Source organism: Micromonospora sp. NPDC051925, assembly GCF_044548625.1.
GTDB lineage: Bacteria > Actinomycetota > Actinomycetes > Mycobacteriales > Micromonosporaceae > Micromonospora.
On sequence record NZ_JBIUCH010000005.1, the window covers coordinates 227150 to 284820 of the forward strand.

A 57671-nucleotide genomic window follows, 5' to 3' on the forward strand; every position below is an offset into this window, starting at 1 on the left:
TACACCCAGGCCCGCCGGGCCCGGCAGCTCCTCGACGCCGCCCGCGAGGCCACCGCGGCCACCCTCGGCGTCCGCGCCGACGAGGTCTCCTTCACCCCCAGCGGTACGACCGCAGCGCATGCCGCCGTCCTCGGTGGCCTGGCGGGCCGGCGGCGGGCCGGCGGCACCCTGGTCCACTCGGCGATCGAACACTCGGCGGTGCTGCACGCCGCCGAGCGGCACGTGGCCGACGGAGGCGACGCGACGTCGGTGCCGGTGGACCGGCTCGGCCGGCTCGACCTGCGCGCCTGGTCCGAGGCGGTACGCGCACCGGGGGTGGCCCTGGCGGCGCTCATCGCGGCCAGCCACGAGGTCGGCACCGTCCAGCCGGTCGCCGAGGCCGCCGCCGCCTGCGCCGCCGCCGGGGTTCCGCTCTACGTGGACGCGGCCCAGGTGGTCTGCCGGGTGCCGGTGCCGGCCGGCTGGTCGGTGCTGACCGCGAGTGCCCACAAGTGGGGCGGGCCACCCGGCGTCGGGCTGCTGGTGGTCCGCAAGGGCACCCGCTGGGAGTCGCCGTGGCCGACCGACGAGCGGGAGTTCGGGCGTACCCCCGGGGTGGTGAACCTGCCGGCGGTGGTGGCGGCGGCGGCGAGCCTGCGCGCGGCGGCGGCCGACGCAGCGGCCGAGGCGGCCCGGCTGACCCCGCTGGTCGACCGGATCCGGGCCCGGGTGGCCGCCGAGGTGCCGGACGTGGAGGTGGTCGGCGACCCGGTCGACCGGCTCCCCCACCTGGTGACCTTCTCCTGCCTGTACGTCGACGGCGAGGTGCTGCTGCACGCGCTCGACCGGCGCGGTTTCGCCGTCTCCTCCGGCTCCTCCTGCACCTCCTCGACGTTGCGCCCGTCGCACGTGCTGGAGGCGATGCGGGTGCTGTCGCACGGCAACGTCCGGGTCTCGCTGCACCGGGACACCACCGAGGCGGACGTCGAGCGGTTCCTCGCCGAGCTGCCCGGCATCGTCGCCGACCTGCGCGCCGACGCCGGCGTGGTGGGCCTGTGACCACCCCGGCCGGACCGGACAGCACCCCGGCCGGGCCGGTGGAGGTGCTGGACTGTCGGGGGCAGCGCTGCCCGCTGCCGGTGATCGCGCTGGCCCGCCGGCTGCCCGAGCTGCCGGTCGGTGCGGTGCTGCGGGTGCTCGCCGACGACCCGGCAGCCGCCGTGGACATCCCCGCCTGGTGCCGGATGCGCGGCCAGGAGTTCGTCACCGCCGTCCCGGACGGACCGGGCTACGAGGTACGCCGCACCCGCTGACCCGTCAGACGCGGGTGTCGACCGGCCTCGCGTCGATCCAGATCAGCCGGAGGCGGCGACCGGTGCGGCTGAGGAGCCGCAGCGCGCTCTCGGCGGTGGCGAAACGCCCGGCCGAGACCTGCTGGTCGCCGCAGAGCAGTGCCCGGTCGGGGAACGCCAGGCCCCAGACGAGGATCCCTCCGTCGATCCGGTCGCCGTACTCCTCACCGATCGCGAACCGGCGTGGGGCGAACTCGTTCGCCAGGTCGACGAGCATCTGGTGGAACTCCTCGGGCGTACCGAGCGGCGGGAGCACGGGGTCGGACATGGCCACCTCCAAGAGTCGTTGCTATACGTATAGTCGTCATCCTTGCTCTTTGGAAGACCTGTCGCCATGATGTTCTCGTCGGTACACGAATCTGGAGGCAATTACATGGGTAGGCGAACGGATCCGTCCGCGCTGCGCTGGCTGATCGGTGCCGAGCTGGGTCGGTACCGCCGCGAGGCACCGATGACGCTCACCGAACTGGCCGCCAGCACCGGCATCGGCAAGCCGAAGCTCGGTCACATGGAGACCGGTCGTTACCAGCAGTTCCCCGAGGACATCGCGGCCGTGCTCCGCGCCTGCGGGGCCGACCAGCCGGCGATCGACCGGCTGACCGCGCTGGCCGGCCGCTCCGACGCCAGGACCTGGTGGGCACCCTGGGCCGCGGTGATGCCTGACTGGTTCAAGACGTACGTCGGGCTGGAAGGGTTGGCCGACGGCGCATTCGTCTTCGAGTCCATGGTCATCCCCGGCCTGCTCCAGACCGAGGAGTACGCCCAGGCGCTGACCCTGGGCACCGGGTTCGTCCGCCCCGACCATGCCGAGCGTTTCGTGTCGTTCCGGCAGACCCGCGCCAGGAGGCTCACCGACGACGACCCGCTCACCCTGCACGCGGTGATCGGCGAGGCGGCGCTGCGGCTGCGGGTCAACGGCGACGAGACCCGGCGGGCCCAGCTCCGGCACCTGGCCACCATGTCGGAGCTGCCGAACGTCACCGTGCAGGTGCTCCGCCCCGAGGACGGCCCGCACGCCGCCGGCGCGATCGGCAAGTTCGTCCTGCTGGACTTCGCCAACGTCCGGCCGATCGCCTACACCGAGGTGCTGGACGGGGCGATGTACGTGCAGGACCCGGACGGCGTCCGCACCTATAGCATGGTGGCAGACAACCTGCGCCAGGTCGCCCTCTCACCCGCCGAGTCGCGCGCGTTGATCAGGGAGTTGGCCGGCGCGGCCTAGCGCCCCCGGAGGCCACCGTGCACACCCCCGACCTCGCCACCGCCCACTGGTTCACCAGCAGCCGCAGCACCAACAACGGCGACTGCGTCGAGTGCGCTGTCCTGCCCGACCTGATGGCGGTACGGGACAGCAAGGACCCCTCCGGCCCGGTGCTGCTCTTCCCGGCGCACCAGTGGACGGCGTTCGTCGCCGCCACCCCGGCCCGCTCCCCCGGTCAGGCCAGGTAACGCAGGATCGCCGGGAGCGGGTCGATCACGATGGTGGTGTCGACCACCAGCCGGGGACCGATCAGCGGTTCGTAGTCCGCGCTGCGGTGTCGGACCTGCTCCCAGGTCGGGGCGAGCGGGTCGGCGGCGTGCCGGGCCTCGACCCGGCGGCGCAGCTCCGCCTCGTCACCGCAGTACACCTCGATCAACCGCAGCGGCACCCCGGCCCGCGCGGCCAGGTCGAACCAGAGCTCCCGCGCGCTGGCCACCGGGTTGACCGCGTCGACCACCACGCCGGTGCCCAGGCCGAGCTGCACCTCGGCCAGCCCGGCCAGCGCGTCGTACCCGGCCAGGCCCGACCCGTGGCCCGTCAACCCGTGCCGGACCAGCGCCCGCTCGATCGGGCCGATCGGCAGCACCGGGGCGCCCAGCGCCACGCCGACCTGCCTGGCGAGGGTGCTCTTACCCACCCCCGGCAGGCCGGCGAACACGACCAGCAGCTGCGTCATGGCACCAGGTGCGGCCGGACATCCTCGGCGGCGGCGTCGCCGTACGACTCGGCGAGCCGCTTGACGAACAGGTCGCGCCGCACGTCGTACTCCTGGGTGCCGACGGTCTCCAGCACCAGGGTGGCCAGCAGCGAGCCGACCTGGGCGGCGCGTTCCAGGCCGAGACCCCAGGACAGGGCGGCGAAGAAGCCGGCCCGGAAGCCGTCGCCGACCCCGGTCGGGTCGATCGCGCGGGTCTCCCGGGCGATCGGCACCCGGAAGGGCTCCACGCCCCGGCCGGCGATCTCGACGCCGTCCTTGCCGAGGGTGGTGACCCGGACCTTCACCCGCTCCAGGAGTTGGGCGTCGGTGAGACCGGCCTTGCTCTGGAGCAGCGACTTCTCGTAGTCGTTGGTCATCAGGTACTCGGCGCCGTCGATCAGCGAGACCACGTCCGCGCCGTCCATCCGGGCGAGCTGCTGGGACGGGTCGGCGACGAAGGCGTACCCCCGCTCCCGGCACTCGGCCGAGTGGCGGATCATCGCCTCCGGGTCGTTCGCGCTGACCAGGACCAGGTCCAGGCCGCCGAGCCGGTCCGCGACGGGGCCCAACTCGATGTTGCGGGCCTCGCTCATCGCGCCGGCGTAGAACGAGGCGATCTGGCACATGTCGGTGTCGGTGGTGCAGACGAAGCGCGCGGTGTGCGCCACCTCGCTGACGTGCACCGAGTCGCAGTCCACCCCGTGCCGCTCCAGCCAGGAGCGGTAGTCGGCGAAGTCGGCGCCCACCGCGCCGAGCAGGACCGGGCTCAGCCCGAGCTGCCCCATGCCGAAGGCGATGTTGGCGGCCACCCCGCCCCGGCGTAGCACCAGGTCGTCCACCAGGAAGGAGAGCGACACCTTGTGGAGCTGGTCGGCGATGAGCTGGTCGGCGAAGCGACCCGGGAAGCTCATCAGGTGGTCGGTCGCGATCGAGCCGGTCACGGCGATCTTCATGTCAACCCTCGGGGTCGGGAGCACGGCGCGGGTCAGCCTACCGGTCCCGTCGCGACGACGAGGGGGCCGTCCCATGGCGGGACGACCCCCTCGGACGACGGATCGCGACTCAGCTGAACGAGTCGCCGCAGGCGCAGGAACTGCCCGCGTTGGGGTTGTCGATGGTGAAGCCCTGGGCGTCGATCCGGTCGGCGAAGTCGATGGTCGCCCCGGACAGGTAGGGAGCGCTCATCCGGTCGACGACGACGCCGACCCCGTCGAAGTCGGTGACGACGTCACCGTCGAGCGAACGCTCGTCGAAGAAGAGCTGGTACCGCAGGCCGGAGCAGCCACCCGGCTGCACCGCGACCCGGAGCCGCAGGTCGTCGCGGCCTTCCTGCTCGATCAGGGCCTTGACCTTCTGCGCCGCGACGTCGGTGAGGACGACGGAAGTAGGGGCCTGGGCCTCGGTCGAGTCGGTCTGCGCTGGCGTGGTCACGTGGAAATCTCCCTGCGCGGTATGGGTCCGGACACCCTGGCCAACAGCTCGCGTCGCCCAGTGATTCCCGGTGTGGTCCAGCTCCGATCGTACGCCGCCCCGGCCGACCCCACCCGGCTGGCGTGATCGCCGCCGCAGGTCGCCCCGTCGGCCCACCCGCTCACCCCGCGCCACCACCCACACTCAGCCCCGGCCCACCCGCCCGGTCCCGCGCCGCAGGGCCCGGTCCCGCCACCGGATGCCCGGTCAACGGCTCCACTGGCGGGCCAGGCGGGCACCGAGGGCGCGCAGCCCCTCGGCGGGTCGGCCCATCGCCGCCGCCACCCCGCCGCGCTCCTCACCGCCGAAGTGCTCCACCAGGCTGTACGCCTCGGTCACCCCGGCCGAGGCGGCCTCCCGCCGGCCGGTGCTCACCCGTCCCGCCAGCACCACGCAGGGCACCCCCCGGTCGCGGGCCGCCCCGGCCACCCCGGCGACCACCTTGCCGCGCAGCGACTGGTGGTCGAACGATCCCTCCCCGGTGATCACCAGATCGCAGTCGTCCAGCGCGGCGTCCAGGCCGATCGCCCGGCTGACCAGGTCGATGCCGGACTCGCAGCGCCCGCCGAGGGCCAGGATCGCCGCGCCGAGGCCGCCGGCCGCACCCCCGCCGGGCAGCGTGCCGAGACCGGGCGGGCAGCCGGGCAGGTCCTTCTCCAGCACCGCCGCCCAGCGTTCCAGCGCGGCGTCGAGCAGCAGCACGTCGGCCCGGTCGGCACCCTTCTGCGGGCCGTAGACGTTGCTGGCCCCGTGCAGGCCGAGCAGCGGGTTGTCCACGTCGGTGGCGGCGACCAGGTTGGCCCCGCGCAGCCGGGGCACGCCGTCGAGGGCGGCGACGCCGGCCAGCGCCGCCCCGCCGTACGGCAGGGCCCGGCCGGCCTCGTCGAGCGGGGTCGCCCCGAGCGCGGCGAACAGGCCGGCCCCGCCGTCGTTGGTGCCGGAGCCGCCCAGCCCGATCACCACCGTGCGGGCCCCGTGTTCGACGGCGGTGGTGACCAGCGCGCCGAGGCCGTACGACGTGGTGGCCTTCGGATCCCGCTCGGCGGCGGCCAGCAGGTGCAGCCCGCACGCCTGGGCGCTCTCCAGGTAGCCGGTGCCGTCGGCGGTGAGCAGGATCTCACCGTGGGCCGGGCGACCCAGCGGGTCGACCGTCGGCACCGCGATCCGCCGGCCGTCGAGGGCGTCGGCGAGCACCGCGACGAAGCCCGGACCGCCGTCGGCGAGGGGGCGGATGAGCAGCTCGTCCGCGTCGTCCACCTCGCGCCAGCCGGCGGCGACGGCAGCCGCCACCTCGGGGGCCTCCAGGGTGCCGGCGAACTTGTCCGGGCAGAGCAGCACGCGCATGCCCAGAGTGTGGCAGGCCACATCGGCGGGGGGCAGTGTGGCAGCCCACACCGGCAGCGGCCGTACGAACGGCCCGTTGTGGGACCATGAAGGCGTGACTTCGACCTGGGTGGAACCCTCCAACACGGCGACCGCGCTGCTGCTCCTCGGCCGCGGCAGCGATCCCGCCACCGAGCGTGGCGTGGAGTGTCCGGGAGACCTGCCGGCACCGAGCGACCCGGACCTGGTGGACCGGGCGACGGCGGCGAAGGCCGCGCTGGGCACGAAGGTGTTCGTGCTCGGCCACCACTACCAGCGCGACGAGGTGATCCAGTTCGCCGACGTCACCGGCGACTCGTTCAAGCTGGCCCGGGAGGCGGCGGCCCGCCCGGACGCGGAACACATCGTCTTCTGCGGCGTGCACTTCATGGCCGAGAGCGCCGACATCCTCACCTCGGACGCGCAGCGGGTGATCCTGCCCGACCTGGCGGCCGGCTGCTCGATGGCCGACATGGCGGTGCTGTCGCAGGTCGAGCGGGCCTGGGAGGTGCTGACCGACCTGGGTGTCGCGGCGGACACCGTGCCGGTGACGTACATGAACTCCTCGGCGGACATCAAGGGCTTCGTCGGCCGCAACGGCGGCGTGGTCTGCACCTCGTCGAACGCGAAGCGGGCGCTGGACTGGGCGTACGCGCAGGGCTCGAAGGTGCTGTTCCTGCCCGACCAGCACCTCGGCCGCAACACGGCGGTGCTGGAGATGGGCTACTCGCTGGACGACTGCGTGCTCTACGACCCGCACAAGCCGAACGGCGGGCTCACCGCCGCCCAGTTGCGCGACGCGAAGATGATCCTGTGGCGCGGGCACTGCTCGGTGCACGGCCGGTTCACCCTGGACAGCGTCAACGACGTCCGGGCCCGGGTGCCCGGGGTCAACGTGCTGGTGCACCCGGAGTGCCGGCACGAGGTGGTCACCGCCGCCGACTACGTCGGCTCGACCGAGTACATCATCAAGGCGATCGAGGCGGCCCCGGCCGGTTCGGCGTGGGCGGTCGGCACCGAACTGAACCTGGTCCGCCGGCTGGCGCTGGCCCACCCGGACAAGCAGGTCATGTTCCTGGACAAGGCGGTCTGCTACTGCTCCACGATGAACCGGATCGACCTGCCGCACCTGGTCTGGGTGCTGGAGGAACTGGTCGCCGGCCGGGTGGTGAACCAGATCACCGTGGACCCGGACACCGCGTACCACGCCCGGGTGGCACTGGACCAGATGCTCGCGCTACCGGCTGCCGACGCCCCGCCGCCCACCGCCGCCTGATCACGTACGGTCACTACTATGGTACGGAAACGTACCGGAATCCCCGGTTCGTGCCCTGACTGGTGATGTGACCGATTCCCATTTCGTCACGGAGGGCTATGCTGCCGGGGCGAAGTACCACGGGGACCGTTTTGCGCCGGCCCCGTTCCGGGTAGCTGGACAGCTCGTACCGGACAGCTGGACAGCATGCCCCATCATCGACTCACCCGGCACCACCCGACGCGCGTTGGAGGTTGCGTTGACGGACGACGTCCTGGTCGTACACGGAGGTACTCCGCTGGAAGGGCGGATCCGCGTGCGCGGCGCGAAGAACCTGGTCTCCAAGGCGATGGTCGCGGCGCTGCTGGGCGACTCGCCCAGCCGGCTGTTCGACGTCCCCAGGATCCGTGACGTCGAGGTGGTCCGTGGGCTGCTCGGCCTGCACGGGGTGAAGGTGACCGACGGCACCGAGGACGGCGAGCTGGTCTTCGACCCGTCCAACGTCGAGAGCGCCAGCACCGACCAGATCAACGTGCATGCCGGCTCCAGCCGGATTCCGATCCTGTTCTGCGGCCCGCTGCTGCACCGGCTCGGCCACGCCTTCATCCCCGACCTGGGCGGCTGCCACATCGGCCCCCGCCCGATCGACTTCCACCTCCAGGCGCTGCGCGAGTTCGGCGCGACGGTGGACAAGACCCCCGAGGGTCTGCACCTGTCCGCGCCGAACGGGCTGCACGGCACGAAGTTCGCCCTGCCGTACCCGAGCGTCGGCGCGACCGAGCAGGTGCTGCTGACCGCGGTGATGGCCGAGGGCGTCACCGAGCTGCGCAACGCCGCCGTCGAGCCCGAGATCATCGACCTGATCTGCATCCTGCAGAAGATGGGCGCGATCATCAAGGTGCACACCGACCGGGTGATCGAGATCCAGGGCGTCAAGCGGCTGCACGGCTACACCCACCGGCCGATCCCGGACCGGATCGAGGCGGCGAGCTGGGCGGCGGCGGCGCTGGCCACCCGGGGCCACGTCGAGGTGCTCGGCGCGCAGCAGGCCGACATGATGACCTTCCTGAACATCTTCCGCTCTGTCGGTGGCGAGTACGAGGTCACCGACGCCCGGCCGCCGAAGCTCAGCGACCCGGGCCAGGAGGGTGGCATCCGGTTCTGGCACCCGGGCGGCGAACTGAACGCGGTGGCGTTGGAGACCGACGTGCACCCCGGTTTCATGACCGACTGGCAGCAGCCGCTCGTCGTGGCGCTGACCCAGGCCCGGGGCCTGTCGATCGTCCACGAGACGGTCTACGAGCAGCGGCTGGGCTACACCGAGGCGCTGAACACCATGGGCGCGAACATCCAGGTCTACCGGGACTGCCTCGGCGGCACCCCGTGCCGGTTCGGCCGGCGCAACTTCAAGCACTCCGCGGTGATCGCCGGCCCGAGCAAGCTGCACGCCGCCGACCTGGTCATCCCGGACCTGCGGGCCGGGTTCAGCCACCTGATCGCGGCGCTCGCCGCCGAGGGCACCTCCCGGGTGTACGGCGTCGACCTGATCAACCGGGGCTACGAGGACTTCGAGGCGAAGCTGGCCAGCCTCGGCGCGCACGTCGAGCGCCCGTAACCCGACTCGACCCGCTCCACCGGACGACCGTAACCCCGCTCCACCGAGCGGCGGTGACCCCGTTCGACCCGCTCCACCGAGCGCCCGGTGCACCCGTGATGTGCACCGGGCGCCGTCGTATGGCTACCCTTCACCTCGTGCCGTCGTTGTTTCGCCGCAAGTCCGCCGACTCCGACTCCTCCGTCACCGCTACGGTGGTGACCGAGGAGCCGTCCGCCGCGCGCCCCCGGGGTTACACCCCGAGCAAGAAGGAACTGGGCGTCGAGACCCCGAAACGGCCGGTCGCCGGCCGTCGTCCGGCCGGTCCGACCCGGCCGCTGACCAAGGAGGAGGCCCGGGAGCAGCGCCGCAAGGCGCGCACCGAGGCGGCGGCCGAGTTCCGCCGCGAGGGCGGCCCCCGGGACCGGGGGCCGGAGCGGCTGCTGGCCCGCAACGTGGTCGACTCCCGACGGACGATCGGCACCTGGTTCTTCGGTGGCGCGCTGATCGTGCTGATCGGGTCGAACGCCGCGATGCCGCCGGCGATCCGGCTCGCCTCCAACGTGGTGTGGGGTGCGCTCGCGCTCGGCGTGGTGATCGACTCGGTGCTGATCTCCCGCCGGATCAAGAAGCTGGTGCGGGAGCGCTTCCCCAACAGCGGTGAGCGGATGGGCTCGCTCTACCTCTACGCGATCATGCGGTCGATCACCTTCCGCCGGATGCGCGCCCCGGCCCCCCGGGTGAACATCGGCGACCCGATCTGACCGACGTCCGCCCCGACGGCCCTGCCCGATGGCGGGGCCGTCGTCGTGTCCGGCCCCGGCCGCCACCCACACCCCGGCGGTCGCCCGGCGACCGGTCAGGACGGGCGGGGCGGTCAGGACGGGCGGCGCGGGCCGGGGGTCCGGTAGAGCCGGGCCACCACGTCCTCGATGTCCGGTTCGACGATCGAGACGTCGCGCAGCGCGGCCAGCCCGGCGAGCGCGGACACCACCTCCGCCACCCCCGCCGACTCCAGCGTGTAGACCAGCCGGCGGCCGTCGGCCTCGACCCGGTGCAGCGGGGCCCCCACCGGCTGCGGGGGCACCGCCAGCGGGGCGTCCAGCTCGGCGACGACCAGCCGGCGGGAGCCGTACCGGGCGTGCAGGGCGGCGATCGAGCCGTCGTGCACCACCCGGCCGTGGTCGATCACCACCAGCCGGGCGCAGAGCCGCTCGATGTCGGCCAGGTCGTGGGTGGTGAGCACCAGCGTGGTGTCGCCGGCCCGGCCCAGCTCGGCGAGGAAGCCCCGGACCGCCTGCTTGCTCACCACGTCCAGCCCGATGGTCGGCTCGTCGAGGAAAAGCACCTGAGGGCCGTGCAGCAGCGCGGCGGTCAGCTCGCCGCGCATCCGCTGCCCCAGCGAGAGCTGCCGTACCGGGGTGTCCAGGAAGGCGTCCAGGTCGAGCAGGTCGCGGCAGCGGCGCAGCCGGGCCGCGTGGTCGGCGGCGGGCACCCGGTAGAGGTGGCGCAGCAGGTCGAACGAGTCCCGCAGCGGCAGGTCCCACCAGAGCTGGGACCGCTGGCCGAAGACCACCCCGATCCGCAGCGCCAGCCGGGTCCGCTCGGCGACCGGGCGCAGCCCGCAGACCCGCGCCTGACCCGCCGACGGGCTCAGCACCCCGGTGAGCATCTTCAGGGTGGTCGACTTGCCCGCCCCGTTCGGGCCGATGTAGCCGAGCATCTCGCCCTGCTCCACCCGCAGGTCGATGCCGTCCACGGCGGTGACGGTCCGCTTCTCGCGGCGCAGCCGGCCCGCCTTCACCCGTACCGTGAACTCCTTGCGCAGCCCGTCCAGCTCGATGACGCTCATGACCCCGTACTCCGGTAGTGGCGGACACCTGTGCGCCAGGCCGCCGCCGCCAGCGCGGCGGCGACCAGCGCCACCGCCGGCGCGGCCCAGCCGGCCCACGACGGCAGGCCGAGCGGGTCGGCGCGGCCCAGCAGCGCCAGCGCCGGCTGGTAACTGACGAAGGCGAACCCCAGGCCGTACGCGAACGCGGCCCGGAACCACCCCTCGAAGACGGTCACCGGGTACGAGGTGAAGTCCCGCCCGCCGTAGGTGACCGAGTTGGCCAGCTCGCCGGACTCCACCCACCAGAACGACACGGTCGCGGTGGCCACGAAGATCGACCCGAAGAAGACCACCCCGGCCAGCGGGGCGACCACCGCCAACGCCACCCGGGCCGGGGTCCAGTCGATCCCCGCCGAGGCCAGCGCCACCAGCAGCACCCCGATGCCGAACACGCCCCGGGAGACCTTGCGCAGCGGCAGGCTCATCAGCAGCAGTTGGGGCAGCGCGCCGAGCGGTCGCACCAGCACCGCGTCGAACAGGCCGGTACGCACGTAGCCGGGCAGCCGCTCGATGTTGCCGACCAGCAGGTCCGCCACGGCGAAGGCGCTGGCCGACAGCCCCACCATCACCAACGTCTCGCGCAGCGTGAAACCGCCCAGCTCACGGGTCACCCCGTAGATCACCAGGACGGTGACCACGTCGAAGACGGTGGCCCCCACGTTGCCCAGCAGGTCCAGCACGAACGACGTCCGGTAGGCCGTCTGCGAGCGGGCCTGTGCCCCGAGCAGCGCCCGGTACGCCCCGAACGTCCCACCCGGCCCGGCGGGTCGAGCCGACCCGGTCGCCCGGTTCGCCGGCTCCGGGTGCTCAGCCACCCTGCACCACCAGGCGGCGCTCGGCGCGGCGCTGCACCAGCCGGCAGGCGGCCAGCACCAGCACCGCCCAGCCGAGTTGCAGGGCGACCAGGCCGACCTGAATGGCCGGAGGATCCCGCTCGACAAGCACGTCGAGCGGGGTCTGCAACACGCTCGGGAACGGGGTGCCGAACCACAGCGCCAGTTGCAGCCACTCGGGCAGGAACCGCAGCGGGAAGTAGAGCCCGGCCAGCACTCCCGAACCGAGGGTCCACAGCAGCAGCGGCCCCCGGACGTCCTGCAACCAGTACGCGGAGGCGTTGATCAGGAACCGGCAGCCGAAGCAGAGCACCACGGCGGTCGCCACGGAGACCACGAAGAGCGCGACGGTGGGCCACCGGGACGGCAGGTACACGTCGAAGAAGAGCGGCCCGACCAGGACCGGCGGGAGCAGCCGGGCCAGCGCCGCGTACCCGGCCCGGCCCAGGTCCGTGGCGAGGTAGCTGGTCACCGGGTGCACCGGGCGGAGCAGATCACTGGCCACGTCACCGGTACGGATCCGGTCGGCCAGGTCGGTCCAGCCCCAGAGCAGCACGACGGCGATCAGTCCCTGCCCCACCCAGACGAAGGTGGCGAGCTGGTGCCGGTCGTACCCGCCGACCGTCCCGGCGCCGGCGGCGGCCAGCAGCACCGCGCAGCGCAGGAAGCCGAAGACGGTGTTGGTCACGACACCGGCGAGCGCGGCCTGCCGGTAGGTGGCGTACCGGCGGAAACCGGCCCGAGTTATAGCCCCGAATGTCCGGAACCATCGGGTAACGTTTGCGCTCGTGGACGGTGCCACAGTGGCGGTGACCGAGCCCACGCCGCTACCCTCCTTCCGCAGCCCCGCCGTGCCGGACGGGGGACTCTACCGGCATCCCGGGGCGCCCGGCACGACAATTTCCAACGAGGTGACATCGCCGTGAGCGAGCGACGCGAGCCGGGCATCGGGCCGCGCCGCACGCGTGGACACGGAGGCCCCCGATGACGGGCGGCTGGCACGACCGCTGGGACGCCCCGGCGGAACCGTCCTGGGTGATCGAGCCGACCAGCGAATGGCATCCCCAGTTCCCCGGCCAGCGCTACCCCGGCGACATCGGCAACCGCTACGCCGACCCGCGTGGACGGGCCTTCGGGCGCGCCGAGGTGCCCCCGCTGGCCCCGGCCCGGCCCGACGGCACGTACCTCGGCCGTTCCTGGGCCGACCAGGACGACGAGGCACCCCGCTGGGACGACCAGCGCGCCGACCGGCACACCGACCACGACCTCTACCGTCGGCCCGTCGACGAGGCGTACCGCCGGCCCCCGGACGAGCCGATCTGGCAGCGGGAACGCCGGCAGCCCGCGCCGGACCGGTACGACGACCGGACCGAACCGGCCCGGTACGACGAGGCCGACCGGCACGCCGGCCGGACCAGTTGGTCCGACCGGCGACGCGGTACCGCCGAGCCGGCCCAGACCGGCTGGCACCGCGACCACGCCGCCACCGACCGGCGGCACGCCGACCGGTTCGACACCCCACCCCGTCAGGACCGCACCGCCCCCGGTGTCACGCCGGTCTCCCCCGGCCGGCCGCCCGTCTCCCCCGCCCCCCGCCACGAGCCACCACGCGGCAGCCGTCCCGACCGGTTCGCCGAACCGGGCTGGATGCCCGAACCCGACGAGCCCCCGCCCCGTCGACGTGGCACCGGCGAACGCCACGCCGTCGACCGCCACGCCACCGACGACGGCAGCCACGGCCGCCGCGCCGCCGACGGCCCCGATCGTGACCGCCGGGTCAGCGACAACGGTCACGACCGCCGGACCGGCAACGACGACAGCCACCGACGCCGGGTCGACGCCGACGCCGGCTACCAGCGCCCGGTCGTCCGCGAGGACGGCCACGACCGCAGGAGCACCGAGGACGGCTACGACCGCCGTCCGACCGGCGACTCCGCCGGTCCCGGCCGTCGGGCCGCCGACGATCCTCACCGCCGCGCCTCCGGCGGGTACGACGCGTACCCGGCCCAGCCCGGACGGCCCGAGCGGGACCTCCCGGCACGGTTCCGGGAGGACGAACCACCCCGGTCGACCCGCCGGGAAGCCGACGAACGACCGGCCGCGCGCGGCCACGACGACCATCGACGCCGCCCCCTCGACGACGGCCGGGGGGCGATGTCCCCGATCCCCGAGGAGCGGTGGCAGCACCCGCGCGGCCACGACGAGCGCCGACCGCCGGACCCGCGCGAGGCGGCGGCCCGCACGGAGGCGTACCCCGAAGTGCGCTCCCGCGGGTCGGGTCCGCCGCACGCGCCGGCCCGCGAGCCGTGGAGCCGCTCCGGCACCGACCGGCCCGGCCCCATCCAGGAACCGGATCACGGCCGCGACGGCCGGCAGCCGTACCCCGGTCCGGAGCGCCATCCGGCGGAACCGATGCGGCCGGTCACCCCGCCCGCCCGGTACGACGACCGCCCGGCGGCCCGGTTCGCTCCGGAGCGGGCCCCGGACCACCTCGGGGACCGTCGGCCCGGTACGGCATCGGCCCCGGGACGCCCGGTCTCCGGTACGCCCTCCTTCGGCCCGCCGCCGGGCCGCCCGGTCTCCGGGGCTCCGGTCTCCGGATTCCCGGTCTCCCCGGCACCGGTTTTCCCGGCACCGGTTTTCCCGGCACCGGTCTCGCCGGCACCGGTCTCCCCGGCCGCTCCGGCCCCGGTGCCGCCCCGTACCCCCGTGCCGCCCCGCACCTCTGTGCCGCCCCGCACCTCTGTGCCGCCCACCGACCTGCCGACCAGGGATCGCAGCGCCGACGGCCGGCCGGCCTCCTCCGGTCCGGACGACGTCGCCCCGATCTCCGCACCGCCCGCCACCCGGTTGCACATCGAGTTCCGCCAGCCCACGGAGGCCGACCGGCGGACGACCGCGCCACCGCCGCTCGACCGCCCCACCCCGGCGCCGGCTACCGACCGGGATGTCCCCGGGCGGCCCTCGGTGTCGACGGCCGGCGGCACCGGCACCGGCCGGAGCGGTCTCGAGATCACCCCGGACAAGCCACGCCGGTACGTCCCGCCGGCACCGGAACCCGACGTCACCGACCACTCGGACACCGTTGCCCGTCCCACGCCGGACAGTTCGGCGGCGTGGTTCCGGCCCGGCCGGTCGACCCCCACGCCACCCAGCCCGGCCACCAGCGCCGCCGACGTCGGAAACCGACCTGCCGTCGCCGGCGGCAGCGGGGCGCGGGTGGTGGACCCACCGGCCGGCTCCGGGCCCTCCGCCGACGTGCTAGCTCCCGACCCCACCCCGCCGACCGCCGGCCCGAGCACCCCGGTCACCGCCACCGATGCCCTGGGCAGGACCGGGCGGCCGTCGACGACGGACCCCGCAGCACCCGCCGTCGACGTGGCCGTACCGCCCGACGCCCCCTACGGGGGCAGCCCACGGAGCCGCCCCGGCCCGGCGGTCCCGGACGCCGACTCCGGCCTGGCCGTCCCGGACGCCGACCCCGCCCCGGCCGTCCCGGACGCCGACCCCGCCCCGGCCGTCCCGGACGCCGACCCCGGCCGGGCAGTCCCGGACGCCGACTCCGGCCCGGCGCGGGATTCCGCCCCGGCCGACACCGCCGGGAGCGACGCGCCCCCGTCCGGCGACAGCGCCGTCCCGACGGCCACCCTCGGCAGCGCCGTTCCCGCACCGCCCGTAAGCAGCACCGTCCCGGCACCGCCCGCAACCGGCGACGGCACCGGCACCGGCACCGGCACCGCCAGCACGAGCACCAGCGCCGTGACAGAGCCGGCCACCACCGGACCGGCCGACATCGGACCGGCCACCACCGGACCGACCGGCACCGCAACGGCCGACATCGGACCGGCCGATACGGGGACGACCACCAGCAGCCGCACCGAAGCCGCCGGTGCCGGAGCGGTGACCACCGCCGCCGAAGCGGCCGACAGCGCAGCGGAGCCGACCGCCACCGGGATCCGCCGGGACAGCCCTGGCTCGGCGTCGACGGTGGCCGCCGTCGAGGAGCCGGACGGGGCCGCGTCGACGGCCGCGTCGGCGGCGGTGCTCCAGGATGATCCGGAGCAGGTGCTGGCCGGCTACCGGTGGCGGCTGGACCCGCACACCCTGCGCGAGGTGGTCGACGACCCGGCCGAACTGCGGATCATCCGACGCCGGCTGACCGAGAAACTCGCCTCGGCCCTGGACAACCGGGCTCGGGCCCGGCTGCTCAGTCTGCGGGCGGTGATCTCCCGACTGGTCGACGATCTGGACGACGCGCTGGCCGACGGCCGGCTCGCCCTGACCTACGCCGAGGCGACCGGCGAACTGCGCCGTACCGCGCTGGCCCGGGCACGGCTGGCGGAGGCGCTGCGCTGGAAGGGCGAGTTCGCCGAGGCCGACCGGCTCTTCACCGAGGCCAACTCGACGGAACTCCCGGACCGGCTGCGGTCGGCCCTGCACGAACACGCCGGCCGCTCCTGCTACGACCAGGGCCGGTTGATCGAGGCATGTGGACACTTCGAGCGGGCGCTGGACCTGCACCGGGCCGAGGACCCGGAGCTGACCGACCGGATCGGGGTGGCGCTGGACGCGGTGTACGCCCGAGCGGCGGCGCGGGCGGGCTTCGGGCCGTACCCCCGCAGCCGGGACGAGGTGCGGCACGGCCGCCGGTCCCCGATACCCACCCGCGACGGCCTGGACCGCTGGGGGTACGCGGACGCCGACGGTGACCTCGTCGTCGACTACCGGTACGCCGAGGCGCAGCCGTTCCACGAGCAGGTGGCCTGGGTACGCCGCCCCGACCAGGCCGGCTGGGAGCTGATCGACGAGGCCGGCACCACTCTGCTCGGCCCCACGTACACCCGGGTGCTGCCCTTCTCCGACGGCCTGGCCTGGGTGTCGCACGGCGGTGACGCGGACTGGTCGGCCATCGAGCCCGACGGCACCGTGCTGGTGCCGGCGGGCTTCGAGGAGGTACGACCGTTCCGCGCCGGGGTGGCGGCGGTCCGGCGGGGCGGTTGGGGGGCGGTGGACCGGCACGGCCGACTGGTCGTCCCGCCGCGCTACCACGGGATCGCCACGACGCTGTCCGACGGTCGCCGGCTCGAGGGTTTCACCGACGAGGGGCTGGCCGTGGTGGAGCTGACCGGCCGCCAGGGCGTGGTCGACCGGACCGGCACGGTGCTGGTCCGGCCGGTGCACCCGGCGCTGGTGATCCACCCGGTGGCGTTCCTGGTCGGCGACGGGATGGGCCACTGGGGAGCGCTGGACCGGCGGGGCGAACCGCTGATCCCCCCGGTGCACCCCGACCGGGACGCGGTGGTGGTGGAGATCGACAGGCTGCTCGCCGACACCCACCCCGTGCTCTGACGACCGACCGCGCCGACGGGCTGCGCGGGACGGGGCGGGGCTAGGGTCGGAGCATGGAATTCCGACACCTTGGCCGCTCGGGCCTCATGGTCAGCGAGATCTCGTACGGCAACTGGATCACCCACGGCTCCCAGGTCGAGGAGGAGGCGGCGCTGGCGTGTGTCCGGGCCGCCCTGGACACCGGCATCACCACCTTCGACACCGCCGACGTGTACGCCGGCACGCGCGCCGAGACGGTGCTCGGCAAGGCCCTCGCCGGGGAGCGCCGGGAAGGGGTGGAGATCTTCACCAAGGTCTTCTGGCCGACCGGCCCCGGCCGCAACGACCGTGGTCTGTCCCGCAAGCACATCATGGAGTCGATCAACGGCTCGCTGCGCCGCCTCCAGACCGACCACGTGGACCTCTACCAGGCCCACCGGTACGACTACAGCACGCCGCTGGAGGAGACGATGGAGGCCTTCGCCGACGTCGTACGCGCCGGCAAGGCGCACTACATCGGCGTCTCGGAGTGGAAGGCGTCGCAGCTGCGGGAGGCCCACGCCCTCGCCCGGGAGCTGCGCATCCCGCTGGTCTCCAACCAGCCGCAGTACTCGATGCTGTGGCGGGTCATCGAGGCCGAGGTGGTGCCCGCCAGTGAGGAGCTGGGCATCTCCCAGATCGTCTGGTCACCGATGGCCCAGGGCGTCCTGTCCGGCAAGTACCTGCCGGGTCAGCCGCCGCCGGCCGGGTCCAGGGCCACCGACGAGAAGTCGGGTGCCGACTTCATCGCGAAGTGGCTCGACGACGAGGTGCTGACCCGGGTGCAGCAGCTCAAGCCGCTCGCCGAGCAGGCCGGGCTGACCATGCCGCAGCTCGCCGTCGCCTGGGTGCTGCAGAATCCGAACGTCGCCTCGGCGATCATCGGCGCGTCCCGCCCCGACCAGGTCCACGACAACGTCAAGGCCGCCGGGGTGACCCTCGAAGCGGATCTCCTCAAGGCCATCGACGACATCGTCGCCCCGGTCACCGAACGGGACCCGGCCAAGACCGAGAGCCCGGCCCGCCGCCCCTGACCGCGCTGACTCCATCTCACCCCGGTCGGGGTGAGATGGAGTCAGGTCTGCCAGAAGCGGATCAGCGACAGCGCGGTGCTGTAGAGCCAGGGCGGCAGGCCCAGCAGGTCGCTGAGCCAGAAGACGGCGGTGAAGAACCAGTTGCCGATGCGGGGGTTCCACAGCAGGGCGAAGAGCAGGACGAAGCCGAACGGCGCGAACATGTCGTACATCCGGCGCCACTGCGGGTTGAGCCACGGCTGGATCATGTTGCCGCCGTCCAGGCCGGGCACCGGAAGCAGGTTCAGCACGCTCGCGGTGAGCTGGAGGAACGCCAGCAGCGCCACCCCGGCCCAGAACTCCATCGGGCCACCGGCGTCGAGCCCCACCCGCAGCACCACCACCAGCAGCAGGGTGAACAGCACGTTGGTGGCCGGGCCGGCGAGGCTGACCAGGGTGTGCCGCAGCCGCCCCGGGATGGCGTGCCGGTCCACCCAGACCGCCCCGCCCGGCAGGCCGATGCCACCGAGCAGCACCACCACCACCGGCAGCACGATCGACAGCAGCGGGTGGGTGTACTTGAGCGGGTTCAACGTCAGGTAGCCCCGGTGGGCGATGTCCCGGTCGCCGGCCCGGTAGGCGACCACCGCGTGGGCGTACTCGTGCAGGCAGAGCGAGACCAGCCAGCCGGAGACCACGAAGAGGAACACGTCAAACCGGACGTTGCCGACCCCGTTCCAGATCAGCACGCCGCTGGTCACGAAGAGCGCGACCAGGGCGAGGAAGATCGGGCTGGGTCGGAACGCCGCCCGGGGCACACCGAGCACCAGCGGCTCGCCCCCCGGGCGGTCGTACGCCATCACTCCGCCGTCGGCAGCAGGCTCATCCGGTAGTCCACCCGATCGTCCTCGACGAGCGTGACCGAGGTGACGCCGGACGCCGCGAGCTCCCGCCAGGTCTGGCCGATCCAGGACTCGGCATCCGCCTGGCTGCTGAACGTCTCCGCCGGCCCGTCGACCGACGCGCCGTCCGTGCCCTCGTACCGCCAGCTCCACGCCATGCCGCGTCTCCCCTCGCCGCTCCGCCGCCCCCGGGGGACGGACCCCCGCAAGCGTAGTCGGCCGCTCCCGGAACGCACCTGACGCACGCCACCCACCACGACCGCCGCAGGCCGGTACGGTGGCGCGACGCCGGGTCGGGCGGTCGACCCGGACCCCGACCGGCGGGCCCGGCCAGGGCAGCGCCCCTGCGAGCAGCACGGGCCGGCGGGCGGGGCCGGGCCGGCCGGCCTTAAGGTACGGGCATGTCCGTTGACGGGTGGAACACGGTCCTGGTGCTCGGCGGTATCCGTTCGGGCAAGTCGGAGTTCGCCGAGTCCCTGGTGGCTGACGCCCCCACGGTGCGGTACGTGGCGACCTCGGCCGCCGCCGACCCGGACGACACCGAGTGGGCCACCCGACTGGCCGCCCACCGGGAGCGGCGGCCGGGGAGCTGGACCACCGAGGAGACCGCCGACGACCCGCGCCGGCTGGCCGACGTGCTCGCCTCGGCCGGGCCGAACGAGACGCTGCTCGTGGACGACCTGGGCGGCTGGGTGACGGTGCTGCTCGACCCGACCCACCAGCCGGCCGACGACGTCGCCACGATCGCCGAGCTGGCCGACGCGGTGCGCGCCAGCGAGGCACGGATCGTGCTGGTCAGCCCGGAGGTGGGGCTGTCGCTGGTGCCGACCACTCCGCTGGGGCGGGCCTTCACCGACGCGCTGGGCGCCGCCAACCGGGCCGTCGCGGACGCCTGCGATGCCGTGGCGCTGGTGGTCGCCGGCCAGCCGGCCTGGCTCAAGCCGTCCGCCCCGGCCCGGCCGGTCGGCGTACCCGCCCAGGCCACCCCGACCAGTGGCGCGGCCCTCCCGACCGGTGGCGCGGCCCTCCCGGCCAGCGTCGAGCCGGCCCCGGCCGACGAGCCGCAGCCGCCGTTGCCGGACGTGCTGACCCCCACCGTGCCGGTGGCCGCCACGGTGCCGGCCACCGAGGGCACCGCCTGGGCGGCGCCGACCATGGCGCTGCCGGTGGTCGCCACCGGGCTGGTCATCCAGCCCGGCATGGAGCTGCCGATGCCCGACGAGTACGCCGGCCCGCAGGCGGTGGAGCGGCTCGGCACCCTGGACGTGCCGGGGGCCGGGCTGGGCGTGCTGGAACGGGTGGTGAACTTCGCCGCCGCCACCCAGGGCACCCCGACCCCGCAGCCGTGGACCGACGTCCGGGTGCTGCTGCTGCACGGTGACCACGCCGGCGGGGCGGCGGCCGGGGCGCTGCCCGGGGAGTCGGCCCGGCTGGCCCGGCAGGCCCGCGCCGGCCTGGGGACGTTGGCCCGGCTGGCCGCCGAGAGCGGGGCCAGCCTCCAGGTGGTGGACGCCCCGTCGTCCGCGCCGATCGAGCACGAACCGGCGTTGACCGCCGAGGCCGTCGAGGCGGCGCTGCGCTACGGCTGGCGGCTGGCCGAGGAGGCCGCCGACGCGGGCGTACGGCTGCTGGTGCTGGGGGCGTGCGGCGCGGGCACCGAGGCCGCCGCCGCCGCGGTGCTCGTCGCGACTGCGGGCGCGGAGGCCCCGACCGTGCTCGGCCGGGTGCACACCGCCGACGGAGAGATCGACGACGCGGCCTGGATGGTGCGGTGCGCGACGGTCCGGGACGCGCTGCACCGCACCCGCCGCTCCCCCCGCGACGCCAAGGACGTCCTGGCCGAGCTGGGCGGCGGTGACGTGGCGGTGGCCACCGGCGTGCTGCTCGGCGCGACCGCCCGCCGGGTGCCGGTGCTGCTCGACGGGCCGGTCGGGCTGGCCGCCGGCATGATCAGCCGGGACCTGGCCGGCCAGGCCCGGCACTGGTGCCTGCTGGTCGACCACGGCGGACATCCGGCGGTACGGCTCGCCGCCGACGTGCTCGGGCTGACCCCGCTGCTGGACCTGCGGCTCGATCTCGGCGAGGGAGCGAACGCGCTGGCCGCGTTGCCGCTGCTGCGCTCGGTGCTGGCGCTGGCCGGGTCGCTGCCCGTGCACCCGCACCACGGCGGCACCGACGACGAGCCCGACTTCACCGAGCCGGAGCCCGCCGGCCCCGGCCCCACCACCACCGGCCCCACCACCGAGCCCACCGCCTCCGAGCCCAGCGTCTCGGAGCCCAGCGTCTCGGAGTCCACCAACTCGGAGCCCACCACCGAGCCCGCCCCGCCGGACGGCACCGGCCCCGGGGCGGACGGCTACGCCGGTGTCGAGCCGGGGTACGACCCGTCCGCCGGGCGTGCCGGCTGAGTCGGGGCGCGGCGACGGGTTCCGGCTGGCGCTGACCACCTTCACCACCGTCCCGGTCCGGACCGGCCGGGTCGACCGGGCGGCGGCGGGCACCGCGATGGCGCTCGCCCCGCTGGTCGGGGTGCTGCTCGGCGCGGTGCTCGGCGCGGTGCTGCTGCTCCTGGCCACGCTCACCCCACCCCTCGTCGCCGCCGGGGTGACCGTCGGCGTCGGGGCCCTGGCCACCCGGGGGCTGCACCTCGACGGGTTGGCCGACACCGTGGACGCGCTGGGGTCGTACCGGCGGGGGGCGGCGGCACTGGAGATCATGAAGAAGCCGGACGTGGGCCCGTTCGGTGTGGTCGCGCTGGTGGTCGTACTGCTGCTGCAGACGGCGACGCTCGCGGAGCTGGCCGGGCGGTCCTGGCCGGCGGCCCTCGCGGCGGTGGTGGCCGGCACCGCCGCCGGGCGGCTCGGGGTGACCCTGGCCTGCCGGCGGGGGGTGCCGGCGGCCCGCCCCGACGGGCTGGGCGCGCTGGTCGCCGGGACGGTCGGGCCGGTCGCGCTGGTCGTCGGCACGGTCGCCGTCGCACTGACGGCAGCGCCGGCCGTGCCGGGTCGCCCGTGGCAGGGGCCGCTGGCCGTGCTCGCCGCCCTCGCCGTCGCGGCCGGGCTGCTCCGGCACCTGGTACGTCGGCTCGGCGGCATCACCGGCGACGTGCTCGGGGCCACCGTGGAGGTGGTGACCACGCTGGTCTACCTGGGCTTGGTGCTGTCCGGCTGAGACGACACGGCACGCCGGGTAGCGTTTGCCCCGACAACACCGGCACGGCCTTCCGGGGGACGACTTGCTCATCACGGACGACTTCCTGCCCGTACCGGTCCCGGAGTCGCTCAGCGCGACCTACCTGGTGCCGATGGCGGGGTTGCCGCGGGTGAGCCCGAAGACCTCGGTACGGGGTCTGGCGGGCCGGCTCGCCGATCCGGTGTACGGCCTGGCCACGCAGATGCTGGACAGCCCGCTGATGTCGGTGGACACCCGGTCGATCGACGAGTTCCCGCAACTGCCGCCGGACCTGCTCACCGCGTTCGGGGCCACCGAGGCCCAGCTGGGCCGGCTCGCCGCCGCCAGCCACCTGGTGGTGGTGCAGGCCGAGTACCGGCCGGGTTGGCCGCCGGCGCACGAGTGGGCGGCCCGCGCGGTGGCCGCCGCCGTGGCCGAATCGGTCGACGGCGACGTGGTGGACGTGTTCGGGCTGCAGTTCCTCGACCCGGCGACGGCGCTGAAGTCGCTGCCGGACGCGCAGGGCCGCATCCGGCTGGTCGACTGGGTGCTGGTCCCCTACTCCTCGGACGCCGAGGGGCTGTGGTTCACCACCAAGGGGCTGCGCCGGTTCGGGCTGCTGGAGTTGCAGACCCAGGGGGTGCCCGACCACCTCACCCGGGCCTGGGGCGCGGTGCTGACCGGTGCCGCCCGCCGGCTGCTGCGGGACTGGACCGACGGACTCGCCGGCGAGGAGGTGCCGGCGTTCGTGCAGCTGCCGGTGCTGGCCACGGTGACCGGGCACGACATCGCGGTGGCGTACGGCAATCCGGAGCAGCACGGCGCGACGGCCCCGGTGCTGCTGCGGCTGGAGCTGGACCCGGCGACCGACCCGGAGGCCGACTCGTTCCTCAGTCTGCGTCCGCCCCTCGGCCACCCGGGACCGGACGGCCGCTACTACGCGGCGGCCTGCGCGACCCTCTTCTCCGGCATCGAGCCGGACGTCCGGTACGCCCGCTCCGGGGACGCGATGAGCAAGGCGATCGCCACCGCACGCGCCGGGCTGGACGACGTCCGGGCCCGGTTCCTCGCCGACGGGCTGCCGCCGGAGTCACAACTCGTGGTCAAGTACGGCCTGCCCGGCGAGGACGGCCCCGAGTACGTCTGGGCCGGGGTGAACTCGTGGGACGCCCCGGAGCGGATCGTCGGCGCGAGCGCCAGCGACGCCAACACCGACCCGACCGTGCGGATCGGCTCCCCGGTCGAGGTGCCGGTCACCGAGGTCGTCGACTGGGCGGTCCTGGACGGCACCGGCGTCATCGAGGGCGGCTGGACCCAGGCCGTCCTCGACGCCGGCGAACGCCCCCACCCCACCCACTAACCCCGCCCCTCCCCCCTCCCCGCCCCCGTCCCGTCCCCGCCCCCGCCCCCTCCCCCGCGCCCGGTGATCAAGAGGTTTGCGTCAGCATTTCGGGCCCGACATGACGCAAACCTCTTGATCACCGGGGCGGGGGAGGGGGAGGGGGCGGGGAGGGGGGGGAGGGAGGGGGAGGGGGTTAGCGGACTGAGGGGGTTACGAAGGGGGGGCGGGTCAGGCGCATCTGGGCGCGGCGGCCTCGGATGTCGACCTCGACCAGGTCGTCGTCGGCGAGTTCCGGGGCGGTGTCCAGGAGGGCCAGGGCGATGCCCTGCTTGCGCGTCGGGCTGAAGGTGCCGCTGGTGATCGCGCCGACCGGGGCGTCGCCGACGTACACGGTCATGCAGGCGCGCGGGATGGCCCGGTCGACGGCCACCAGGCCACGCAGCGTACGACGGGGGCCGGCGGCCTTCTCGGCACGCAGCGCGTCGCGGCCCCAGAAGGCCGGCTTGTCCCAGCCCACCGCCCAGCCGGACCGGCCCTGCACCGGGGTGATCTCCGGGGAGAGGTCCTGTCCGTGCAACGGGTACCCCATCTCGGTGCGCAGGGTGTCCCGGGCGCCCAGCCCGCAGGCCCGCAGGTCGAGACCCGCTCCGGCGGCGGACAACGCGTCCCAGACGGCGACGGCGTGCTCGGCCGGCACCACCAGCTCGTAGCCCAGCTCGCCGGTGTAGCCGGTCCGGCAGACGGTCAGCTCGGCACCGGCCAGCGTCGCCGGGGAGAAGCTCATGTAGTCGTGCCCGGTGGGCAGGGCCAGCGCGTCGAGCAGTTCGGCGCAGCGGGGGCCCTGCACGGCCAGCACGGCGTACCGGTCGTGCTCGTCGGTGACCTCGACGCCGGGCGGCGCGGCGGCGCGCAGCCGGCGTACCACCTCGGCGGTGTTCGCCGCGTTCGGGATGAGGAAGACGTGGTCGTCGGCGTACCGGTAGGCGATGATGTCGTCGACCACCCCGCCGGTGGCGTCGTCGCAGCAGAGCGTGTACTGCGCCCTGCCCGCCCCGATCCGGTCCAGGTCGTTGGTCAGGCAGGAGTTGACGAACCGCGCCGCGCCGGGGCCGCTGACCCGGGCCTTGCCCAGGTGCGAGACGTCGAAGACACCGACAGCCGTCCGCACCGCCGTGTGCTCCTTGAGCACGCCGCCGCCGGCGTACTCCAGCGGCATCTCCCAGCCCCCGAAGGGGGCGAACTTGGCGCCGAGCGCGGTGTGTCGCGCGTGCAGCGGGGAACGGCGCAGCCGGGTCACGGCGGCGTCGGAGGTCACGTCCGTCATGGGTGGCAACTTACCGGTGGGTGCGCCGCTGGTTAGCATCGGCGGGACCCGTCGGAACATCGGCGGGACGCACCCGCGCTCCGGCGGGTAGGTTGCCGCCGGAGACCATCACCGCCGGTACGCGACAGCCGCGGCCGGCCCGGCCCGCCCGGAGTAGCTTCAGTGACATCGTCCAGCACCACCCTCAGCCTGGTCGACACAGATCCCGCCGAACTCGGGGTCGACGCAATCGTGATCGGCGTGCACAGCCAGACCGCCGGCCCGGACGCCACGAGCGGTCCCGCCGGCACCCTGCTGCTGGCCGACGGTGCGGAGAGCATCGCCGCCGCCTTCGACGGCAAGCTGACCGCGACGCTGGCCCTGCTCGGCGCGACCGGTGGCCCCGGCGAGGTGATCAAGCTGGCCACGCTGGGCACCGTCACCGCCCCGCTGGTCGTGGCGGTCGGGTTGGGGCCGGAGCCGACCGGTGCCGCTCCCGGCCCGGAGACCCTGCGCCGGGCCGCCGGTGCCGCGGTCCGGGCGTTGGCCGGGGCGCCCCGGGTGGCGCTGAGTCTGCCGCTGCCCGACGACGCCGACGCTCCGGCCGCGCTGCGCGCGGTCGCCGAGGGCGCGTTGCTCGGCGGCTACCGGTTCGCCGGCTACAAGACCAAGCCGCAGCCGTCCCGGCGGGAGCCGGTGGCCGAGGTGCTGATCTCCGTGCCGGACGCCGCCGACGCGACCGCCCGCGCCGAGGTCGACCGGGCCACCGCGGTGGCCGGTGCGGTGCGGACCAGCCGGGACTGGGTCAACACCGCGCCGAACGAGTTGCGCCCGCCGGCCTTCGCCGAGGCCGTCGCCACGGCCGCGCGCGCCGCCGGGCTCGACGTCGAGGTGCTGGACGAGGCGGAGCTGCGCGCCGGCGGGTACGGCGGCATCACCGCCGTCGGGCAGGGCTCGGAGGCCCCGCCGCGCCTGGTGAAGCTGACCTGGACCCCGCCGGGTGAGACCAACGGCAAGCGGGTGGCGCTGGTCGGCAAGGGCATCACCTTCGACACCGGCGGCATCTCGATCAAGTCGGCGCAGGGCATGTGGGAGATGAAGTCCGACATGGCCGGGGCGGCGGCCGTCGGCGCGGCGATGCTGGCGATCGCGGCGCTCAAGCCGTCCGTGACGGTGACGGCCTACCTGCCGATGGCGGAGAACATGCCGTCGGGCACCAGCTACCGGCCGGGCGACGTGATCACCATGTTCAACGGCAAGAGGGTCGAGGTGCTCAACACCGACGCCGAGGGCCGGATGATCCTGGGCGACGCCATGGCCCGCGCCTGCGCCGACGGCACCGACTACCTGTTCGAGACCTCCACCCTCACCGGCGGCCAGGTGATCGCGCTGGGCAAGCGGATCGCCGGGGTGATGGGCACCCCCGAGCTGTGCGAGCGGGTGCAGGTGGCCGGCGACGCGGTCGGCGAGCCGGCCTGGCCGATGCCGCTGCCGGACGACGTACGCAAGGGCATGGACTCGGACGTGGCGGACATCTCGCAGGTCAACGCGGGCATGGACCGGGCCGGCCACATGCTGCAGGGCGGGGTGTTCCTGCGCGAGTTCGTCACCGACGAGGTGGCCTGGGCACACATCGACATCGCCGGGCCGGGCTACCACTCGGGCGAGCCGACCGGTTACTGGACCAAGGGCGGCACCGGCGTGCCGGTCCGCACCCTGGTGCAGTTGGTCGAGGACGTCGCCGCCAACGGCTGACGGATGTGCGACACGACGGGGCGCCCCTGGGCGCCCCGTCCGCGTCTCCCGGCCGGGGCGGCTGCCGGGCGGGCGGCGTTCCCCGGGCCGCCGGCGCCCCCGGCGGGGCGGCGCTCGCCTGCCGGGCGTCGTCGACGAGCTGGCCGACCTGATGATGGTCGCCCCCCGCGATGCCCGCTGTCAGAACAGCTCGGGCCGGCGTTTGCGGCGTTCGTTGTAGTCGCGCATCCGCTGCGGGTAGCCCATCAGCCGGACGTCGTAGATCGGGATGGCCAGGGCGTGCGCGAAGCGGCGGGCCCCGTCCGGGCCGTCGATGCGCCGCCGGGTCCACTCGCCGTCGTCGGCGATCAGGATCACGGTGGTCTCGGTGACCGTGGTCCGGGGTTCGAGGAACGCCTCGACGCCCCGCCGGGTGCGCGCGAAGTTGGCCAGGTGATCCAGGTCGGCACGGTCGACCGGCCGGTCACGGTTGGCCGCGGTCGGCGGTTTGCGTCGCCGGAACAGCGCCACCGAGCATCTCCTCTCCCCCGTCCGTCATCGAGGACGATGCCAAGAGTACGTGTCGACGACGTGTCGTTGGGCACCTCGGTACGCGCTGCGGACGGGCAAGTGACAAGATGACCGAGGTGGGGTCTGCCCGTGCCGCCCCGCCGTGACCCCCCGATGCAGCGAAGCGACCAGGGAGTTGGACGTGAGCGAGCCGAACGACGCAACCTTCGACATCGTCATTCTCGGAGGTGGCAGCGGCGGCTACGCGGCGGCGCTGCGTGCCGCACAGCTGGACCTCTCCGTCGCGCTGATCGAGAAGGGCAAGCTCGGCGGCACCTGCCTGCACAACGGCTGCATTCCGACCAAGGCGCTCTTGCACGCCGCCGAGATCGCCGACCAGACCCGTGAGTCGGAGCAGTTCGGCATCAAGGCCGAGCTGGTCGGCGTCGACATGGCCGGGGTCAACTCGTACAAGGACGGGGTGATCTCCCGGCTGTACAAGGGCCTCCAGGGGCTGGTCGGCGGCAACAAGAAGATCACCTTCGTGGCGGGCGCGGGCAAGCTGGTCGGCAGGAACGTCGTCGAGGTGGACGGCAAGCGCTACACCGGCCGCAACGTCATCCTGGCCTCCGGCTCGTACGCGAAGACCCTGCCCGGCCTGGAGGTCGACGGCGAGCGGATCATCACCAGCGACCACGCGCTGACCCTGGACCGGGTTCCGACGTCGGCGATCGTCCTGGGCGGCGGCGTGATCGGCGTCGAGTTCGCCAGCGTGTGGAGGTCCTTCGGGGTGGACGTGACCATCGTCGAGGCGCTGCCCCGGCTGGTCGCCGCCGAGGACGAGGAGTCGTCGAAGGCGCTGGAGCGGGCGTTCCGCAAGCGGAAGATCAACTTCAAGGTCGGCAAGCCGTTCGAGAAGGTCGAGAAGACCGACAACGGCGTCAAGCTGACCATCGCCGGCGGCGAGACCGTCGAGGCCGAGCTGCTGCTGGTCGCTGTCGGCCGGGGCCCGACCACCGCCGGTCTCGGGTACGAGGAGCAGGGCGTCAAGCTCGACCGGGGTTACGTGCTGACCGACGAGCGGCTGCGCACCGGCGTACCGAACGTCTACGCGGTCGGCGACATCGTGCCCGGCCTCCAGCTCGCCCACCGGGGCTTCCAGCAGGGCATCTTCGTCGCCGAGGAGATCGCCGGCCGGAACCCGGCCGTGATCGACGAGGCCGGCATCCCGCGCGTCACCTACTCCGACCCCGAGCTGGCGTCGGTGGGCCTGACCGAGGCGAAGGCCAAGGAGCAGTACGGCGACAAGGTCAAGACCTACAGCTACAACCTGGGTGGCAACGGCAAGAGCCAGATCCTCAAGACCGCCGGTTTCGTGAAGCTGGTACGGGTCGAGGACGGCCCGGTGGTCGGCGTGCACATGGTCGGCGCCCGGGTCGGTGAGCTGATCGGCGAGGCGCAGCTCATCTACAACTGGGAGGCCTACCCGGCGGAGGTGGCGCAGCTTGTGCACGCCCACCCGACCCAGAACGAGGCCCTGGGCGAGGCGCACCTGGCCCTGGCCGGCAAGCCGCTGCACGCGCACGCCTGACCCACACTCATTCCGCGACGCCGGCGGCAAGCGGGCGAGGATCGCACCAGGCCACGAAGGAGTTTCAGAACATGCCGGTATCGGTCACCATGCCTCGGCTCGGCGAGAGCGTCACCGAGGGCACCGTCACCCGCTGGCTCAAGCAGGAGGGCGAGACCGTCGAGGTCGACGAGCCGCTGCTCGAGGTCTCCACCGACAAGGTCGACACCGAGATCCCCTCCCCCGCGGCGGGGGTGCTGAGCCGGATCGTGGTCGGTGAGGACGAGACCGCCGAGGTGGGCAGCGAGCTGGCCGTCATCTCCGGCGAGGGCGAGTCGGCCGGTGCCGCAGCCCCCCAGGAGGACGGCGAGGCCGCCCCGCAGAAGCAGGCCGAGCCGGCCACCGAGCCGACGGCCGCCGCCGAGGGCACCGGCCCGGAGCCGGAGCAGGAGCAGCCGGCGGCGCAGGCCGCCCCGGCGTCCTCGGGCGAGGGCACTGCGGTGAAGATGCCGGCCCTGGGCGAGAGCGTCACCGAGGGCACCGTCACCCGTTGGCTCAAGCAGGTCGGCGAGACCGTCGAGGTCGACGAGCCGCTGCTCGAGGTCTCCACCGACAAGGTCGACACCGAGATCCCGTCGCCGGTCGCCGGCACCGTCCTGGAGATCAAGGTCCCCGAGGACGAGACCGCCGCCGTCGGCGCGGACCTGGCAGTCATCGGCACGGCGGGCGCAGCCCCGGCCGAGCCGGAGCCGGAGCCCGCCCCGAAGGCGGCGGCCCAGCCCGCGCCGAAGGCCGAGCCGAAGCCGGAGCCCCAGGTCGCCGAGCCGACCCCGGGCGCGGCATACAACGAGCCGGCCGTCGAGGCCGAGTCGGCGGCGCAGCCGGCAGAGGCCGAGCAGGCCGCCCAGCCGACCGCGCCCACGCCCACGCCGGGGCGGTCGGCCGCCCAGAACGGCGGCGAGGAGACCGCCGGTTACGTGACCCCGCTGGTACGCAAGCTGGCGGGCGCGCACGGCGTCGACCTGGCCTCGGTCAACGGCACCGGTGTCGGCGGCCGGATCCGCAAGCAGGACGTGCTGGAGGCGGCGGAGAAGGCCAAGGCGGCGAAGGCCGCCCCGGCTCCGGCGGCACAGCCGGCCGCCACGGCGGCCCCGGCCACGCCGGCGGCGAAGCCGCAGCCGAGCGGCAAGCGGGGCACCACCGAGAAGCTGCCCCGCATCCGCAAGGCCATCGCCACCCGGTTGCAGCAGTCGCTGCACGAGATGGCGCAGCTCACCACGGTGATCGAGGTGGACGTCACCCGGATCGCCAAGCTGCGGGCGCAGGCGAAGGACTCGTTCCAGCAGCGGCACGGTGTGAAGCTGTCGTTCCTGCCGTTCTTCGCCCTGGCGGCCATCGAGGCCCTGCAGACGTACCCGATCGTGAACGCCAGGATGGACCTCGACGCGGGCACCATCACCTACCCCGACGGCGAGAACCTCGGCATCGCGGTGGACACCGAGCGGGGTCTGCTGACGCCGGTCATCCACAACGCCGGTGACCTCAACCTGGGCGGCATCGCCAAGCGGGTCGCGGACCTGGCCGAGCGGACCCGGACCAACAAGATCAGCCCGGACGAGATCGCCGGGGCGACCTTCACGCTGACCAACACCGGTAGCCGGGGCGCTCTCTTCGACACCCCGATCGTGCCGTCGCCGCAGTCGGCGATGCTCGGCACCGGTGCCGTGGTGAAGCGCCCGGTCGCGGTGAACGACCCGAACCTGGGCGAGGTCGTCGCGGTCCGCTCGATGGTCTACCTGGCCCTGTCCTACGACCACCGGCTGATCGACGGTGCCGACGCGGCCCGTTTCCTGGTCGCGGTCAAGGAGCGGCTGGAGGGCGGCAACTTCGAGGCCGAACTGGGCCTGTAACACGCGTCCGCGAAGGCGCCCCGGTCGGTCGACCAGGGCGCCTTCGTCGTCCCGGCACCACGCGGAGCACAGCGAACACGCACCACCTGGCGACCACACGAGGCGCAGGGCCGGGGGGTCGGCTGCCGGCCCGACCTGCTGACGGCAGCGCCGCGCCGGTACGGGACCGGCTGGGTCGAATCCCGCCCTGGGTCCACCCCGCGCTGCCAGAGTGAACGGATGGACGGTGGACGGCGGCGCGGCAGGCTCGGCCCGGCCGTGGCCATCGCCCCCGGCGCCCGGGTCGACAAGTTCGAGGTCTTCTTCGACCTGGTCTTCGTCGTCTCGTTCTTCATCATCACCCGGGCCACCCTCGCCGAGATCACCGGTCGGCAGCTGCTGCACGCGGGCCTGGTGCTCGCCGTGCTCTGGTGGTGTTGGGTGGTGCACAGCCTGGCCGCCACCCGGCTGCGGCTCGGTGAGGGCTTCGTCCCGGTGCTGATGGTGGCCGCGATGGCCTCGCTGTTCGCGTTCGCGCTGGCCCTGCCGCAGGCGTTCAGCACCCCGCAGGGAGGTCTCGCCGGGCCACTGCTGGTGGCGGTCGGCTACGTGGTCTTCCGGGGCGTGCACGTGGCGCTGTTCCTGCTCGCCGCCCGCGACAACCCGGCCGGCCGGCGACATCTGGTCCACTTCCTGCCGGAGCTGGTGGGCAGCACCCTGCTGCTGCTGGCGGCGGCGCTGGTCCCGGCGGCGATCGACGACCCGCACCGGGCCGGGCTGGTCCGGGACGTACTCTGGATCATGGTGGTGCTGGTCCAGTACGGCACCGGGCTGGTCGCCAGCACCTGGGGCTGGGCCGTGACCTCGGCCGAACACTGGATCGAACGGTACGACCTGATCCTGATCATCGCGCTGGGTGAGTCGATCGTCGCGGTCGGCGTCGAGGGCAACATCCTCGGCAAACCGGTCAGCTGGCCCGGGGTCACCGGGGCCACGCTCAGCATCGTGATCGCCGCCGCGCTCTGGTGGGCCCACTTCGACCTGATCGGCCCGGCCGCCCGGATCGCCCTGCACGCGGCGACCGGCCGTCCCCGGATGACCATGGCGAGGGACGCCTACGCATACCTCTACCTGCCGATGATCTCCGGCATCATCCTGTTGGCCATCGGCAGCGCGGAGCTGGTCAGGGCGGTCACCGACCCGGCCGGCGGGGTCTGGGAGAAGGCCCACGGCCCGGCCGTCCCGCTGCTCTTCGGCGGGGTGATCTGCTACCTCGCCAGCAACATGCTGTTCCAGCTCCGCACCCTGCACACGCTCAGCTGGAGCCGGGTCGGCGTGCTGGTGGTGCTCGCCGCCGGCCTGCCGGTCGCGGCGGGCCGGTCGGCGCTGGGTGCGCTCGCGCTGCTGACCGTCATCTGCGTCGGCCTGATCGCGGTGGAGGTGACGGCCACGGGCAGCTCCCGGCAGGCCCTGCGCCAGGCCGTGCACGAGGAGCGGGTCAACCACGAGGCGCAGGAGGCCGCCTGGCGGGCCCGCTGGCACGAGGAGGGGCCGGACAGCGCGCCGGACACGTCGTAGGATGACCCGAGCGTCGCGGTGCGCCCGGCAAGGAGACGGCCGAGGGCATGGAGGCGCGGAACAGCAGGGAACCCATGTGCACGCCGATTCCACCCCGGCCGGCCGCCTGATCGCGCTCGGGCAGCAACTGGTCGAGATCCACCTCTGGCTCCTCGACGAACTCGACCAGCTCCGTGCCGGCCTCGACGGTGCGCCGCCGGCCGGCGCGGGCCGACCCCCGGCCGATCCCGACGGCCGACCCCCGGCCGATCCCGACGGCGGGCCGCCGGCTGCGGGCCGACTACGCAGCCTGCGTGCCCACTGCCTCAGCTTCTGCTCCGCGCTCACCCGGCACCACACCGGCGAGGACGCCGGCGCGTTCCGGGTGCTCGCCGACGAGGTGCCCGAACTGCGCCCGGTGCTGGACAGGCTCACCCAGGACCATCGCATGGTCGACTGGATCGTGCGCCGGATCGAGGCGCTGGTCGCCGACCCGCCGACCGACGACCCGGCGGCCCTCGACCGGGTACGCGACGAGCTGGACGGCCTCGGCGCCATCCTCGGCTCGCACTTCCGCTACGAGGAACGCACCCTCACCGCCGCCCTCGACGCGCTCGGTGACCGGGCCGGCGGCACCGAGGAACTGCTCGGGGTGGAGCCACCACCGGACTGGTGAACCACGGCGGTGATTCTCCGGTTGGCAGAATCCGGGCCCGGAGGATGGCCGGGACGGTCCACGACGGCGAAGCTGAACCGGTGACCGTCTTCTCGCTCCAGGCCACCCCGACCGATGCGGCGAGCTGGGTCGACCTCGCCCGTCGGGCCGAGGCGGCCGGCTTCGACGCCCTGCTCGCCGCCGACCACCCGGGCGACGTGACGTCCCCGTTCGTCGCCCTCGCCGCCGCCGCGTCGGTGACCACCACGATCGGACTCGGCTCGTACGTGTCGAACCTGGGCGTCCGGGAGCCGATCCTGCTCGCCGCCGACGTGGCCACCCTCGACCTGGTCTCCGGCGGGCGGGCCCGGCTCGGCGTCGGCGCCGGTCACACCCCCGCCGAGTGGGCCGCCGTCGGCCGGGTACGCCCCGACGTGGCCGGTCGGGTCCGCCGCTGCGTGGCCGTCGCCGAGGCGGTCCGCGCCCTGCTCGACGGTTCCCCGGTGACGGTCGACTCCCCCGACCTGGTCGCCCGGGACGCCCGGCTGACCTCGCCCCGACCCGTGCAGGACCGCATCCCGCTGACCATGGGCACCGCCAACTCGACGCTGCTGCGCTGGGCCGGCGCGCACGCCGACGTGGTCGGGCTGACCGGCTTCGGGCGTACCCTCGCCGACGGTCACCAGCACGACGCGCGCTGGCGGACCGACCAGATCGAGGCGCAGCTCGCCCACGTCGCCGCCGGTGCGGCCGGCCGGGACCGACCACCGGCGTTGGAGGCGCTGGTGCAGACGGTGGTGGTCACCGACGACGCCGAGGCCGCCGCCGCCGACCAGGCCACCCGGCTCGGCCTGACCGTCGCCGAACTGCTGGCCACCCCGTTCGTGCTGATCGGCACGGTGGACGAGATCGTCGCGGCGGTCGCGGCGCACCGACGTCGCTGGGGCGTCACCCGCTTCGTCGTACGCCGGGACGCCCTCGAACCGCTCACCCCGGTGCTGGCCCGGTCGGCCTGAGGTCGATGCGCGGCCCGTTCGACGCCAACCGGACTCCGGGGTTGGCAGGTCGGTCAGCGGGCCGGGGTCGACCCGGTGATGCCCTGGTAGAAGCGGATCTTCTCGCGCAGGTGGTCGTACTGGCGCTGGAGCAGCGTCATCTGCTCCTCGACCCGGGTGGCGTGCCGTTCCAGCAGTTCCTGCCGTTCCCGGATGGTGTGCTCGCCGTCGCGGGCCAGCTCGGCGTAGCGGCACATCTCGGCGATCGGCATGCCGGTGTCGCGCAGGCAACGGAAGATCACAAGCCAGCTCAGGTCGTCGTCGGTGAAGACCCGACGGCCACCCGAGGTGCGCCCGATGCCACTGAGCAGGCCGATCTTCTCGTAGTAGCGAAGGGTGTCGAGGCTGAACCCGCTGCGCCGGGCGGCTTCCGAGGGCGGATACATGACTGGAGATTAACGCTTGACCTGGAGTGCGCTCCAGCTTGAAAACTGGCCGGCATGACGATGACACGGACTCTGGGCCGCAGCGGAATCGAGGTCGGCGCGGTCGGCATGGGGTGCTGGGCGATCGGTGGCCCGCTCTGGGGCGACGGCGGCCAGCCGTTCGGCTGGGGCGAGGTGGACGACGACGAGTCGATCGCCACCATCCACCAGGCCCTCGACCTGGGTGTCACCCTCTTCGACACGGCCAGCAACTACGGTGCCGGGCACAGCGAGCGGGTGCTGGGCCGCGCCCTCGCCGGTCGGCGCGACCGGGCGGTGATCACCACCAAGTTCGGCAACCGTTCCGACGAGGCGACCCGCCGGTGGATCGGCGTCGACACCGCCCCGGCCTACGCGGTGACCAGCCTGGAGGAGTCGCTGCGCCGGCTCGGCACCGACCACGTCGACCTCTACCTGCTGCACGTCAACGACCTGCCGGCGTCCGCCGCGCTCGACCTGGTCGACACCCTGGAGGGCCTGGTCACCCAGGGCAAGATCCGGGGGTACGGCTGGAGCACCGACAACCCGGCGTCGGCGCGGGCGTTCGCCGGGGCGGGGCCGCACTGCGTCGCGGTCGAGCACGACGAGTCGGTGCTCAACGACAACCCGGAGATGCTCGCGGTCTGCGACGCGTTCGACCTGGCCAGCCTCAACCGGGGGCCGCTCGCGATGGGCCTGCTCACCGGGGCGACCCGGGCGCCGGGCCGCGACGACGTGCGGGGACAGGCGCCGGAGTGGCTGGTCTGGTTCACCGACGGACGGCCCACCCCCGAGTGGTCGGCCCGGGTGGAGGCGATCCGGGCGGCGTTGACCTCGGACGGCCGCACCCTCACCCAGGGGGCGTTGGGCTGGCTGCTGGCCCGCAGCCCTCGGACGGTGCCGATCCCCGGCTGCCGGACGGTGGCGCAGGCCCGGGAGAACTTCGCCACCCTCGCCCTCGGTCCGCTGCCGGCGGACGCGTTCGCCGAGGTGGAGCGGCTCCTCGCCGACCTGCGCCCGGTCCCCGCCGGCTGAGCCGAACCGTGCGCCCCCGCACCGCGCCGGCCCCGCCCCGCGCGAGCCGGTCGGCAGGCCCACCCCGCCTGCGGAGCCGCCCGTGCGGCCCACCCGCCGAGCAGGACAGGCGTTCGGCGCATCCGATCGGGTCCGCGTACCCGAAGATGGGGGCATGCGGATCCTCATGGCCGGCGCGTCCGGCTTCCTCGGCACCCGGTTGGTCGACCGTCTCACCGCCGACGGGCACCAGGTCACCCGGCTGGTCCGGCGGTCGCCGCGCACCCCCGACGAACGGCGGTGGGATCCGGCCGCCGGGCAGCTCGACCCGGCCGTGGTGGCCGGGGCCGAGGCGGTGGTCAACCTGGCCGGGGCCGGGGTCGGCGACAAGCGGTGGAGCGACGACTACCGCAGGGTGATCCGGTCCAGCCGGGTGGACAGCACCACCACGTTGGCCGTCACGATCGCCGGGTTGCCGGCGGCGGATCGGCCCCGGGCGCTGCTCAACGCCTCGGCGGTCGGCTGGTACGGCAACACCGGTGACCGGGTGGTCGAGGAGGACGCCCCGGCGGGCGAAGGCTTCCTGTCCGACGTGTGCCGGGTCTGGGAGGCGGCGACCCGGCCGGCCGAGGACGCCGGGGTACGGGTGGTGCGGCTGCGGACCGGTCTGCCGCTGCACCGCGACGGCGGGTTGCTCAAGCCGCAGTTGCTGCCGTTCAAGCTGGGCATCGCCGGGAAGCTGGGCAGTGGCCGGCAGTGGCTGCCGTGGATCTCGCTGCGGGACTGGCTGGACGCCACGGTGTTCCTGCTGACCGCCGAGGGGATCGCCGGCCCGGTCAACGTCGTCGGCCCGCACCCGGTCACCAACGCCGAGTTCACCAAGGAGTTGGCCCGCCAACTGCACCGCCCGGCGATCGTCCCGATTCCCGCGCTCGCCCTGAAGGTAGCCCTGGGCGGCTTCGCCCAGGAGGCCCTGACCAGCGCCCGGGTCCTCCCCACCGTCCTCACCCACGCCCACTACCCCTGGACCCACCCCACCCTCCCCCCCGCCCTCCAAGCCGCCCTAACCCCCTAACCCCCCACCCCCACCCCCACCTCCCCACCCCCACCTCCCCGCCCCCACCCACCCCCTCCCCCAGCCCCGGTGATCAAGAGGTTTACGTCAAAGTTGATCTCCAAGCTGACGCAAACCTCTTGATCACCGCGGAGGGCCGGGGTGGGGTGGGGGTGGGGGTGGGGTGGGGGTGGGGTGGGGGTGGGGTGGGGGTGGGGTGGGGGTGGGGTACGGGCAGGGCGGCGTACTTGTGCCAGACGGAGTTGGTGATGTAGCCGGCGGCGTTCTGGGTGCAGCAGTGCAGCAGCACCACGGCCGGCGCGTCGGCCGGCAGACCGTCCGGGCGGTACGCGTACAAGGCGCCCGGCGAGCGCTCCGGCGAGCCGGGTGAGGGTGGATGAACGGCGACGCACGGCGGTCTCCCGTCGCGATGTGAACCGGGTCACCTCAGGTTGCCGCGACGCTACATCCGTGTTGCGAAGCAGCGACATGACCACCGCTCACACATTCACCATCGGCGATGCGGTGGGCGGCGGGGCCGATTGCCGCGCGGAGCCGAGGTTGCGGGTCCGACCGGTGGGTCCAGTTCCGGTTGGTAACGTCCGCTCCGTGCCGACCTCCCCGACCCTGGCCGCCGACCAACCGCCCACCGCCGCGCCCGGCACCGGCCGAGGACGACGGGCCGACCTGATCGTGGTGATCGTCGCGGTGGCGCTGGCGATCTGGGTCACCAGCGGGCTGTGGCGCGACCCGAACCAGCGGGCGATCACCGTGAACTCCAGCGACCAGGCACTCTTCGAGTGGCTGCTCGCCTTCGGCGGGCACGCGCTCACCCACGGGGAGAACCCGCTCTTCACTCACCTGCTCAACGTGCCGGACGGGGTGAACCTCGCCGTCAACACCTCGATCACCGTGTACGCGGTGGTCTTCGCGCCGCTGACGTACCTGATCGGACCGCCGGCGACGTTCCTGGTGATCCTCACCCTCAACCTGGCCGCCACCGCGCTGGCCTGGTACTGGCTGCTTTCCCGGCACCTGGTCGGCAGCCGGCTGGCGGCGGGCGTCGGGGCGCTGTTCATCGCCTTCTCCCCCGGCATGGTCGCGCACGCCAACGCCCACCTGAACTGGACCGCCGGCTGGCTGGTGCCCCTACTGGTGTACGGGGTGTTCGCGCTGCGCCGCCCGGGGCGCTGGCGGCGGGGCGGCATCGTCCTCGGCGTGCTGGTCGCGGTGGCCTTCTCGATCGCCGCCGAAGGGCTGTTCTTCACCGCCCTGGCGATCGCCGTCTTCCTCACCGTCTGGGCGCTGCACCCGGCCCACCGGGTCCGGGCCCGCGCCGCGCTGCCAGACTTCCTGCGCGGGCTGGGAGTGACCGCACTGGTCGCCGGGGTGCTGCTGGCGTACCCGCTGTGGCTGCACTTCGCCGGGCCGCAGCGGTTCCACGGCACCGGCTTCGACCCGGTCATCCACTCCGAGGACATCGCCGCGTTCGGGGCGTACCCGAGCCGCTCGCTGGCCGGGGCGGTCGGGTTGGGTACCTCGCTGGCGCCCAACCCGACCGAGGAGAACAGTTTCTTCGGGCTGCCGCTGCTGCTGCTCGCCGTGGCCTGCTTCGGGATGCTGTGGCGGCGGGCCAGCCCCGGCCGACGGGCCACGCTGACCGCGCTGGGGGTCACCGCCGTGGTCTTCGCGGTGCTCTCCTGGGGGCCGCTGGCCAAGTGGAACGGGCGGCGCACCGGCCAACTGCTGCCCTTCGGGGTGCTGGACAACCTGCCGGTGGTCAACGCCGCCCTGCCGTCCCGGCTGGCCCTGGTGGTCGCCCCGGTGATCGGGGTGCTGCTGGCGTACACCATCGACCGGTTGCGGACGACGCCGCCGGGCCGGACGGCGGCCTGGGCGTGGCAGGTCGGGTTCGCGGCGGCGTTGCTGCCGCTGCTGCCCACCCCGCTGCTGACCAGCGTCCGCCCGCCGGTGCCGGAGTTCGTCACCGCCGGCACCTGGCGGCAGTACGTCTCACCGGGCGGGGTGCTCACCCCGATCCCGCTGACCCTCGACGTCACCCCGGACGGTCAACGCTGGCAGGCGTACGCCCTGGCGCACCGGCAGGGCGAGTTCCGGCTGCCCGCCGGCTTCTTCCTCGGCCCCGGCGGCCCCGACGGGCGGGGCCGGATCGGCCCGCCGCCGCGCACCTTCGACACCCTGATGGACCAGGCCGGCCGGACCGGCCTGGTGCCGATCATCACCGAGGGCAGCATCCGCCTCTCCCGGGCCGACCTGCGCTACTGGGGGGTCGAGGCGGTCGTGCTCCCCGACGAGGTGCACGGGGCCAAGTACGACCTCGACGAGGACGCCCTGCGCCGCACCGCCACGGCACTGCTCGGCGAACCCCGCCGGGTGGACGACGTCTGGCTCTGGACCGTCCCCGCCTCGTGACGCGACGAGGCTCACGGGTCGGGGCACGGGTGGGCGGGGCTAGGGTGGTGGGGTGAGCGTGACGACTTCCGGGGTGACCGCTGTCCGGGCGGGTGTGGTCGACTATTCGTCCGCGTGGGACGAGCAGCGGCGGCTGCACGCCTCGGTGGTGGCCGGCGAGCGCGGCGACACCGTGCTGCTGCTGGAACACCCGAGCGTCTACACCGCCGGCAAGCGCACCGAGCCCTGGGACCGGCCGATGGACGGCACCCCCGTCGTCGACGTCGACCGGGGCGGCAAGATCACCTGGCACGGGCCGGGGCAGCTCGTCGGCTATCCGATCGTCCGGCTGCCCGACCCGGTCGACGTGGTCGCCTACGTCCGCCGCACCGAGCAGTTGCTGATCGACGTCTGCGCCGAGTTCGGGCTGGCCGCCGGCCGGGTCGAGGGGCGCAGTGGCGTCTGGGTGCCCGACGACGACCGGGGCCCGGCCCGCAAGGTGGCCGCCATCGGCATCCGGGTCGCCCGCGGGGTCACCCAGCACGGCTTCGCGATCAACTGCGACTGCGACCTGTCGTACTACGACCGGATCGTGCCCTGCGGCATCGCCGACGCCGGCACCACCTCGCTCACCGCCGAACTGGGCCGTCGAGTCCCGGTGGCGGAGGTCCTCCCCGTGGTGGAACGGCACCTGCCCACCCTGCTCGGCTGACGGTGAGCAGGGCGGCTTCGGTTCAGCGGTGACAAGAGCCGACAGCTGGCAGCAGCGGGTGCGGTCCTCCGTCTGACCGGCCTGCCACCGCCCCCACCACCCCGCTGCTGGCCGCCTGGTCGCGGCCTGTCGACTGCTGGCGGCCTGCTGTCCAGAGCGGCTCGCCGGGCCGTGTCGTCCCGTGGCGCGGGCGGTTCCGGCGGCCGAGGGCCGCCTCACCCTCACCACATCCCGTTCATGAACGCAGAGTAACTACCGGTCCAGGTGTCACCTACCTCCCTCGCACCCTTTGCTCTGCCGCCCCATACGCGCCAAGCACACAGAGCAACCGTCGCGTCGAAGGCAGCAGAGCAAAGGGTGCGAGGGAGAGGAGGTGGGGCAGGAGAGGGCGGGCGGAAAATCCCTGTTCAGGGCAGTGGGGGGCGGCCGCGTAGAGGAAGGGCACCCGCATTTATCCTCGCGCCGGACACACACGGTGACCAAAGGGTGGCAACGACCATGCCATCACCCAGCGTGTCCGGGGCGATGGCAGCGGGGCTGTCCGTACCGGCAGATCCGACCCCGACCTGCGCGTGGGCGGCGGCACCGCGGGACACGACGACAGGGCGGCGACCACCGGCCCGCCCACCTGGGGCGGACGGGCCGGCGAACGAGCGGGCCAGTGAACGAGCGGACTGGCCGGGTCGGCGGCTCAGGGGGTCAGCCGGTGCAGGTCGCGCGGGAAGGCGGTCACCTCCCGGACGTTGGCCGCACCGACCAGCCGGGCCACGAACCGCTCCAGCCCGATGGCGAAACCGCCGTGCGGCGGCATCCCGTGCCGGAACGCCTCGACGTACCCGGCGTACGGCCCGACCGGCTCGCCGCGCGCCGCGAGCGCCGCCAGGTAGTCCTCGTGGCGGTGCAGCCGCTGCCCGCCGGTGACCAGTTCCAGCCCACGGAACAGCAGGTCGAACCCGTCGGCGTACGCCGGCCGGGCCGGGTCGGGATGGGTGTAGAAGGGCCGCTTCGCCATCGGGTACCCGGTGACGAAGAGGAAGTCCGAGCCGTGTGCGGCGCGGGCCCACTCCCCCAGCGCCCGTTCGTGGGCGGGGGCCAGGTCCGGTTCGTGGGGCGGTGCGCCGGCGATCCGCAGCGCCTCGGTGAAGTGCACGGCCGGGATCTCGACCGGCACCTCGGGCAGGGTCAGGCCCAGGGTGGTCACCGCGCCGCCGGCCCGCCGCGCCACCTCGGCGAGCATCCCGGCCAGGGTGTCCCGCAGCACCGCCATCACGTCCCGGTGGTCGACGACGAAGCCCAGCTCGACGTCGAGCGAGGTGTACCGGCACGCTAGCACCCGCCCCGGCGGTGTGTAACGAGCATTTCCGGGCCACCGGTGTGCGGTGTCACAGGGCTGGAGACGTGACGCCGGTCGCCCGACGCGCATCGATCGCCACCATCGGGCGTAGGCTCGGTTTTGTGACGATCGAGCACTCCGCGCCGACGACCCAGCAGGCAGCGCGCTCCGCGACGGTCGCCCCCGAGGGGCGACGGATGCTGCGGATCGAGGCGCGCAACGCCGAGACGCCGATCGAGCGCAAACCGCCGTGGATCAAGGTCAAGGCCAAGATGGGGCCGGAGTACACCGAGCTGCGGGGACTGGTCTCGCGCGAGGGGCTGCACACCGTCTGCCAGGAGGCCGGCTGCCCCAACATCTACGAGTGCTGGGAGGATCGCGAGGCCACCTTCCTCATCGGCGGCGACCAGTGCACCCGGCGCTGTGACTTCTGCCAGATCGACACCGGCAAGCCGGCCGAGTTCGACGCCGACGAGCCGCGCCGGGTCGCCGAGTCGGTCGCCACGATGGGGCTGCGGTACGCCACCATCACGGGCGTGGCCCGCGACGACCTGCCCGACGGTGGCGCGTGGCTCTACGCCGAGACCGTCCGGCAGATCCACGCGCTGCGCTCCGGCTGCGGCGTCGAGCTGCTGATCCCCGACTTCAACGCGGTCCCCGAGCAGCTCGCCGAGGTGTTCGGCGCCCGGCCCGAGGTGCTGGCGCACAACGTCGAGACGGTGCCCCGGATCTTCAAGCGGATCCGCCCGGCGTTCCGCTACGAGCGGTCCCTGGACGTGATCCGGCAGGCCCGCGCCGACGGCCTGGTCACCAAGAGCAACCTCATCCTGGGCATGGGCGAGGAGCGGGCCGAGGTCTCCCAGGCGCTGCGCGACCTGCACGACGCCGGCTGCGAGCTGATCACCATCACCCAGTACCTCCGCCCCACCCCCCGGCACCACCCGGTGACCCGTTGGGTCAAGCCCGAGGAGTTCGTCGAGCTGCGCGAGGAGGCCGAGGAGATCGGCTTCGCCGGGGTGATGAGCGGGCCGCTGGTGCGCTCGTCGTACCGCGCGGGGCGGCTCTACCAGCAGGCCCTGACGGCTCGGGCGGACGCTCCGGTCACGGTCGGCTGACCCGCGCACCACCATGCCGCGGTGACCATCCCGCTGGGCATTCGAGTGTGTCGATCTTCCCAGACATCGGCGACGTCTGCAAGGGGTGCCGGGTCGGCGGTACGGGCCAACCCGGGGGTGGTCCCCGAGCAGGGCGGGATCGTGCTAGATTCCGCCAGCCCCGACCCTCAAATCATCGATGGTGGTGTCTTTAATGGCGCAGCCGCACACGGTTGTCATCGGCGCCGGTCCAGCCGGTCTGACCGCCGCGTACGAGTTGACCCGCAGACACGCCCCGGTGGAGGTGGTGGAGGCCGACGACGTGGTCGGCGGGATCAGCCGCACCGTGGAGCGGGACGGCTGGCGGTTCGACATCGGCGGGCACCGGTTCTTCACGAAGGTGTCCCGGGTCGAGGCGTTCTGGCACGAGTTGCTCTCCGACGACGACTTCCTGCTGCGCCCCCGGATGAGCCGGATCCACTACCAGGGACGACTGTTCGACTATCCGCTGCGGGCCGGCAACGCCCTGAAGAACCTGGGTGTGCTGGAGGCGTCCCGGTGTGTCGGGTCGTACCTGTGGGCGCGGGTGCGCCCGCCGGCCGACCAGACCCACTTCGAGGGTTGGGTATCGGCCCGGTTCGGGGCCCGGCTGTACCGGATGTTGTTCAAGACGTACACCGAGAAGGTGTGGGGCATTCCCGCGACGGAGCTGCAGGCGGACTGGGCGGCCCAGCGGATCCGCAACCTCTCCCTCGGCGCGGCGATCCGCGGGGCGCTGCTGCCCAAGCGGGGCGGCAACGACGTGACCAGCCTGATCGAGGAGTTCCGTTACCCCCGGCTCGGCCCGGGGATGATGTGGGAACGCTGCGCCGAACTGGTGGTCAAGGCCGGCGGGACGGTCGAGCTGGAGACTGCGGTCCGCACGGTGCACCGCGAGGACGGCCGGGCGGTCGCGGTGACCGTCGACGGCCCGGCCGGTGAGCGACGGCTCGCCGCCGACCACGTGGTGTCCAGCATGCCGATCTCGGCCCTGGTCCGGGCGATGGACCCGCCCGCCCCGGCGGCGGTGCGCGACGCCGCCGACCTGCTGCGGTACCGGGACTTCCTGACCGTGGCGCTGGTGGTGCCCGCCGAGGCCAGCTTCCCTGACAACTGGATCTACGTACACACCCCGGGGGTGAAGGTCGGCCGGATCCAGAACTTCGGCGCCTGGTCGCCGGAGATGGTCCGTGACGGCGGCACCTGCCTCGGCCTGGAGTATTTCGTCAACGAGGGTGACGAGCTGTGGTCGACCCCCGATCCGGAGCTGGTCGCCTTCGGCACCGCCGAGCTGGAGCGGCTCGGCCTGGTCAGCCCCGGCTCGGTCACCACCGGGTACGTGGTGCGGATGCCGAAGGCCTACCCGGTCTACGACGAGGGCTACGGCGAGGCCGTCGAGGTGATCCGCCGCTGGCTGGCCGAGGCCGTGCCGAACGTGCACCCGGTGGGTCGCAACGGCATGCACCGGTACAACAACCAGGACCACTCGATGCTCACCGCGATGTTGACGGCGGAGAACATCCTGGACGGCACCGACCACGACGTCTGGTCGGTCAACGTCGAGGAGGACTACCACGAGGAGGGCGGCAGCGACGGTGCCGGCCACAGCGGCACGGGTCAGAGCGGCACCGGCCGCGCCGCCCCGGTCGTGCCGCGCCCCCGCACCGCGCCGCCGGCCGGGGACCGTTCGCCCACCGGCTGAGCAGCACCGGGACCGGTCGGGGTCGCCACTGCCCGCCGCCCACCGGACGGGGATCATCCGTCCTGGCGGGGACCACTAGACTCGGCGGCATGGCAAAGCCCCAGGAGAAGGTCTCGTTCGGCCAGCGGCTGAAGCAGATCGGGATGGTGTTCCAGTTCACCGCCAAGCAGGACAGGTGGTTCGCGCCGCTGACCGCCGCGGCGGTGCTGATCCCGCTCGCGCTCACCGTGGTCGCGGTGATCCTCTGGGGCTGGCTCTGGCTGCCGATCGGCATCCTGTTCGCCCTGCTCGCCGTGTTGATCGTGCTCAACCTGCGGTCCAACAAGGCGATGATGAACGCGGCCGAGGGGCAGCCCGGCGCGGCGGCGCAGATCATGGAGAACATGCGCGGCGACTGGCGGGTCACCCCGGCGGTCAGCTCCACCACCCAGATGGACATGGTGCACCTGGTAATCGGCCGTCCCGGCGTGATCCTGCTGGCCGAGGGGAACCCGCAGCGGGTGCGGGGCCTGCTGGGCCAGGAGAAGCGCCGGCTGGCCAAGGTGATCGGCTCCGCGCCGCTGCACGACTACGTGATCGGCCAGGGCGAGGGCGAGCTGCCGATCCGCAAGCTGCGGATGACCCTGATGCGGCTGCCGCGCACCCTGAACGGCAAGGACGTCAACTCGCTCGACAAGCGGCTCAAGGCGCTCACCGCCCGCCCGCAGATGCCCAAGGGCGCGATCCCGAAGAACATGCGGCCCCCGGGTCGCGCGTTCCGCCAGACGCGGGGCCGCTGACCCCTCCTGTCGTACGCCGTCGGAGCCGGGCCCGTTCGTCGGGCCCGGCTCCGACTGGTCCGGGGCCCGGAGCCGCCCCCGCGGCGGGCAGGTCAGCGGGGGGCGTCGGCGATGACCGCGCCGGTGAGCCGGTCGTGCAGGCCACGGCGCTGTTCGTCCATGATCAGCGGCGGCACCACCAGGGCCAGGAGCAGGCCACGCAGCAGCGCCCGGGGTATCCCGAGCCGACCGCCGTCGGACCAGTCGAGGCAGCGGAGCCGGGTGATCCACATGCCGGGGGTCTGGGCGAAGAGGCCGAGGAAGAGGCCGTACTCGACGACGAGCACCAGCACCGGGGCCCAGCCGTCGCGGACCGGGTCGGCGAAGAAGTTCGACACCAGCAGGCAGAGCACCCAGTCGATCACCAGGGCACCGAACCGTCGACCGAGGCTCGGCGGGGTGAAGGCGGGGTCGGTGGCGGGCGGCACCGGTGCCGCGGCGGGCGGACTCGTCACGACGGCCAAGGGTAGTCAGTGCCGCACCAGGTGGTGCCGGCCGGCCCGGACGCCGTCGCGAGGCAGGCGAGTAGGGCTTTCCCGCATCCTGTGCAAATTTGGTCTATTCATGTCGAATGGCGATACACCGCATCAGCCGGTATCGTCCGAACGGACAACCCGGCGGGTACTGAGCGGCGCAGATGACGCTCCGCGAGCGACGTAACACGGCAGAAACATTGGAGACACGGGCGAGCAACCCCACGGTCATAGCGTCGCCAGAGCCCAGCCACCGTAGTGGACGTGCCAGGAGGACGTGTGTTTGCCAATCCCGAGGAACTCCTGCGATACCTCAAGAACGAGGACGTAAAGTTCGTCGACGTACGTTTTTGTGACCTGCCCGGCGTGATGCAGCACTTCAATCTGCCGGTGGAGTCCTTCGACGACAGCGTCTTCACCGACGGTCTCGCGTTCGACGGTTCGTCGATCCGCGGTTTCCAGGCGATCCACGAGTCGGACATGCTCCTGCTCCCGGACGTCGCGACCGCCTTCATCGACCCGTTCCGCGCGCAGAAGACCCTCGCGCTGAACTTCTTCATCCACGACCCGTTCACCCGTGAGGCCTACTCCCGGGACCCGCGCAACGTGGCGAAGAAGGCCGAGGCGTACCTGGCCGCGAGCGGCATCGCCGACACCGCGTACTTCGGTGCCGAGGCCGAGTTCTACATCTTCGACTCGATCCGCCACGAGACCTCCGCGCACCAGTCGTTCTACTACATCGACTCGGTCGAGGGCGCGTGGAACACCGGGCGCGAAGAGGTCGGCGGCAACCGCGGCTACAAGACCGCGTACAAGGGCGGTTACTTCCCGGTGCCGCCGGTGGACCACTACGCCGACCTGCGTGACTCGATCGTGCGTCGCCTGGTCGACGGCGGTTTCACCGTGGAGCGTTCGCACCACGAGGTCGGCACCGCCGGTCAGTCGGAGATCAACTACAAGTTCTCCACCCTGCTGCACGCCGGTGACCAGCTCCAGCTCTTCAAGTACATCGTGAAGAACGAGGCCTGGGCCAACGGCAAGACGGCCACCTTCATGCCGAAGCCGCTCTTCGGCGACAACGGCTCCGGCATGCACACCCACCAGAGCCTCTGGCTCAACGGTGAGCCGCTGTTCTACGACGAGACCGGCTACGCCGGCCTGTCGGACATGGCCCGCTGGTACATCGGTGGCCTGCTGCACCACGCCCCGTCGCTGCTGGCGTTCACCAACCCGACGGTCAACTCGTACCGCCGGCTGGTGCCCGGTTACGAGGCTCCGGTCAACCTGGTCTACTCGCAGCGCAACCGCTCCGCCTGCACCCGCATCCCGGTCACCGGCAGCAACGCCAAGGCCAAGCGGGTCGAGTTCCGGGTGCCGGACCCGTCCAGCAACCCGTACCTCGCCTTCTCGGCCATGATGATGGCCGGCCTGGACGGCATCAAGAGCAAGATGGAGCCGCCGGCTCCGATCGACAAGGACCTCTACGACCTCCCGCCGGAGGAGTGGGGCGACGTCAAGCAGGTCCCGGGCTCGCTGCCGGAGGTGCTCGACGCGCTCGAGGCCGACCACGACTACCTGCTCGACGGTGGCGTCTTCACGCCCGACCTGATCTCCACCTGGGTCGGCTGGAAGCGGGCCAACGAGGTCGACCCGGTGCGCCTGCGCCCGACCCCGCACGAGTTCGCCATGTACTTCGACTGCTGAGGCTTCCCTCGACGGTCACGTTCCACCGGCCGGGCCGGCTCCGCGACTGCGGAGCCGGCCCGTTCCGCATACCGACCCCGACCAGTCGGTCCGGACCAGGCAGACCCGGATCAGGTCCCCTCGTCGAGGCGTGCACCGGTCCCGGTCGGCCCCGCGCGACGGGCCCGCCAGGCGCGCGAGGCCCACCAGGCCAGCACCACCAGCAGCGCCGTCACCGCGATCGCGCCGGGCGCCTTGGTGTACCGGGCGACCGTGGTGCCGTCCGGCAGGGTGAGGAAGGACGCCACCGCCGCGGGCAACACGAACCAGGTGGTCCGGGTCGCCGACCCGGCGAGCACCAGCAGTGGCCAGGTCACGTACCACGGGTGCAGGACCGGGGCGAGGAACACCGTCGCGGCCAGCGCCGTACCCGCCGCGAACAGGGTGATCCGGGGCCGGGCCGCCGCCAGCCGGTGCACCCGCTGTCGGACGTCGTTGCGCCGGCGCAGCGCCGTCCACGCCCGCCACCAGAGCAGCGCCAGCAGCACCGCCAGCACCAGCAGCCCCACCGCCCGGGTCACCGGCACCGCGCCCGGGTGTCGACCGACGCCCTCGCCGACGTAGTCGACCACGAAGCCGACCGCCGTCGGGGGCGACGTCCACTGCTCCGAGTCACCGCTGCGGGCCAGCCCGTCCACCCAGCCCAGCCCCAGCCCGGACAGCACCGAGGCAGCCGCCAGGGTGACCACCACCGCCCCGGCCAGCCGACCGCCGTCGCGCAGCAGGGCCCGCCAGGTGTAGCGGCCGTGCACCGCCGCCAGCGCCGCGAAGGGCAGCACCACCACCGCGGTCGCCTTCACCGCCACCGCCAGCCCGAGCAGCACCCCGGCGACGAGCAGGGCCCGGGTCCGGCCGGGCGACCGGACCAGCACCAGCAGGCCCAGCAGGAGCAGCCCGAGCATCACCGCGTCGTTGTGCGCGCCGGCCACCAGGTGCACCCCGATCAGCGGGGAGGCCAGCGCCAGCCAGGCCGCCCGTCGGGTGGGCACCCCGGCGGCGCGGGCCAGGCCGGGCAGGCAGAGCGCCGCCAGCAGCACCCCGGCCACCGCGTACAACCGGAGCACGACCAGGGTGCCGACCAGGGTGCCGCCGAGCCCGGCGGCCAGCGCGGCCAGCAGCACGAAGACCGGGCCGTACGGGGCCGGGGTGTCCCGCCAGATCGGCGCCACCGAGTCGACCCACGGGCAGCCGGCCGCCGCCACCCCCACCCGGTACGGGTCGTGCCCGGCCGCGTACGACCAGCCCTGGCAGGCGTACGAGTAGACGTCCCGGCTGGCCAGCGGTGGGGTGACCAGCAGCGGCAGCGACCACAGCCCGGCGGTGACGTACGCCCACCGGGTGGACGGCGCACCGGCGCGCAGCGCCCACCAGGCCCCCACCATCAGGGCCGTCCCGGCCAGCCAGCAGAGTGTCGCGGCAGGGCCGTGCGGCGCCCGCCACGGGCCGGTCGGCGGCACCTGGGAAAGCGCCCCGCCCAGCCAGCCGGCCACGCCCAGCAGCACCGCACCGGCCAACCCGAGGTAGCGCGCCCGTCGGGCCCGCCCCTCGGTCGGCACGCCGGGTCCGGTCACCGGCCACCCTTCCCTCAGTCGGCGGTCGAAACGGCGGTGACGGGCCGCCGGGCCGCCCGAGCCGACCGTACCAACCGGGCGGCCACCACGATCACCAACACCGTCATCAGCGGGGCGCCGGGCATCTTGGTGTAGCGGGCCAGCCCGGTGCCGTCGGGCAGCACCAGGAACACCGAGAGCAACGCCACCAGCGCGAACCACCGGGTCGTCCGCTGGGTCGTCGCGGCGAGCACCGCCAGCGGCCAGAGCCAGTACCAGGGATGGAACAGCGGCGCGAGGGCCACCGTCGCGGCCAGGGCCAGCCCGGCGTGCCAGAGCGGATCGCGGGTGCGGGCCCGCCACCAGAGCCAGACCAGCAGCACCGCCAGGACCGCCATGCCGATCGCCCGGGTCACCGGCAGCGCGTCGATGTGCGCGCCGAACAGCGCCGCGACGAACCCGGCGGTCTGCCCGACCGCGGTCGGCGGCGAGGTCCAGGCGATCGCCAGGCCCCCCTGCTGCAAACCGGAGATCCAACCGAAGTCCAGCCCGGCGGCGAACGTCAGCCCGACGACCGTTCCCACCGCGCCGCCGACCACCCAGCCACCGGTTCGCAACAACCCCCGGATCGAGTACCCCCCGGCGAGCGCGACCAGCGCCGCGAAGGGCACGACGACCAGCGCGGTCGCCTTGATCCCGGCGGCCAGGCCGAGCAGCACGCCGCCGGCCAGCAACGGGCCGGGACGCCCCGGACCCGACGCCACCACCGCCAGCCCGACGACGAGCAGGCCGATCATCAGCGCGTCGTTGTGCGCACCGGAGATCAGGTGCACCCCGACCAGCGGCGAGCCGAGCGTCAGCCACAGCGCCCGCCCGGGTGCCACCCCACAGCGGCGGGCCAGCACCGGCAGCCCCGCCACCACCAGGCCGACCCCGGCCACCGCCAGCACCCGGAACAGCACGATGCTGCCGACCAGTGAGTCCGTCATCGCCACCACCGCGCCGGAGAGCAGGACGAACAGTGGCCCGTAGGGGGCCGGGGTGTCCCGCCAGATCGGCGAGACCGTCTCCAGCCACGGGCACGGCAGGGCCGACACCCCCTGCTCGTACGGGTTGAAACCGGCCGCGTAGGTCGCACCCTGGCAGGCGTACGCGTAGACGTCCCGGCTGCCCAGCGGGGGCGCGACCAGCAGCGGGACCAGCCAGAGCCCGGCGGTGACCAGCGCCCACCGGACCGACGGGACCCGGTCGCGCAGCGCCCACCACGCCCCGGCCATCAGCCCCAGCCCGACAATCCACAGAGCAATGAGCAGGGGCCCGTTCGGGCCCTGCCAGATGCTGACCGGGGTGAGCCGGTGCGGCGAGGAGGGCAGCGCGCCGCCCAGGAAAGCAGCGACGGCGAGCATCGTCGAGCCGGCCAGACCGGTCCAGCGCGCTAGTGGGAAGGGCATGGAAGGACATGCTGCCAGTACGGCGGTGACGACCCGGTGGTGGGCCGCGCCGGTCAGCAGTGGTGCGCCGGCACGAGGTGGCTGGAGATCGAGAAGTCACCTGGGGCGTGCACGCTGACCTCGGTCCACCCGTCGCGCCCCGGCCGCAGGCAGCCGTTTGCCGCCGACAGCGAGAGCCAGCGCGACCACCGTACGCGGACCTGCACGTTCCCGGTCCGGTCAGCCGTGAACCGAATCCCGGCCTGGTCTGCGGAGACCAGCCGTCCCGGAGCACTCACTATCGGCGCGGGGTCGGCGACGGCGTACAGCCGCCAGTCCGCGTTGCGCCACACCTCACGCAGGTAGGGCTGGCCGGCGAGCACCAGCTCGGCCTCGTCCCGCGCCCACCGGTCGGGTGGCGCATCGGGCGCGACGGCGACATAGTGGACGGCATTGGCGCGCAGCCATTGCGCGTACGAATCGGCGGTCAGCCGGCCGGTGTAGAAGACGGCGTTACGGTCCGCGTCGACCTGTCGTTCCCAGCCCCGGGCCAGCGGGACGGTCGGTGGGAGGTACGCCGACTCCCAGTGGTCGCGCAGCGGCACCACCTCGGCCCGGCCCACCGGTTGCCGTCGGGCCAACTCGTCGACGAGCGGACGGTAGAAGGCGGCACCGCTCTCCACCGAGCCGGCGCGCGTCACGTCGCTGACCATCACCGGGTTCTGCCACCAGACGGCGGCGACGAGCAGACCGACCAGCCATGGTCTGCGCACCGGAGCGAAGCCGGCGAGCAGCGGCAGGACGAAGAGCATCGGCAGCCGAAGGGCATTGGAGCCGATCGGGCTGGGCAGGTAGAAGGCGGCGACCAGCAACACCACGGTCAGCAGCGCACCCACGCGCAGCACCCGGTGCTGCCGGCCGACGACGGCGTACCCCAGCACGGCCAGCGCCACGTTGATCCGCATCGACTCGGCCGAGTACGGCTGGGTGCCGCCGTTGCCGAACAGCACCGCCATCGGCGCGAGGGCGAGCGCGGGGGTGATGCTGAGGACGAGGCCTTCGGTCACCGGGCCGGTGGCCCGCCAGCCACCCGGCAGGGATCTTCCCGAGCCGTCGCCTCGTTGCAGGGTGGCCAGCAGCACCGCGGCACCGGCCAGTCCGGTGAACAGCCCGGCGACCGGGCTGGCCCAGGTGGCGAGGGCGGCGAGCAGGGCGGCCACGGCCAACCGCAGCGGCCGGACCGGTCGTTCCACCGCCACCGCGCAGAGGGCGAGCAGCCCGAACGCGAGCCCGACGGCGAAGGTGATCCGGCCGCTCGCCAGGTTCCCGACCAGCACCACCGCGCCCAGGACCGCGCCCAGCAGGCAGCGGCGGGCGCCGAAGCGCACAAACAGCCAGGCCAATGCCGCCGACGAGACGACCGCCGCCAAGGCGCCGAGCGGCCGTACGCCGACCAGCGCGCCGAGCAGTTGGGTATAGAGGCTGTAACCGGCCTGGTTGACGCCGCCGTACCAGGCGAAGTCGATCGGGGCCAGGCCGTTGCGGGCGGCGAAGCCCGCGCGGGCGACCTGGGCCGACAGGTCGGTGCCCATCGGCGGGGCGAGCAGGAATGCGACGGCGAGCAGCAGCGACACCGCCAGCGCCGCGAGGACGGGACGCGCGGACTGCTCACGGCGGGTCGTCGGCACCGAGCAGTCCTACCACGGTGCGCGCGGTAACACCCGACCGGGGTCTTCGCCCACCCTCAGCGCCCCGGCACCCGGTCTCACTGTCAGGGGCGGGTGGGGCGGACCGGGGAGGGGCGGGCGCGGACGTGCAGCCGTTCCCCCTGCGGCCCGAAGAGGCTGAGGATCTCCGCCGGGGCGTCGTACGGGTTGCCGAACCAGTGCGGTGTCCGGGTGTCGAACTCGGCGACCTCGCCGGCGTCGAGGGTGAGGTCGTGCCCGCCGAGCAGCAGCCGTACCCGGCCGGAGAGCACGTAGAGCCACTCGTACCCCTCGTGCACCTGCTGGGTCGGCTCCCCCACCGGCACCCCGGGTGGGTAGATCATCTTGTACGCCTGGACGCCACCGGGGCGGCGGGTCAGCGGCACGATGGTGACCCCGTGCCGGAGCATCGGCCGGGGATGGACCCGGGGGTCGCCGGTCTGCGGTGCGCCGACCAGGTCGTCCAGCGGCACCCGGTGGAATCGGGCCAGGGCGAGCAGGAGCTCCAGGGTGGGCCGCCGCCCGCCGGACTCCAGCCGGGACAGCGTGCTGACCGAGATGCCGGTCGCCGCGCCGATCTGGGCCAGGGTCACGCCGCGCTGTTGGCGCAGCGCCCGTAGGCGCGGCCCGACGGTGGTCAGCACCTCGTCCGGAGCGCCGGTCCCCGTCTCGCCCGGGTCGGCCCACTGCCCCGACCCGCCAGCGCGGCCCGGCCGATGCTCTGCCGCCTGGTCCGTACGGTCGTCGGTCACCGCACCAGTTTGCCATTCCGGCAACGATTTTTGGCAACCGGGCGATCGACGCGGACGATCCGGAGCATCGGCGGGACGGACCCGCCCGCGAGGAGGCAGAGACCATGACGTACCCGGTGGTGCACGACGTGGTGGTGGTCGGCGGCGGCGCGGCCGGGCTCAGCGGCGCGCTCGCCCTGGGCCGGTTCCGCCGTGACGTGGTGGTGGTCGACGGCGGCGCCCCGCGCAACGCCCCGGCCGACCACGTGCACAACTACCTGACCAGCGAGGGTGTCCCGCCCGCCGCGCTCTACGCGACGGGCCGGTCGGAGGTGGCCCGGTACGGGGTGACCGTGCTCGACGGCACGGTCACCGCCGCCCACCCGGTCACCGCCGCCCACCCAGGCGACACCGGCCCGGCGGGCGACCCCGGCCCAGGCGACGCCCACCCAGGCCATGCCGGCCCGGCGGGCGACACCCACCCGGCGCGGTTCGCGGTGACCCTGGCCGACGGCCGTACCCTGCACGCCCGGCGGTTGCTGGTCACCACCGGCCTGGTCGACGAGCTGCCCGACGTGCCGGGGCTGGCCGACCGGTGGGGTCGGGACGTGCTGCACTGCCCGTACTGCCACGGTTGGGAGGTACGTGACCAGGCCGTCGGGGTGCTCGCCACCGGTCCGATGGCCGCCCACCAGGCGCTGCTGTTCCGCCAGCTCACCGACGACGTGGTGGTCTTCACGCACACCGCCGGCCCGCTGCCCGCCGACGAGGCGGAGAAGCTGGCCGCCCGGGGCGTCACGGTGGTCGACGGCGAGGTGGCGGCGGTGGAGGTCACCGCCGACCGGCTCACCGGCGTACGACTGCGTTCCGGCCGGGTGGTCCCCCGGGAGGCACTGGTGGTGGCCCCCCGGTTCGACGTCCGGGCCGCTTTCCTCACCGGACTCGGCCTGACCACCGAGGACTTCGGCGTCGGCGGGCACGTCTTCGGCGACCGGATCGCCGCCGATGCCACCGGCGCGACCGGGGTGCCCGGCGTCTGGGCGGCCGGCAACGTCACCGACCCGCAGGCCACCGTGATCGCCGCCGCCGCAGCGGGCCTCAAGGCCGCCGCCGCGCTCAATGCCGACCTGATCGACGAGGACACCGGCCGGGCGGTGGCCGCCCACCGCGCCGCCGGAGCCATCACCGGAGCCTCCGGAGACGGGCACGGGATCGACGACGACCCGACGGTGGACGAGGAGACCGCCCGGCACTGGGACGAGCTGTACCGGGCCCGGGAGCGGTACTGGAGCGGACGGCCCAATCCGCACCTGGTCGACGTGGTCGGGCCACTGCCCGCCGGCACCGCCCTCGACCTGGGCTGCGGGGAAGGCGGCGACGCGGTGTGGCTGGCCCGGCAGGGCTGGCGGGTGACCGCCGTCGACGTCTCCACCGCCGCCCTGGAGCGGTCGGCCGCCGCGGTGACGGCTGCCGGGGTGGCCTCCCTGGTCGACTTCCAGCGACACGACCTGGCCCGGACCTTCCCGACCGGCATGTTCGACCTGGTTTCGGCGCAGTTCCTCCAGTCGCCGCTGGACTTCCCCCGGACCGAGGTGCTGCGGGCGGCGGCCCGGGCGGTCGCCCCCGGCGGGCGGCTGCTCGTGGTCGAGCACGGTGCGGTGCCCCCGTGGGGCAACGCCGAACATCACCACGTACGGTTCCCCACCCCGCAGGAGACCCTGGCCGACCTCGACCTCGACCCGGACGGGTGGCACGTCGAACGGCTGGACGCGCCGCAGCGGCAGGCCACCGGCCCGAACGGCGAGACCGGCACCCTGATCGACCACCTGGTGCTGGTCCGCCGCCGGTGACGGGGCCGGCCGGGTCACCGCACCGGCGGCGGGGCTCAGGCCTCCAGGACCCGCTGCATGGCGGCCCGGGACCGCCGGGCGGTCCGCAGGTACTCGTCGAGAAACTCCCCCGGGTCGTCGGCGCCGAGCAGCCGCACCACGCCGGCCAGCTCCACCCCGTGCCGGGGCAGCTGGTCGCCGGCCCGGCCCCGGACCAGCATCAGCGCGTTGCGGACCTGCGCGGCGAGGGTCCACCCGGCGGCCATCGCGGCGGCGTCCGCCGGGTCGACCAGCTTGGCGTCCCGGGCCGCCGCGAGGGCGTCGAGGGTACGCGTGCCGCGCAGCTGCGGGTACGCCCCGGCATGCCGGAGCTGGAGCAGCTGCACCGCCCACTCGACGTCGGCCAGGCCACCCCGGCCCAGTTTGGTGTGGGTGGCCGGGTCGGCCCCCCGGGGCAGACGCTCGTTCTCCACCCGGGCCTTGATCCGCCGGATCTCGACGACCTGCTCACGGGTCAACCCGTCGGCCGGATAGCGGACCGGGTCGACCATCGCCTCGAACTCGGCGCCCAGGTCGGCGTCGCCGCAGACGAACCGGGCCCGCAGCAGCGCCTGCGCCTCCCAGACCCGGGACCAGCGGGCGTAGTACTGGGCGTAGGCGGCGAGGCTGCGGACCAGCGGGCCCTGACGTCCCTCGGGGCGCAGGTCGGCGTCGACCCCGAGCGCCGGATCGGGGGCCGGGGCGGCGAGCAGCCGGCGCAGTTCCTCGGCGATCGCGTGCGCGGTGGCGCTCGCGGTGCTCTCCGCCACCCCGTCCGGCAGGTCGTAGACGAAGAGCACGTCGGCGTCGGAGAGGTAGTTCGACTCGTACCCGCCGAGACGTCCCAGGCCGATCACCGCGAACCGCAGGCCGGGCAGCGCCGGCTGGGCCGCCCGGACGGCGCGCAACGCGGCGGACAGGGTGGCGTCGGTGACGAAGGACAGCCCGGTGCCGACCCGGGTGACGTCGGCCAGCGGGCCGGTCGGCATGCCGCGCTCGGGGCGCGGGGCCAACCCGCCGGCCCGGCTGAGCACGTCGGCGCAGGCGATCCGGACGAGTTCCCGGCGGCGCAGCGCGCGTACCGCCCGGGTCGCCTCGACCGGGTCGGCGTGCCGGGCCGCGGCGGCGGCGAACCCGTCACAGAGCACCTCCCTCGGCCGGGGGGTCAGCTCGTTCTCCTCGGCCAGCAGCCGCAGCGCCTCCGGCTCCCGGGCCAGCAGGTCGGCCGCGTACCGGGACGACGACAGCACCCGGGCCAGCCGGCGGGCCACCGGGCCGGAGTCGCGCAGCAGCCGCAGGTACCACGGGGTGCTGCCGAGCTTGTCGGAGACCTGCCGGTAGTTGAGCAGCCCCCGGTCCGGTTCGGGCGCGTCGGCGAACTCGCTGAGCAGCACCGGCAGCAGGGTCCGCTGGATGGCGGCGGTTCGGCTCACCCCGCCGGTGAGGGCCTGGAGGTGACGCAGCGCCCCGGCCGGGTCGGCGAAGCCGAGGATCTCCAGCCGGTGCCGGGCCGCCTCCGGGGTGAGTCGCAGCCCGTCGGCGGGCACCCGGGCCACCGACTCCAGCAGCGGCCGGTAGAGCAGCTTGGCGTGCAGCCGGCGTACCTCGGTGGCGTGGGCGACCCAGTCGGCGCGGAAGCTCTCGACGGCGCTGCGGCCCGGGATGGCGGCGTAGCCGAGCGCGGCGGCCAGCCAGCGCAGCGCGACCGGCTCGGCCGGCACGGTGTGGGTACGCCGCAACGCCTGGAGCTGGAGCCGGTGCTCGACGCCGCGCAGGAAGCGGTACCCGCGCAGCAGCGCCTCACCGTCGGCCCGCCCCACGTAGCCACCGGCCACCAACGCGCGCAGCGCCGGCACGGTGCCCGGCACCCGCAGCGACTCGTCGCCCCGGCCGTGCACCAGTTGCAGCAGTTGGACGGCGAACTCGATGTCCCGCAGCCCGCCGGGACCGCGTTTGATCTCGCGGTCCAGCTCCTTCGGCGGGATGTTGTCGATGATCCGACGTCGCATGGCCCGGACGTCGGAGACCGCCTCGGGTCGTTCGGACGCCCGCCAGACCAGCGGGGCGAGGGCGTCGACCCACTCGCCGGCCAGCTCCAGGTCACCGGCGGCCGGGCGGGCCTTGAGCAGCGCCTGGAACTCCCAGGTACGGGCCCACCGTTGGTAGTAGGCGAGGTGGCTGGCGAGGGTGCGGACCAGTGGCCCCCGGTTGCCCTCGGGGCGCAGCGCGGCGTCCACCGGCCAGGCGACCAACCCGCAGATGTGGATCAGGCGGGCCGCGACGGTGGTCGCGGCGGGCAGGTCCGCGTCGGTCGCGGCCACGAAGATCACGTCGACGTCGGAGACGTAGTTCAGCTCGTCGCCGCCGCACTTGCCCATCGCCACCACGGCCAGCCGGGGCCGGGGCGTCCCCGCCGGCAGTTCGGCCACCGCTATCTCGTACGCCGCCGTCAGGGTGGCGTCGGCCAGCGCGGAGAGCGCGGCCATCACCTGCTCCAGGCCACGCCCGCCGGTCAGGTCGGCCGCCGCGATCCGCAGCAACGCCAACCGGTACGCCTGCCGCAGCACCGCCACCGGCGCGGTGGCGGTGGTCAGCCGGCCGGCGAGGGCCAGGTCGAGCCGGCCGTCGGCGGTAGGGGCCAGCCCGTCCGGGGCGGTGCCGAGCACCGTCCACTGCCCGGGGTTGGCGACCAGATGATCCCCCAGGGCGGAGGAGGCGCCGAGCACGGCGACCAGCCGGCGGCGCAGGCCCGGGTCGGCGGCGAGCCCGGCCAGCAGGGCCGATCCGACCGCGCCGTTGCCGGCGGCGCGGCGCTCGGTCTCCACCATCCGGTGCAGTTGGCGCAGTGCCAGATCCGGGTCGGCGGCGCGGGAGAGCGCGGCGAGCAGGTCGGCTGCCGGGCGGTCGGTGGGCTCCTGCTCGTCGGCCTGCCACAGCCCGAGCCCGTCCGCGCCGAGCAGGTCGGCGGCGCGAACTCCGCCGTCGCCCTCGGCGAACCCGTAGCGGGCGAGTCGTCCCCTGGTCGGTCTGCTCATCTCAGTGGCCGAGCAGCGGCAGGCTGCGGCGGGTGTCGTCGTCCAACTCGCCGAGGGCGAGGGCGGCGAACCGGACGGCGAACGGTTGCCAGACCTCCTCGACGTCGGCCATCACCCGCTCGCAGGCGGCCACCACCAGTTCCTCGTCGTAGCCCAGCTCGGCCAGGAGGGTGGAGTCACGGGCCCATTCGGCGATCATCGCGGTGTCGCACTCGATGTGGAACTGGAGGCCCCAGGCCCGGTCGCCGAGCCGGAACGCCTGGTGCGGGTAGCGGGTCGAGGCGGCCAGCAGGGTCGCGCCCCGGGGCAGCTCGGTGATCTCGTCGGAGTGCCACTGGAGCACGTCCGGGATCAGCGGCACGTACCGGAACAGCAGGTCACTTTCGGCGGCGTCACGCCGGCCGACCACCCCCGGGCCCACCTCGGGGCCGGACGGGCTGCGCTCCACCAGGCCGGCGTGCGCGGTGGCCAGCAGTTGCGCGCCGAGGCAGACGCCGAGGGTCGGCACCCGGTGGCGCACCGCCTTGCGCAGCAGCCCCTCCAGCTTCGGGAACCAGGAGGCCCCGGGCGTGCCGTCGGGCGTCGGGTAGGCCCGCTGGTCGCCGCCGAGCACCACCAGCGCCACGTACCCGTCCAGGTCGTCGGGGAGGTCGTCCCCGGCGTGCGGACGCAGCACCCGCAGCTCCAGGCCCCCCTCCACCAGCCATTCCCCCAGCCGGCGGGGGTCGTCGGTCGGGTCGTTCTCGATCACCAGTGCGGTTCCCACGCCGTCGAGGCTATCGGGTACG

The 57671-nt window shown here is 73.9% G+C and carries 47 protein-coding genes and 1 pseudogene (1 of these 48 cut by a window edge); 27 read left to right on the forward strand and 21 right to left on the reverse strand.

Features of this window, described 5'->3' with window-relative positions; genetic code table 11:
* Together ACIG87_RS09065 and ACIG87_RS09070 are read left to right on the forward strand one after the other, a co-directional pair.
* Positions 1 to 1038, forward strand: partial view of a cysteine desulfurase family protein gene (locus tag ACIG87_RS09065; RefSeq protein ID WP_396849578.1) — the 3' portion only. It extends 114 nt beyond the left edge of the window; 1038 of the gene's 1152 nt are visible here — the last part of the coding sequence; its start codon lies off the left edge, out of view; it ends in the stop codon at positions 1036 to 1038.
* A 38-nt stretch (positions 1039 to 1076) separates the two neighbouring features.
* Positions 1077 to 1292, forward strand: a complete 216-nt coding sequence (locus ACIG87_RS09070) for a sulfurtransferase TusA family protein (protein WP_396849718.1) — start codon at positions 1077 to 1079, stop codon at positions 1290 to 1292.
* A 4-nt stretch (positions 1293 to 1296) separates the two neighbouring features.
* Here ACIG87_RS09070 and ACIG87_RS09075 read toward each other — a convergent pair whose 3' ends face one another.
* The gene (locus ACIG87_RS09075; protein ID WP_396849579.1) at positions 1297 to 1599 is read right to left on the reverse strand and encodes a hypothetical protein; all 303 of its coding nucleotides are present in this window, start codon (positions 1597 to 1599) and stop codon (positions 1297 to 1299) included.
* Between the two features lie 105 nt (positions 1600 to 1704).
* Here ACIG87_RS09075 and ACIG87_RS09080 point away from each other — a divergent pair, with 105 nt between their 5' ends.
* Both ACIG87_RS09080 and ACIG87_RS09085 read left to right on the forward strand, forming a co-directional pair.
* Positions 1705 to 2553 carry a helix-turn-helix transcriptional regulator gene (locus tag ACIG87_RS09080; RefSeq protein WP_357676816.1) on the forward strand — a complete coding sequence of 283 codons (849 nt, stop codon included), beginning with the start codon at positions 1705 to 1707 and terminating at the stop codon, positions 2551 to 2553.
* 17 nt (positions 2554 to 2570) lie between these two features.
* Entirely contained in the window at positions 2571 to 2780 is a 210-nt protein-coding gene (locus ACIG87_RS09085; protein ID WP_396849581.1) for a DUF397 domain-containing protein, read from the forward strand.
* Here the strand turns inward: ACIG87_RS09085 and ACIG87_RS09090 are convergent.
* The 4 genes from ACIG87_RS09090 to ACIG87_RS09105 all read right to left on the reverse strand — a co-directional run bounded on the left by ACIG87_RS09090 (position 2768) and on the right by ACIG87_RS09105 (position 6103).
* Positions 2768 to 3268 carry an AAA family ATPase gene (locus ACIG87_RS09090; protein WP_396849583.1) on the reverse strand — a complete coding sequence of 167 codons (501 nt, stop codon included), beginning with the start codon at positions 3266 to 3268 and terminating at the stop codon, positions 2768 to 2770. The genes ACIG87_RS09085 and ACIG87_RS09090 overlap by 13 nt on opposite strands.
* A complete protein-coding gene (locus tag ACIG87_RS09095; RefSeq protein WP_396849585.1) occupies positions 3265 to 4242 on the reverse strand; it encodes a carbohydrate kinase family protein in 978 nt (325 codons plus the stop codon). Before ACIG87_RS09095 ends, ACIG87_RS09090 begins: the two co-directional genes overlap by 4 nt.
* 109 nt (positions 4243 to 4351) lie before the next feature.
* Positions 4352 to 4720 carry an iron-sulfur cluster insertion protein ErpA gene (erpA, locus tag ACIG87_RS09100; protein ID WP_091237771.1) on the reverse strand — a complete coding sequence of 123 codons (369 nt, stop codon included), beginning with the start codon at positions 4718 to 4720 and terminating at the stop codon, positions 4352 to 4354.
* Positions 4721 to 4966: 246 nt separating this feature from the next.
* Positions 4967 to 6103, reverse strand: a complete 1137-nt coding sequence (locus tag ACIG87_RS09105; RefSeq protein ID WP_396849587.1) for a glycerate kinase — start codon at positions 6101 to 6103, stop codon at positions 4967 to 4969.
* Between the two features lie 94 nt (positions 6104 to 6197).
* Here ACIG87_RS09105 and nadA point away from each other — a divergent pair, with 94 nt between their 5' ends.
* The 3 genes from nadA to ACIG87_RS09120 all read left to right on the forward strand — a co-directional run bounded on the left by nadA (position 6198) and on the right by ACIG87_RS09120 (position 9734).
* Positions 6198 to 7397: a quinolinate synthase NadA gene (nadA, locus tag ACIG87_RS09110; RefSeq protein WP_396849588.1), complete on the forward strand. Its 1200-nt coding sequence runs from the start codon at positions 6198 to 6200 to the stop codon at positions 7395 to 7397.
* A gap of 238 nt (positions 7398 to 7635) precedes the next feature.
* Entirely contained in the window at positions 7636 to 8991 is a 1356-nt protein-coding gene (murA, locus tag ACIG87_RS09115) for a UDP-N-acetylglucosamine 1-carboxyvinyltransferase (RefSeq protein ID WP_396849590.1), read from the forward strand.
* 119 nt (positions 8992 to 9110) lie between these two features.
* Entirely contained in the window at positions 9111 to 9734 is a 624-nt protein-coding gene (locus tag ACIG87_RS09120) for a DUF3043 domain-containing protein (protein WP_396849591.1), read from the forward strand.
* Positions 9735 to 9847: 113 nt separating this feature from the next.
* Here the strand turns inward: ACIG87_RS09120 and ACIG87_RS09125 are convergent, their stop codons facing one another.
* The 3 genes from ACIG87_RS09125 to ACIG87_RS09135 all read right to left on the reverse strand — a co-directional run bounded on the left by ACIG87_RS09125 (position 9848) and on the right by ACIG87_RS09135 (position 12520).
* On the reverse strand, positions 9848 to 10822 hold the full coding sequence (locus tag ACIG87_RS09125; protein ID WP_396849593.1) for an ATP-binding cassette domain-containing protein: 975 nt from the start codon (positions 10820 to 10822) through the stop codon (positions 9848 to 9850).
* The gene (locus ACIG87_RS09130; RefSeq protein ID WP_396849720.1) at positions 10819 to 11592 is read right to left on the reverse strand and encodes an ABC transporter permease; all 774 of its coding nucleotides are present in this window, start codon (positions 11590 to 11592) and stop codon (positions 10819 to 10821) included. Before ACIG87_RS09130 ends, ACIG87_RS09125 begins: the two co-directional genes overlap by 4 nt.
* A gap of 79 nt (positions 11593 to 11671) precedes the next feature.
* Positions 11672 to 12520, reverse strand: coding sequence for an ABC transporter permease (locus ACIG87_RS09135; protein ID WP_396849595.1), 849 nt, complete (start codon positions 12518 to 12520; stop codon positions 11672 to 11674).
* A gap of 161 nt (positions 12521 to 12681) precedes the next feature.
* Between ACIG87_RS09135 and ACIG87_RS09140 the strand changes: the two genes are divergently transcribed.
* Both ACIG87_RS09140 and ACIG87_RS09145 read left to right on the forward strand, forming a co-directional pair.
* Entirely contained in the window at positions 12682 to 17046 is a 4365-nt protein-coding gene (locus ACIG87_RS09140; protein WP_396849596.1) for a WG repeat-containing protein, read from the forward strand.
* A gap of 53 nt (positions 17047 to 17099) precedes the next feature.
* Positions 17100 to 18098 carry an aldo/keto reductase family protein gene (locus tag ACIG87_RS09145; protein ID WP_396849597.1) on the forward strand — a complete coding sequence of 333 codons (999 nt, stop codon included), beginning with the start codon at positions 17100 to 17102 and terminating at the stop codon, positions 18096 to 18098.
* 41 nt (positions 18099 to 18139) lie between these two features.
* Here ACIG87_RS09145 and ACIG87_RS09150 read toward each other — a convergent pair whose 3' ends face one another.
* Entirely contained in the window at positions 18140 to 18937 is a 798-nt protein-coding gene (locus ACIG87_RS09150; RefSeq protein WP_396849598.1) for a site-2 protease family protein, read from the reverse strand.
* Positions 18937 to 19137, reverse strand: coding sequence for a hypothetical protein (locus ACIG87_RS09155; protein ID WP_396849600.1), 201 nt, complete (start codon positions 19135 to 19137; stop codon positions 18937 to 18939). The genes ACIG87_RS09150 and ACIG87_RS09155 overlap by 1 nt, the downstream gene beginning before the upstream one ends.
* A 243-nt stretch (positions 19138 to 19380) precedes the next feature.
* Between ACIG87_RS09155 and ACIG87_RS09160 the strand changes: the two genes are divergently transcribed.
* The 3 genes from ACIG87_RS09160 to ACIG87_RS09170 all read left to right on the forward strand — a co-directional run bounded on the left by ACIG87_RS09160 (position 19381) and on the right by ACIG87_RS09170 (position 23510).
* The gene (locus ACIG87_RS09160; protein WP_396849602.1) at positions 19381 to 21387 is read left to right on the forward strand and encodes a bifunctional adenosylcobinamide kinase/adenosylcobinamide-phosphate guanylyltransferase; all 2007 of its coding nucleotides are present in this window, start codon (positions 19381 to 19383) and stop codon (positions 21385 to 21387) included.
* Entirely contained in the window at positions 21377 to 22150 is a 774-nt protein-coding gene (gene cobS / locus ACIG87_RS09165; protein WP_396849603.1) for an adenosylcobinamide-GDP ribazoletransferase, read from the forward strand. Before ACIG87_RS09160 ends, cobS begins: the two co-directional genes overlap by 11 nt.
* A 64-nt stretch (positions 22151 to 22214) precedes the next feature.
* Positions 22215 to 23510, forward strand: a complete 1296-nt coding sequence (locus ACIG87_RS09170; protein WP_396849605.1) for a DUF2314 domain-containing protein — start codon at positions 22215 to 22217, stop codon at positions 23508 to 23510.
* Positions 23511 to 23685: 175 nt separating this feature from the next.
* On the opposite strand, the gene gcvT is transcribed toward ACIG87_RS09170, so the two are convergent.
* Positions 23686 to 24816 (reverse strand): glycine cleavage system aminomethyltransferase GcvT, encoded by a 1131-nt coding sequence (gene gcvT / locus ACIG87_RS09175; protein ID WP_396849607.1) that lies wholly within the window; start codon positions 24814 to 24816, stop codon positions 23686 to 23688.
* A 162-nt stretch (positions 24817 to 24978) separates the two neighbouring features.
* On the opposite strand from gcvT, the gene ACIG87_RS09180 reads away from it, so the two are divergent.
* Complete coding sequence (locus ACIG87_RS09180) at positions 24979 to 26550, forward strand: leucyl aminopeptidase (RefSeq protein WP_396849609.1); 1572 nt, start codon at positions 24979 to 24981, stop codon at positions 26548 to 26550.
* Positions 26551 to 26730: 180 nt separating this feature from the next.
* Here ACIG87_RS09180 and ACIG87_RS09185 read toward each other — a convergent pair whose 3' ends face one another.
* A complete protein-coding gene (locus ACIG87_RS09185) occupies positions 26731 to 27060 on the reverse strand; it encodes a hypothetical protein (RefSeq protein WP_396849610.1) in 330 nt (109 codons plus the stop codon).
* A gap of 142 nt (positions 27061 to 27202) precedes the next feature.
* Between ACIG87_RS09185 and lpdA the strand changes: the two genes are divergently transcribed.
* The 5 genes from lpdA to ACIG87_RS09210 all read left to right on the forward strand — a co-directional run bounded on the left by lpdA (position 27203) and on the right by ACIG87_RS09210 (position 33726).
* Positions 27203 to 28630, forward strand: a complete 1428-nt coding sequence (lpdA, locus tag ACIG87_RS09190) for a dihydrolipoyl dehydrogenase (protein ID WP_396849612.1) — start codon at positions 27203 to 27205, stop codon at positions 28628 to 28630.
* A 71-nt stretch (positions 28631 to 28701) separates the two neighbouring features.
* Positions 28702 to 30519: a 2-oxoglutarate dehydrogenase, E2 component, dihydrolipoamide succinyltransferase gene (gene sucB / locus ACIG87_RS09195; protein WP_396849613.1), complete on the forward strand. Its 1818-nt coding sequence runs from the start codon at positions 28702 to 28704 to the stop codon at positions 30517 to 30519.
* Positions 30520 to 30738: 219 nt separating this feature from the next.
* Positions 30739 to 32076 carry a low temperature requirement protein A gene (locus ACIG87_RS09200; protein WP_396849615.1) on the forward strand — a complete coding sequence of 446 codons (1338 nt, stop codon included), beginning with the start codon at positions 30739 to 30741 and terminating at the stop codon, positions 32074 to 32076.
* Between the two features lie 76 nt (positions 32077 to 32152).
* Positions 32153 to 32731, forward strand: a complete 579-nt coding sequence (locus ACIG87_RS09205) for a hemerythrin domain-containing protein (RefSeq protein WP_396849616.1) — start codon at positions 32153 to 32155, stop codon at positions 32729 to 32731.
* 80 nt (positions 32732 to 32811) lie between these two features.
* Positions 32812 to 33726 (forward strand): LLM class flavin-dependent oxidoreductase, encoded by a 915-nt coding sequence (locus tag ACIG87_RS09210; RefSeq protein WP_396849617.1) that lies wholly within the window; start codon positions 32812 to 32814, stop codon positions 33724 to 33726.
* A 53-nt stretch (positions 33727 to 33779) separates the two neighbouring features.
* On the opposite strand, the gene ACIG87_RS09215 is transcribed toward ACIG87_RS09210, so the two are convergent.
* Positions 33780 to 34151, reverse strand: coding sequence for a MerR family transcriptional regulator (locus tag ACIG87_RS09215; protein ID WP_396849619.1), 372 nt, complete (start codon positions 34149 to 34151; stop codon positions 33780 to 33782).
* A 54-nt stretch (positions 34152 to 34205) separates the two neighbouring features.
* On the opposite strand from ACIG87_RS09215, the gene ACIG87_RS09220 reads away from it, so the two are divergent.
* From ACIG87_RS09220 to lipB, 4 genes are all read left to right on the forward strand, one after another.
* A complete protein-coding gene (locus tag ACIG87_RS09220) occupies positions 34206 to 35204 on the forward strand; it encodes an aldo/keto reductase (protein ID WP_396849621.1) in 999 nt (332 codons plus the stop codon).
* 154 nt (positions 35205 to 35358) lie between these two features.
* A complete protein-coding gene (locus tag ACIG87_RS09225; RefSeq protein WP_396849623.1) occupies positions 35359 to 36258 on the forward strand; it encodes a TIGR01777 family oxidoreductase in 900 nt (299 codons plus the stop codon).
* Positions 36259 to 36846: 588 nt separating this feature from the next.
* Positions 36847 to 38670 carry a DUF2079 domain-containing protein gene (locus ACIG87_RS09230; protein WP_396849625.1) on the forward strand — a complete coding sequence of 608 codons (1824 nt, stop codon included), beginning with the start codon at positions 36847 to 36849 and terminating at the stop codon, positions 38668 to 38670.
* 52 nt (positions 38671 to 38722) lie between these two features.
* The gene (lipB, locus tag ACIG87_RS09235) at positions 38723 to 39361 is read left to right on the forward strand and encodes a lipoyl(octanoyl) transferase LipB (protein WP_396849626.1); all 639 of its coding nucleotides are present in this window, start codon (positions 38723 to 38725) and stop codon (positions 39359 to 39361) included.
* 691 nt (positions 39362 to 40052) lie between these two features.
* On the opposite strand, the pseudogene ACIG87_RS09240 reads toward lipB, so the two are convergent.
* A pseudogene (locus ACIG87_RS09240) lies at positions 40053 to 40754 on the reverse strand (amino acid--tRNA ligase-related protein); the annotation flags it as partial.
* Positions 40755 to 40759: 5 nt separating this feature from the next.
* On the opposite strand from ACIG87_RS09240, the gene lipA reads away from it, so the two are divergent.
* From lipA to ACIG87_RS09255, 3 genes are all read left to right on the forward strand, one after another.
* Positions 40760 to 41809, forward strand: coding sequence for a lipoyl synthase (gene lipA / locus ACIG87_RS09245; protein ID WP_396849627.1), 1050 nt, complete (start codon positions 40760 to 40762; stop codon positions 41807 to 41809).
* Between the two features lie 193 nt (positions 41810 to 42002).
* Positions 42003 to 43529 (forward strand): NAD(P)/FAD-dependent oxidoreductase, encoded by a 1527-nt coding sequence (locus tag ACIG87_RS09250; protein ID WP_396849629.1) that lies wholly within the window; start codon positions 42003 to 42005, stop codon positions 43527 to 43529.
* 89 nt (positions 43530 to 43618) lie between these two features.
* The gene (locus ACIG87_RS09255; protein WP_396849631.1) at positions 43619 to 44308 is read left to right on the forward strand and encodes a DUF4191 domain-containing protein; all 690 of its coding nucleotides are present in this window, start codon (positions 43619 to 43621) and stop codon (positions 44306 to 44308) included.
* Positions 44309 to 44400: 92 nt separating this feature from the next.
* On the opposite strand, the gene ACIG87_RS09260 is transcribed toward ACIG87_RS09255, so the two are convergent.
* Positions 44401 to 44802 (reverse strand): RDD family protein, encoded by a 402-nt coding sequence (locus ACIG87_RS09260; RefSeq protein ID WP_396849633.1) that lies wholly within the window; start codon positions 44800 to 44802, stop codon positions 44401 to 44403.
* Between the two features lie 297 nt (positions 44803 to 45099).
* Between ACIG87_RS09260 and glnA the strand changes: the two genes are divergently transcribed.
* Positions 45100 to 46524, forward strand: a complete 1425-nt coding sequence (gene glnA, locus ACIG87_RS09265) for a type I glutamate--ammonia ligase (RefSeq protein WP_396849635.1) — start codon at positions 45100 to 45102, stop codon at positions 46522 to 46524.
* Positions 46525 to 46634: 110 nt separating this feature from the next.
* On the opposite strand, the gene mptB (ACIG87_RS09270) is transcribed toward glnA, so the two are convergent.
* The 4 genes from mptB (ACIG87_RS09270) to ACIG87_RS09285 form a co-directional block, all read right to left on the reverse strand.
* Complete coding sequence (mptB, locus tag ACIG87_RS09270) at positions 46635 to 48134, reverse strand: polyprenol phosphomannose-dependent alpha 1,6 mannosyltransferase MptB (RefSeq protein ID WP_396849637.1); 1500 nt, start codon at positions 48132 to 48134, stop codon at positions 46635 to 46637.
* A 14-nt stretch (positions 48135 to 48148) separates the two neighbouring features.
* Entirely contained in the window at positions 48149 to 49564 is a 1416-nt protein-coding gene (gene mptB, locus ACIG87_RS09275; RefSeq protein ID WP_396849639.1) for a polyprenol phosphomannose-dependent alpha 1,6 mannosyltransferase MptB, read from the reverse strand.
* 53 nt (positions 49565 to 49617) lie between these two features.
* The gene (locus ACIG87_RS09280) at positions 49618 to 51231 is read right to left on the reverse strand and encodes a hypothetical protein (protein WP_396849641.1); all 1614 of its coding nucleotides are present in this window, start codon (positions 51229 to 51231) and stop codon (positions 49618 to 49620) included.
* An 83-nt stretch (positions 51232 to 51314) separates the two neighbouring features.
* Positions 51315 to 51893 carry a helix-turn-helix domain-containing protein gene (locus tag ACIG87_RS09285; RefSeq protein ID WP_396849721.1) on the reverse strand — a complete coding sequence of 193 codons (579 nt, stop codon included), beginning with the start codon at positions 51891 to 51893 and terminating at the stop codon, positions 51315 to 51317.
* A gap of 212 nt (positions 51894 to 52105) precedes the next feature.
* On the opposite strand from ACIG87_RS09285, the gene ACIG87_RS09290 reads away from it, so the two are divergent.
* Complete coding sequence (locus ACIG87_RS09290) at positions 52106 to 53830, forward strand: FAD-dependent oxidoreductase (protein WP_396849643.1); 1725 nt, start codon at positions 52106 to 52108, stop codon at positions 53828 to 53830.
* 35 nt (positions 53831 to 53865) lie between these two features.
* On the opposite strand, the gene ACIG87_RS09295 is transcribed toward ACIG87_RS09290, so the two are convergent.
* Positions 53866 to 56883: a bifunctional [glutamine synthetase] adenylyltransferase/[glutamine synthetase]-adenylyl-L-tyrosine phosphorylase gene (locus tag ACIG87_RS09295; protein ID WP_396849645.1), complete on the reverse strand. Its 3018-nt coding sequence runs from the start codon at positions 56881 to 56883 to the stop codon at positions 53866 to 53868.
* Between the two features lies 1 nt (position 56884).
* Positions 56885 to 57649 carry a type 1 glutamine amidotransferase gene (locus ACIG87_RS09300; RefSeq protein WP_396849647.1) on the reverse strand — a complete coding sequence of 255 codons (765 nt, stop codon included), beginning with the start codon at positions 57647 to 57649 and terminating at the stop codon, positions 56885 to 56887.
* Between the last annotated feature and the right edge of the window lie 22 nt (positions 57650 to 57671).

Excerpts from the sequence above, each read along its gene's own strand:
- sucB (WP_396849613.1), top strand. The coding sequence starts at position 28,702 with ATGCCGGTATCGGTCACCATGCCTCGGCTCGGCGAGAGCGTCACCGAG.
- ACIG87_RS09160 (WP_396849602.1), top strand. The coding sequence starts at position 19,381 with ATGTCCGTTGACGGGTGGAACACGGTCCTGGTGCTCGGCGGTATCCGT.
- ACIG87_RS09150 (WP_396849598.1), bottom strand. The coding sequence starts at position 18,937 with ATGGCGTACGACCGCCCGGGGGGCGAGCCGCTGGTGCTCGGTGTGCCC.
- ACIG87_RS09255 (WP_396849631.1), top strand. The coding sequence starts at position 43,619 with ATGGCAAAGCCCCAGGAGAAGGTCTCGTTCGGCCAGCGGCTGAAGCAG.
- ACIG87_RS09125 (WP_396849593.1), bottom strand. The coding sequence starts at position 10,822 with ATGAGCGTCATCGAGCTGGACGGGCTGCGCAAGGAGTTCACGGTACGG.
- ACIG87_RS09215 (WP_396849619.1), bottom strand. The coding sequence starts at position 34,151 with ATGTATCCGCCCTCGGAAGCCGCCCGGCGCAGCGGGTTCAGCCTCGAC.
- ACIG87_RS09220 (WP_396849621.1), top strand. The coding sequence starts at position 34,206 with ATGACGATGACACGGACTCTGGGCCGCAGCGGAATCGAGGTCGGCGCG.
- ACIG87_RS09140 (WP_396849596.1), top strand. The coding sequence starts at position 12,682 with ATGACGGGCGGCTGGCACGACCGCTGGGACGCCCCGGCGGAACCGTCC.
- ACIG87_RS09090 (WP_396849583.1), bottom strand. The coding sequence starts at position 3,268 with ATGACGCAGCTGCTGGTCGTGTTCGCCGGCCTGCCGGGGGTGGGTAAG.
- ACIG87_RS09095 (WP_396849585.1), bottom strand. The coding sequence starts at position 4,242 with ATGAAGATCGCCGTGACCGGCTCGATCGCGACCGACCACCTGATGAGC.
- ACIG87_RS09295 (WP_396849645.1), bottom strand. The coding sequence starts at position 56,883 with ATGAGCAGACCGACCAGGGGACGACTCGCCCGCTACGGGTTCGCCGAG.
- ACIG87_RS09120 (WP_396849591.1), top strand. The coding sequence starts at position 9,111 with ATGGCTACCCTTCACCTCGTGCCGTCGTTGTTTCGCCGCAAGTCCGCC.
- ACIG87_RS09290 (WP_396849643.1), top strand. The coding sequence starts at position 52,106 with ATGACGTACCCGGTGGTGCACGACGTGGTGGTGGTCGGCGGCGGCGCG.
- ACIG87_RS09080 (WP_357676816.1), top strand. The coding sequence starts at position 1,705 with ATGGGTAGGCGAACGGATCCGTCCGCGCTGCGCTGGCTGATCGGTGCC.
- ACIG87_RS09200 (WP_396849615.1), top strand. The coding sequence starts at position 30,739 with ATGGACGGTGGACGGCGGCGCGGCAGGCTCGGCCCGGCCGTGGCCATC.
- gcvT (WP_396849607.1), bottom strand. The coding sequence starts at position 24,816 with ATGACGGACGTGACCTCCGACGCCGCCGTGACCCGGCTGCGCCGTTCC.
- ACIG87_RS09155 (WP_396849600.1), bottom strand. The coding sequence starts at position 19,137 with ATGGCGTGGAGCTGGCGGTACGAGGGCACGGACGGCGCGTCGGTCGAC.
- ACIG87_RS09105 (WP_396849587.1), bottom strand. The coding sequence starts at position 6,103 with ATGCGCGTGCTGCTCTGCCCGGACAAGTTCGCCGGCACCCTGGAGGCC.
- ACIG87_RS09075 (WP_396849579.1), bottom strand. The coding sequence starts at position 1,599 with ATGTCCGACCCCGTGCTCCCGCCGCTCGGTACGCCCGAGGAGTTCCAC.
- ACIG87_RS09225 (WP_396849623.1), top strand. The coding sequence starts at position 35,359 with ATGCGGATCCTCATGGCCGGCGCGTCCGGCTTCCTCGGCACCCGGTTG.
- ACIG87_RS09145 (WP_396849597.1), top strand. The coding sequence starts at position 17,100 with ATGGAATTCCGACACCTTGGCCGCTCGGGCCTCATGGTCAGCGAGATC.
- ACIG87_RS09250 (WP_396849629.1), top strand. The coding sequence starts at position 42,003 with ATGGCGCAGCCGCACACGGTTGTCATCGGCGCCGGTCCAGCCGGTCTG.
- mptB (WP_396849639.1), bottom strand. The coding sequence starts at position 49,564 with ATGCCCTTCCCACTAGCGCGCTGGACCGGTCTGGCCGGCTCGACGATG.